Annotated in this window: 49 protein-coding genes (2 of these 49 cut by a window edge); 22 read left to right on the top strand and 27 right to left on the bottom strand. The window is 64.7% G+C overall.

Annotated elements, in window-relative coordinates:
• The 11 genes from ACFO0A_RS14310 to ACFO0A_RS14360 all read left to right on the top strand — a co-directional run.
• Positions 1-2,600, top strand: partial view of a hydantoinase B/oxoprolinase family protein gene (locus ACFO0A_RS14310; protein WP_379539730.1) — the 3' portion only. 1,024 nt of this gene lie to the left of the window's left edge; only the last 2,600 of its 3,624 coding nucleotides appear in the window; its start codon lies beyond the left edge, outside the window; it ends in the stop codon at positions 2,598-2,600.
• A complete protein-coding gene (locus tag ACFO0A_RS14315) occupies positions 2,597-3,274 on the top strand; it encodes a DUF969 domain-containing protein (RefSeq protein WP_379539732.1) in 678 nt (225 codons plus the stop codon). Before ACFO0A_RS14310 ends, ACFO0A_RS14315 begins: the two co-directional genes overlap by 4 nt.
• Positions 3,271-4,215, top strand: a complete 945-nt coding sequence (locus ACFO0A_RS14320) for a DUF979 domain-containing protein (protein ID WP_379539734.1) — start codon at positions 3,271-3,273, stop codon at positions 4,213-4,215. The genes ACFO0A_RS14315 and ACFO0A_RS14320 overlap by 4 nt, the downstream gene beginning before the upstream one ends.
• Positions 4,212-5,210 (top strand): DUF2891 domain-containing protein, encoded by a 999-nt coding sequence (locus ACFO0A_RS14325; protein WP_379539735.1) that lies wholly within the window; start codon positions 4,212-4,214, stop codon positions 5,208-5,210. Before ACFO0A_RS14320 ends, ACFO0A_RS14325 begins: the two co-directional genes overlap by 4 nt.
• Positions 5,211-5,269: 59 nt before the next feature.
• Positions 5,270-6,718, top strand: a complete 1,449-nt coding sequence (gene zwf, locus ACFO0A_RS14330) for a glucose-6-phosphate dehydrogenase (protein ID WP_379539737.1) — start codon at positions 5,270-5,272, stop codon at positions 6,716-6,718.
• Positions 6,711-7,337, top strand: coding sequence for a 6-phosphogluconolactonase (locus tag ACFO0A_RS14335; protein WP_379539739.1), 627 nt, complete (start codon positions 6,711-6,713; stop codon positions 7,335-7,337). Before zwf ends, ACFO0A_RS14335 begins: the two co-directional genes overlap by 8 nt.
• Entirely contained in the window at positions 7,337-9,163 is a 1,827-nt protein-coding gene (edd, locus tag ACFO0A_RS14340) for a phosphogluconate dehydratase (protein WP_379539741.1), read from the top strand. The genes ACFO0A_RS14335 and edd overlap by 1 nt, the downstream gene beginning before the upstream one ends.
• Before the next feature lie 80 nt (positions 9,164-9,243).
• Positions 9,244-9,858, top strand: a complete 615-nt coding sequence (eda, locus tag ACFO0A_RS14345; protein ID WP_379539742.1) for a bifunctional 4-hydroxy-2-oxoglutarate aldolase/2-dehydro-3-deoxy-phosphogluconate aldolase — start codon at positions 9,244-9,246, stop codon at positions 9,856-9,858.
• A complete protein-coding gene (locus ACFO0A_RS14350) occupies positions 9,855-12,620 on the top strand; it encodes a phosphoenolpyruvate carboxylase (protein WP_379539744.1) in 2,766 nt (921 codons plus the stop codon). Before eda ends, ACFO0A_RS14350 begins: the two co-directional genes overlap by 4 nt.
• A gap of 148 nt (positions 12,621-12,768) precedes the next feature.
• Positions 12,769-14,604, top strand: a complete 1,836-nt coding sequence (locus ACFO0A_RS14355) for a GAF domain-containing protein (RefSeq protein ID WP_379539746.1) — start codon at positions 12,769-12,771, stop codon at positions 14,602-14,604.
• Between the two features lie 56 nt (positions 14,605-14,660).
• Positions 14,661-17,336: an adenylate/guanylate cyclase domain-containing protein gene (locus ACFO0A_RS14360; RefSeq protein WP_379539748.1), complete on the top strand. Its 2,676-nt coding sequence runs from the start codon at positions 14,661-14,663 to the stop codon at positions 17,334-17,336.
• Positions 17,337-17,343: 7 nt separating this feature from the next.
• Here the strand turns inward: ACFO0A_RS14360 and ACFO0A_RS14365 are convergent, their stop codons facing one another.
• Positions 17,344-17,745, bottom strand: coding sequence for a VOC family protein (locus tag ACFO0A_RS14365; protein WP_379539750.1), 402 nt, complete (start codon positions 17,743-17,745; stop codon positions 17,344-17,346).
• A gap of 181 nt (positions 17,746-17,926) precedes the next feature.
• On the opposite strand from ACFO0A_RS14365, the gene ACFO0A_RS14370 reads away from it, so the two are divergent.
• Together ACFO0A_RS14370 and ACFO0A_RS14375 are read left to right on the top strand one after the other, a co-directional pair.
• Complete coding sequence (locus tag ACFO0A_RS14370) at positions 17,927-19,756, top strand: flavin-containing monooxygenase (RefSeq protein WP_379539752.1); 1,830 nt, start codon at positions 17,927-17,929, stop codon at positions 19,754-19,756.
• A gap of 58 nt (positions 19,757-19,814) precedes the next feature.
• Positions 19,815-20,990 carry a BaiN/RdsA family NAD(P)/FAD-dependent oxidoreductase gene (locus tag ACFO0A_RS14375; protein ID WP_379539754.1) on the top strand — a complete coding sequence of 392 codons (1,176 nt, stop codon included), beginning with the start codon at positions 19,815-19,817 and terminating at the stop codon, positions 20,988-20,990.
• Between the two features lie 9 nt (positions 20,991-20,999).
• Here the strand turns inward: ACFO0A_RS14375 and ACFO0A_RS14380 are convergent, their stop codons facing one another.
• Positions 21,000-21,881: a DMT family transporter gene (locus ACFO0A_RS14380; RefSeq protein ID WP_379539756.1), complete on the bottom strand. Its 882-nt coding sequence runs from the start codon at positions 21,879-21,881 to the stop codon at positions 21,000-21,002.
• Positions 21,882-21,989: 108 nt separating this feature from the next.
• Between ACFO0A_RS14380 and ACFO0A_RS14385 the strand changes: the two genes are divergently transcribed.
• Positions 21,990-22,676 carry a murein L,D-transpeptidase catalytic domain family protein gene (locus ACFO0A_RS14385; RefSeq protein WP_379539758.1) on the top strand — a complete coding sequence of 229 codons (687 nt, stop codon included), beginning with the start codon at positions 21,990-21,992 and terminating at the stop codon, positions 22,674-22,676.
• Positions 22,677-22,693: 17 nt separating this feature from the next.
• Here ACFO0A_RS14385 and ACFO0A_RS14390 read toward each other — a convergent pair whose 3' ends face one another.
• The 4 genes from ACFO0A_RS14390 to ACFO0A_RS14405 form a co-directional block, all read right to left on the bottom strand.
• On the bottom strand, positions 22,694-22,960 hold the full coding sequence (locus tag ACFO0A_RS14390; protein ID WP_379539760.1) for a hypothetical protein: 267 nt from the start codon (positions 22,958-22,960) through the stop codon (positions 22,694-22,696).
• Positions 22,961-23,028: 68 nt separating this feature from the next.
• A complete protein-coding gene (locus ACFO0A_RS14395) occupies positions 23,029-23,589 on the bottom strand; it encodes an FMN-binding negative transcriptional regulator (protein ID WP_379539762.1) in 561 nt (186 codons plus the stop codon).
• The gene (locus ACFO0A_RS14400; protein WP_379539764.1) at positions 23,586-24,548 is read right to left on the bottom strand and encodes an alpha/beta hydrolase; all 963 of its coding nucleotides are present in this window, start codon (positions 24,546-24,548) and stop codon (positions 23,586-23,588) included. Before ACFO0A_RS14400 ends, ACFO0A_RS14395 begins: the two co-directional genes overlap by 4 nt.
• Positions 24,545-25,744, bottom strand: a complete 1,200-nt coding sequence (locus ACFO0A_RS14405) for a PepSY-associated TM helix domain-containing protein (RefSeq protein WP_379539766.1) — start codon at positions 25,742-25,744, stop codon at positions 24,545-24,547. The genes ACFO0A_RS14400 and ACFO0A_RS14405 overlap by 4 nt, the downstream gene beginning before the upstream one ends.
• A gap of 258 nt (positions 25,745-26,002) precedes the next feature.
• Between ACFO0A_RS14405 and ACFO0A_RS14410 the strand changes: the two genes are divergently transcribed.
• Both ACFO0A_RS14410 and ACFO0A_RS14415 read left to right on the top strand, forming a co-directional pair.
• Positions 26,003-28,210: a TonB-dependent siderophore receptor gene (locus tag ACFO0A_RS14410; RefSeq protein WP_379539768.1), complete on the top strand. Its 2,208-nt coding sequence runs from the start codon at positions 26,003-26,005 to the stop codon at positions 28,208-28,210.
• Between the two features lie 26 nt (positions 28,211-28,236).
• Positions 28,237-31,614 (top strand): amidohydrolase family protein, encoded by a 3,378-nt coding sequence (locus tag ACFO0A_RS14415; protein ID WP_379539770.1) that lies wholly within the window; start codon positions 28,237-28,239, stop codon positions 31,612-31,614.
• Here the strand turns inward: ACFO0A_RS14415 and ACFO0A_RS14420 are convergent.
• The gene (locus tag ACFO0A_RS14420; RefSeq protein WP_379539772.1) at positions 31,586-32,359 is read right to left on the bottom strand and encodes an AraC family transcriptional regulator; all 774 of its coding nucleotides are present in this window, start codon (positions 32,357-32,359) and stop codon (positions 31,586-31,588) included. The two genes, ACFO0A_RS14415 and ACFO0A_RS14420, sit on opposite strands and share 29 nt — an antisense overlap.
• 198 nt (positions 32,360-32,557) lie before the next feature.
• Between ACFO0A_RS14420 and ACFO0A_RS14425 the strand changes: the two genes are divergently transcribed.
• Complete coding sequence (locus ACFO0A_RS14425; RefSeq protein WP_379539774.1) at positions 32,558-33,385, top strand: ThuA domain-containing protein; 828 nt, start codon at positions 32,558-32,560, stop codon at positions 33,383-33,385.
• Positions 33,386-33,395: 10 nt separating this feature from the next.
• Here the strand turns inward: ACFO0A_RS14425 and ACFO0A_RS14430 are convergent, their stop codons facing one another.
• Genes ACFO0A_RS14430 through ACFO0A_RS14445 form a run of 4 tightly spaced genes read right to left on the bottom strand, consistent with a single transcriptional unit; the run spans position 33,396 to position 36,356 of the window.
• Complete coding sequence (locus ACFO0A_RS14430; RefSeq protein ID WP_379539776.1) at positions 33,396-34,154, bottom strand: SDR family NAD(P)-dependent oxidoreductase; 759 nt, start codon at positions 34,152-34,154, stop codon at positions 33,396-33,398.
• A gap of 33 nt (positions 34,155-34,187) precedes the next feature.
• Positions 34,188-34,595, bottom strand: coding sequence for a nuclear transport factor 2 family protein (locus ACFO0A_RS14435; protein ID WP_379539778.1), 408 nt, complete (start codon positions 34,593-34,595; stop codon positions 34,188-34,190).
• Positions 34,595-34,951, bottom strand: coding sequence for a putative quinol monooxygenase (locus ACFO0A_RS14440; RefSeq protein ID WP_379539779.1), 357 nt, complete (start codon positions 34,949-34,951; stop codon positions 34,595-34,597). The genes ACFO0A_RS14435 and ACFO0A_RS14440 overlap by 1 nt, the downstream gene beginning before the upstream one ends.
• 31 nt (positions 34,952-34,982) lie before the next feature.
• Positions 34,983-36,356, bottom strand: coding sequence for an MFS transporter (locus ACFO0A_RS14445; RefSeq protein WP_379539780.1), 1,374 nt, complete (start codon positions 36,354-36,356; stop codon positions 34,983-34,985).
• Positions 36,357-36,473: 117 nt separating this feature from the next.
• Here ACFO0A_RS14445 and ACFO0A_RS14450 point away from each other — a divergent pair, with 117 nt between their 5' ends.
• Positions 36,474-37,493, top strand: coding sequence for an NADP-dependent oxidoreductase (locus ACFO0A_RS14450; protein WP_379539781.1), 1,020 nt, complete (start codon positions 36,474-36,476; stop codon positions 37,491-37,493).
• On the opposite strand, the gene ACFO0A_RS14455 is transcribed toward ACFO0A_RS14450, so the two are convergent.
• The 7 genes from ACFO0A_RS14455 to ACFO0A_RS14485 all read right to left on the bottom strand — a co-directional run bounded on the left by ACFO0A_RS14455 (position 37,479) and on the right by ACFO0A_RS14485 (position 46,117).
• Positions 37,479-39,152 (bottom strand): FAD-binding protein, encoded by a 1,674-nt coding sequence (locus tag ACFO0A_RS14455; RefSeq protein ID WP_379539782.1) that lies wholly within the window; start codon positions 39,150-39,152, stop codon positions 37,479-37,481. The two genes, ACFO0A_RS14450 and ACFO0A_RS14455, sit on opposite strands and share 15 nt — an antisense overlap.
• 89 nt (positions 39,153-39,241) lie before the next feature.
• Positions 39,242-40,585 carry an aromatic ring-hydroxylating oxygenase subunit alpha gene (locus ACFO0A_RS14460; RefSeq protein WP_379539783.1) on the bottom strand — a complete coding sequence of 448 codons (1,344 nt, stop codon included), beginning with the start codon at positions 40,583-40,585 and terminating at the stop codon, positions 39,242-39,244.
• Positions 40,586-40,629: 44 nt separating this feature from the next.
• Positions 40,630-41,187: a nuclear transport factor 2 family protein gene (locus tag ACFO0A_RS14465; protein ID WP_379539784.1), complete on the bottom strand. Its 558-nt coding sequence runs from the start codon at positions 41,185-41,187 to the stop codon at positions 40,630-40,632.
• A gap of 2 nt (positions 41,188-41,189) precedes the next feature.
• The gene (locus tag ACFO0A_RS14470) at positions 41,190-41,699 is read right to left on the bottom strand and encodes a nuclear transport factor 2 family protein (RefSeq protein ID WP_379539785.1); all 510 of its coding nucleotides are present in this window, start codon (positions 41,697-41,699) and stop codon (positions 41,190-41,192) included.
• A complete protein-coding gene (locus ACFO0A_RS14475; protein ID WP_379539786.1) occupies positions 41,696-42,217 on the bottom strand; it encodes a nuclear transport factor 2 family protein in 522 nt (173 codons plus the stop codon). Before ACFO0A_RS14475 ends, ACFO0A_RS14470 begins: the two co-directional genes overlap by 4 nt.
• Before the next feature lie 3 nt (positions 42,218-42,220).
• Positions 42,221-43,594 carry an aromatic ring-hydroxylating dioxygenase subunit alpha gene (locus tag ACFO0A_RS14480; protein WP_379539787.1) on the bottom strand — a complete coding sequence of 458 codons (1,374 nt, stop codon included), beginning with the start codon at positions 43,592-43,594 and terminating at the stop codon, positions 42,221-42,223.
• Positions 43,595-43,639: 45 nt separating this feature from the next.
• A complete protein-coding gene (locus tag ACFO0A_RS14485) occupies positions 43,640-46,117 on the bottom strand; it encodes a TonB-dependent receptor (protein WP_379539788.1) in 2,478 nt (825 codons plus the stop codon).
• A gap of 175 nt (positions 46,118-46,292) precedes the next feature.
• Here ACFO0A_RS14485 and ACFO0A_RS14490 point away from each other — a divergent pair, with 175 nt between their 5' ends.
• Positions 46,293-47,042, top strand: a complete 750-nt coding sequence (locus ACFO0A_RS14490; RefSeq protein WP_379539789.1) for a TetR/AcrR family transcriptional regulator — start codon at positions 46,293-46,295, stop codon at positions 47,040-47,042.
• 52 nt (positions 47,043-47,094) lie between these two features.
• Here the strand turns inward: ACFO0A_RS14490 and ACFO0A_RS14495 are convergent, their stop codons facing one another.
• The gene (locus ACFO0A_RS14495; RefSeq protein ID WP_379539791.1) at positions 47,095-47,709 is read right to left on the bottom strand and encodes a glutathione S-transferase family protein; all 615 of its coding nucleotides are present in this window, start codon (positions 47,707-47,709) and stop codon (positions 47,095-47,097) included.
• 94 nt (positions 47,710-47,803) lie between these two features.
• A complete protein-coding gene (locus ACFO0A_RS14500) occupies positions 47,804-48,901 on the bottom strand; it encodes an acyl-CoA dehydrogenase family protein (protein WP_379539793.1) in 1,098 nt (365 codons plus the stop codon).
• A gap of 174 nt (positions 48,902-49,075) precedes the next feature.
• Here ACFO0A_RS14500 and ACFO0A_RS14505 point away from each other — a divergent pair, with 174 nt between their 5' ends.
• Complete coding sequence (locus ACFO0A_RS14505; RefSeq protein WP_379539795.1) at positions 49,076-49,852, top strand: TetR/AcrR family transcriptional regulator; 777 nt, start codon at positions 49,076-49,078, stop codon at positions 49,850-49,852.
• A 59-nt stretch (positions 49,853-49,911) separates the two neighbouring features.
• Here ACFO0A_RS14505 and ACFO0A_RS14510 read toward each other — a convergent pair whose 3' ends face one another.
• The 3 genes from ACFO0A_RS14510 to ACFO0A_RS14520 are packed head-to-tail and all read right to left on the bottom strand — an operon-like array spanning position 49,912 to position 52,717.
• The gene (locus ACFO0A_RS14510) at positions 49,912-51,054 is read right to left on the bottom strand and encodes a thiolase family protein (protein WP_379539796.1); all 1,143 of its coding nucleotides are present in this window, start codon (positions 51,052-51,054) and stop codon (positions 49,912-49,914) included.
• On the bottom strand, positions 51,051-51,473 hold the full coding sequence (locus ACFO0A_RS14515; protein WP_379539798.1) for a Zn-ribbon domain-containing OB-fold protein: 423 nt from the start codon (positions 51,471-51,473) through the stop codon (positions 51,051-51,053). Before ACFO0A_RS14515 ends, ACFO0A_RS14510 begins: the two co-directional genes overlap by 4 nt.
• 35 nt (positions 51,474-51,508) lie before the next feature.
• Complete coding sequence (locus tag ACFO0A_RS14520) at positions 51,509-52,717, bottom strand: acyl-CoA dehydrogenase family protein (RefSeq protein ID WP_379539800.1); 1,209 nt, start codon at positions 52,715-52,717, stop codon at positions 51,509-51,511.
• A 132-nt stretch (positions 52,718-52,849) separates the two neighbouring features.
• Here ACFO0A_RS14520 and ACFO0A_RS14525 point away from each other — a divergent pair, with 132 nt between their 5' ends.
• Positions 52,850-53,860: an NADP-dependent oxidoreductase gene (locus tag ACFO0A_RS14525; RefSeq protein WP_379539802.1), complete on the top strand. Its 1,011-nt coding sequence runs from the start codon at positions 52,850-52,852 to the stop codon at positions 53,858-53,860.
• 13 nt (positions 53,861-53,873) lie between these two features.
• Entirely contained in the window at positions 53,874-54,188 is a 315-nt protein-coding gene (locus tag ACFO0A_RS14530; RefSeq protein ID WP_379539803.1) for a 2Fe-2S iron-sulfur cluster-binding protein, read from the top strand.
• Positions 54,189-54,203: 15 nt separating this feature from the next.
• Here ACFO0A_RS14530 and ACFO0A_RS14535 read toward each other — a convergent pair whose 3' ends face one another.
• From ACFO0A_RS14535 to ACFO0A_RS14550, 4 genes are all read right to left on the bottom strand, one after another.
• A complete protein-coding gene (locus ACFO0A_RS14535) occupies positions 54,204-54,758 on the bottom strand; it encodes a VOC family protein (RefSeq protein ID WP_379539805.1) in 555 nt (184 codons plus the stop codon).
• Complete coding sequence (locus ACFO0A_RS14540; RefSeq protein WP_379539807.1) at positions 54,755-55,555, bottom strand: SDR family NAD(P)-dependent oxidoreductase; 801 nt, start codon at positions 55,553-55,555, stop codon at positions 54,755-54,757. Before ACFO0A_RS14540 ends, ACFO0A_RS14535 begins: the two co-directional genes overlap by 4 nt.
• 40 nt (positions 55,556-55,595) lie before the next feature.
• On the bottom strand, positions 55,596-57,140 hold the full coding sequence (locus tag ACFO0A_RS14545; RefSeq protein WP_379539809.1) for an AMP-binding protein: 1,545 nt from the start codon (positions 57,138-57,140) through the stop codon (positions 55,596-55,598).
• Positions 57,141-57,240: 100 nt separating this feature from the next.
• A protein-coding gene (locus ACFO0A_RS14550) for an aromatic ring-hydroxylating oxygenase subunit alpha (RefSeq protein ID WP_379539811.1) crosses the window boundary here: on the bottom strand, positions 57,241-57,428 show its final stretch. The gene runs 1,237 nt beyond the window's last position; the window shows 188 of its 1,425 coding nt (coding positions 1,238-1,425); its start codon lies off the right edge, out of view; the stop codon is at positions 57,241-57,243.

Consider the following 57,428-nt stretch of genomic DNA (forward strand, 5'->3'; position numbering starts at 1 on the left):
ACACGGTGGCCGCCGGGGGCGGGTCGATCTGCCGGTTCGACGGGTCGCGGCTGCGGGTCGGGCCCGAAAGCGCCGGGGCCAAACCCGGTCCGGCCTGCTATCGCGCCGGGGGACCGCTGACGGTGACCGACTGCAACCTGGTCCTCGGCCGGATCGACCCAGCACATTTTCCACAAGTATTCGGCCCGACCGGCGATCAACCGCTCGATCGCGACGCGGCTATGGCGCGGCTCGAGGAGATTTGCGCCGCGATGGGCGGCTCGATCATCCCTCCCGATCTAGCCGCCGGCTTCCTGCGCATCGCAACCGATAATATGGCCGCCGCGATCCGCCGCATTTCGATCGGGCGTGGCCATGACGTCACCCGCTATGCGCTTGCCTGCTTCGGCGGCGCGGGCGGGCAGCATGCCTGCGCTGTGGCCGACGCGCTGGGCATGGAGCGCATCCTTATCCATCCGCTGGCGGGCGTACTTTCGGCCCACGGCATCGGCCTCGCCCCGGTCAAGTCGATCCGAGAGGCAAGCTGGCTACGACCCGTGGGTGAGGACTGGAGCGATGCACTGACTTCCCTCGAACGGGAGGCGACGGCCGCGCTTGCGGAGCAGGGAATCGATGTCGCCTCCATCCATCTCGAGCGGCGCGGAAAGCTACGCCTCGAAGGCGCTGACACGACGCTTGAGCTCGTGCTGCAGCCTGACGATACGCTCGCGCAGCGCTTCCACGCTCTCCACCGCGCTCGGTTCGGTTATGCCGAGAGCAGCGTGCCCATCGTCGATACGCTCGTCGTCGAAGCAATAAGTGCCGCGACCGATTCCGCTTCAACCCAGCAGTTCGATCTGAACGCGCCGAACGCCTCTGAGACGCACGACGGCGGTGTCATCGACCGCGCCAGCATGCGCCCCGGAGCGGAAGTGAACGGGCCCGCGATGATCGTCGATCCATCGGCAACGACCCTCGTCGACCCAGGCTGGCGCGCGACCTGCGCGAACGACGGCACGCTCGTCGTGACCAGAAATGTACCGTTAAGTCGCGAGCATGGAGTCGGGACCTCCTGCGACCCGATCATGTTGGAGATTTTCAATAATCTTTTCATGTCGATCGCCGAGGATATGGGCACGGCGCTTCAAGCGACCGCTACCTCGGTGAACATCAAGGAGCGGCTCGATTTCTCCTGCGCCCTGTTCGATGGGACCGGCGCGCTGATCGCCAACGCGCCACATATCCCGGTGCATCTGGGCTCGATGGGCGAAAGCGTCCGCACCATCATCGCGAACCGGGGCGAGGCGCGTGACGGGCGCGGCATCCTGCGCGGCGATGCCTACGTGCTCAACGATCCCTATGCCGGCGGCACTCATCTGCCGGACATCACCGTGATCGTGCCGGTCTTCTACGGCCAGGGCGACACGCCCGACGCGTTCGTGGCAGCGCGCGGGCACCACGCCGATATCGGGGGGATCGCCCCGGGATCGATGCCGCCCGAAAGCACGACGATCGCGGACGAGGGGGTCCTGATCGACGACTTCCTGCTCGTCGACCGCGGCGTGCTGCGCGAGGCGGAAATGCACGCCCTCCTGCGTTCCGGCCCTTGGCCGGCGCGCAATCCCCATCGGAACATGGCCGATCTCCAGGCGCAGCTTGCCGCTTGCACCCGGGGTGTCGAGGGTTTGGCTGCCACTGCCCGCGATCACGGCGCGGAAGTTGTCGCGGCCTATATGGCCCACGTCATGGCCAATGCCGAGGAATCGGTGCGCCGCCTGCTCGATCGGCTCGAAGACGGGTCTTTCACATACCAAATGGATAATGGCGCACATGTAACTGTTTCTATTACCGTAAATCGAGATAGCCGGTCTGCGGTAATGGACTTCACCGGGACAAGCAGCCAGCTTCCCGACAATTTCAACGCGCCTCGCTCCATCGTCCGTGCGGCGGCACTCTACGTCGTGCGGACGCTGATCGACGATGCCATTCCGCTCAACGACGGCTGCTTGCGCCCGATCGAACTGATCGAGCCCGACAGGTCTATGCTGAGCCCGCATTGCCCGGCCGCTGTCGTCGCAGGCAATGTCGAGACCAGCCAGGTGGTCACCGATGCCCTGTTCGCCGCGACGGGAAGGCTCGCACCGTCGCAGGGTACGATGAACAACTTCACCTTCGGCAACGCCACGCACCAATATTACGAGACGATTGCCGGCGGATCTGGAGCCGGGCCGGATCATGACGGTACCGCAGGAGTGCAGACCCACATGACCAACAGCCGCCTGACCGATCCTGAAGTGTTGGAAACGCGGCTGCCGGTCCGGGTGGAAGAGTTTGCAATCCGCCACGGCTCGGGCGGAGAGGGGCTTCACCGCGGCGGGGACGGGCTGATCCGGCGGATCAGGTTTCTCGAGGCCATGCGCGCCAATATCCTGGCGAACCGGCGCCGGGTTGCCCCGCGGGGGATTGTCGGCGGCGGCGATGCCCTGCCCGGACGCAACTGGGTTGAACGCGCGGATGGGTCGCGGGAAGTCCTCGAAGCGACCGGATCGGCCGAGATGAACCCTGGCGATATGTTCGTCATCGAAACACCGGGCGGCGGCGGCTTTGGAAGAATGCCATGAGCGAATTCCTTCCGCTCCTGGGCATCGTGCTCGTCGTCGCCGGCTTCGCGCTGCGCTTCAATCCTCTGCTCGTCGTCGCTGTGGCTGCCATCGCCACCGGTCTTTTAGGCGGGATGGATTTCATCTCGGTTCTGGGAACACTCGGCAAGGCGTTCAACGATAACCGTTTCGTGTCGGTCGTCTGGATCGTCCTGCCCGTGATCGGACTGCTCGAAAGATATGGCCTCCAGGCACGAGCCCGCGCGCTGATCGAGGAATTTCGCGGGGCAACCGCCGGACGGCTGTTGCTTGGGTATCTTGTCCTTCGCCAAGGCCTTGCCGCGCTGGGCCTCACTTCGGTTGCCGGTCATGCTCAGACCGTCCGGCCGCTGGTCGCCCCGATGGCCGAGGCCGCGGCGGCACGGCAACTGGACAATAGCGACGAGGAAGGCGTGGCGCAGGAGGTCAAGGCGCTTGCCGCCGCGACAGATAACATTGGCCTGTTCTTCGGCGAGGACATCTTCATCGCCATCGGGTCGATCCTGCTGATCCAGGGCGTCCTGCGCGGCGAGGGGATCGAACTGACGCCGTTCGAACTGGCATTCTGGGCTATCCCCACAGCGATCTGTGCGCTGCTTATCCACGGCGGGCGGCTGTTGTGGTTCGATCGCCGCCTGGCAAGGACCCGGCGATGATCGGACTCCAAGCGCTTTACGCCCTTGCCGGCACCGCCTTTGCGCTTTTCGCGCTGTCGGGCCTGCGCGATGCCACGAACCCGCTCCGTCTCGGCAATGCGGCGTTCTGGGGCCTCCTCGCCTTGAGCTTCTGGGCGGGCGACGTGCTGGGCGACGTCGCCAACGGGTTGCTGGTCCTTGCGCTCGTCGGCATTGCCGGCGCGCGGCTTCTCGGCCGGGGGACGCCGCGCGAACGCGTCGCCGAGCCGCGCGGCGAGCGATTGGGCAACCGCCTTTTTATACCGGCGCTGGTCATACCTGCTACGGCCCTCATCGGCACTCTGGCCTACAATTACACCCCGCTGAAGACTGCCGGACTCATCGAGGACAAGTGGGCCACGCTCGTGTTTCTCGCTACGGGCGTGATCCTTGCGCTGATCCTGTGCTTTGCGTGGCTGCGGCCTTCGCCAGTCGCGCCGGTGGAGGAAGGGCGCCGCCTTATCGATTCCATCGGCTGGGCCGCTGTCCTGCCGCAGATGCTCGCGGCGCTAGGCGCGGTTTTCGCCGCGGCCGGAGTAGGCACCGCAATCGGAGAGATCGCAGGGGCCGCGATCCCGACGGGCAGCGTTCTCCTCGCGGTCGTGGTCTATGCGCTGGGGATGGCGTTGTTCACGATGATCATGGGTAATGCGTTTGCCGCCTTTCCCGTGATGAGCCTTGCCATCGGAGTGCCGATCCTGATCCATGCCGATGGCGGCAACCCGGCGGTTATCGCGGCAGTGGGAATGTTGAGCGGCTTCTGCGGCACGCTGATGACGCCGATGGCCGCCAACTTCAACATCGTGCCCGCCGCGCTACTTGAATTGAAGGACCAGTACGCGGTGATCCGCAAGCAGGTCGGCACGGCCTTGCCCTTGCTGGCCTGCAATATCGCCATCCTCTATTTCGCGGGTTTCCGATGACGACGCTCGACGCAGCTACCGCCTCCCGCTTTGCCCGCGCTGCGCTGGGCCACGTAACGCGCGAGTATCCTCACAAGCTCGATCACGTGCTCGAGTGCGATGGTGACGCCTTGCCTCCGCGTCTCCTTCATCCGGTGTTCTTCGGAAGTTTCGACTGGCACAGCTGCGTCCACGGCTGGTGGACGCTGTTGACCCTCAGGCGGCTATTTCCCGACATGGCCGAAGCGACGCACATCGCCAAACTCGCCGACGAAACGTTCACCGAAGACCGATTGGCGGGGGAACTGGCCTATCTAGAGCGCCCGTCCTCGGGCGGCTTCGAGCGACCTTACGGCTGGGGCTGGCTCCTCTATCTGCATCTCGAGGCAACCCGCCACGGCGACCGTCCCTGGGCGGAGCGCCTGGCCCCCCTTGCCCGCGCGTTCGCCGCGCGATTTTCCCGCTATCTTGATGTCCTGACCTACCCGATCCGCACGGGCACTCACGGCAATACGGCTTTCGCACTGGTGCTAGCCCTCGAATGGGCCGAGGCGTTCGATGAAGAACTGACAGAGCGCATCCGGTCGCTGGTCCCAGCGTGGTTTGCCGGCCACGAGGATTGCCAGGCGTGGGAACCAGGGGGCGACGAGTTCCTCTCGCCCGCGCTCATGGAAGCCCTGGCGATGGTCCGGTGCCTGCCGCAGGCTGCCGCCGCGGCGTGGCTCGACAACTTCTTCCCGCGCCTTGCCGCTCGGGAGCCGGCCAGCCTGTTCGTCCCGGCGACGGTAAGCGACCGCAGCGACGGCAAGATCGCGCACCTCGACGGCCTCAATCTCAGCCGAGCGTGGTGCTGGCGCGCGCTCGCGCCCCTGGTCGCCCCTGCCGGGAGCGCAGCGGTGGAGCAGACGGCCGCCGAGCATCTTGCCGCCGCCCTGCCCCACGTCACCGGGGATTACATGGGCGAACACTGGCTGGCGAGCTTTGCGCTGCTGGCGCTCGGAGATGCCCGCCACTAGGGTTTTGCGCGCGTCGGGGCCGCGATTCGCCGGTTTGTCCGCCTTGCAAAGGATGCTGAATGATCAATCGCGCGACGTCGGCCCTCCTGCTGTTCGGAGCCACGGGCGATCTTGCCAAGCGCATGCTCCTGCCATCGCTTTTCGCGCTGCACGAGGACGGGCTGCTTTCTCCGGGCTTGCGGATCGTCGGCACGGCCCGCTCGGAGTTGAGCGACGAGGCTTTCCGCGAAATGGCGCGCGAGGCGCTGGCTGAATTCCTTCCCGACGATCGCAAGGACGACGCCAAGCTTGCGGGATTCCTCGATCGCTTGAGCTACCAGCCGCTCGACGCATCGAAGACCGAGGGTTTTCCGGCCCTTGCGCAAAAGCTCGGGGACACCAGCGGCGGCCTCGCCATCTTCCTGTCGACGGCGCCATTCCTGTTTGAACCGACCATCGCCGGCCTCAAGAGCGCGGGGCTCGCGCACGAAGGCGTCCGCATCGGCCTGGAAAAGCCGCTGGGCAACGACCTGGCCTCAAGCTGCCGGATCAACGACGCGGTCGCATCCGCTTTTTCCGAGGACCGGATTTTCCGGATCGACCACTACCTCGGCAAGGAAACGGTCCAGAACCTCATCGCGCTGCGGTTCGGTAACATGATGTTCGAGCCGCTGTGGAATGCCGTCGGAATCGATCACGTGCAGATCACGATCAGCGAGACGGTGGGGCTCGAGGGACGCAAGGGCTTCTACGAAGACACCGGCGCACTGCGCGACATGGTCCAGAACCACATGCTTCAACTTCTGGCGCTGATCGCGATGGAACCGCCGGCCGACTATGACGCGGCATCGATCCGCGACGAGAAGGTGAAGTTGCTGCGGGCGCTGCGTCCCGTGCGCGCCGCCGAGATGGTCCGCGGCCAGTATGGCGCTGGCGCGGTCGAAGCGGCGGCGGTCGGCGGTTTCGTCGACGATCTCGGCGAACCGTCGGACACGGAAACGTTCGTGGCGCTGAAAGCGCACATCGAGAACTGGCGTTGGCAGGGCGTCCCTTTTTACCTGCGAACCGGCAAGCGACTGGCCGAACGACGCAGCGAGATCGTGATCCAGTTCAAGTGCGTTCCCCACAATATCTTCGCCGAGCGTGGCGGAAAACTGGTTGCCAACAGGCTTGTCATCCGCCTCCAGCCCGAGGAATACGTCAGGCTCCAGGTCATGGCCAAGGAGCCGGGCCTCGATCGTTCGGGGATCGTGTTGCGCGAGGTTCCGCTCGACCTTTCACTCACCGAAGCCTTCGCCAAGGCACGCCGGCGGATCGCCTACGAACGCCTGTTGCTCGACCTGATAGAGGGCGAGCAGACCCTGTTCGTTCGCCGCGACGAGGTGGAGGCGCAATGGCGCTGGATCGACGCGATTCGCAAGCTGTGGGTAGACGAGAACGTCGAACTCAAGCGTTATCCCGCGGGTGGTTGGGGCCCGAATGCCGCCATCGCCTTGACCGAGCGCGACGGGCGAAGCTGGAATGACTGAAGCATCCGCCTCGCTGGCTTCTTGGCACCCGCGCGGAGACGCCGCCGCGGTTGCCGACAAGATCGCCGATGTAGTCGCCCGGCTTGGCCTTAAGCGGATCGCGGTTCCGGGCGGCTCAACCCCGACACGAATCTTCGCCATGCTCGCCCAGCGCGGGCTCGACTGGCACGGGACGACGCTGGTTTTGACCGATGATCGCCAGGTGCCGGTCGATCACCCGGCCAGCAACATGGGTTCTCTCAAGGCGAGCATGGGTGAAACCGGCGCGACCCTGGTCGGCCTGGAGAGCGGCGCTCCGGTTGCTCCGTTCGATCTCGTCTGGCTTGGCATGGGTACAGACGGTCACGTGGCGTCGCTGTTTCCAACGATGGCCGCGGAGAACGTCCTTGAACCAACTGTCATTTCCACCCTTCCCGATCCCCTGCCGCCGGAAGCTCCGTTCGCCCGGCTGAGCCTGAACATTCCCGCACTCGTCGCCTGCGACGAGTTGATCCTGGTCGTTACCGGTCAGATAAAGAAGGACGTGCTTGAACGCGCGCTGGCAGGGACTATCGACGTGCCTGTTGCGCGGCTTCTGCGGGCCGCGCGCTGCCCGGTCACGATCTACTGGAGCGAGTGATGGCCACCCTCGACACGACGCTTGCCCGGGTCACCCAACGCATTGTCGAACGATCCCGCCCGGGCCGGGGCCACTATCTCGACCTGATCGAACGGGCGCGTGATGCCGGCGTCAACCGCCCGCACCTTTCCTGCGGCAACCTTGCTCACGGCTTTGCGGCGAGCGGGGAGGACAAGCCAACGCTTCGCAAAGGAAAGTCGCCGAATATCGGCATCGTTACAGCCTACAACGACATGCTTTCGGCGCACCAGCCGTATGGTCGCTACCCCGACCAGATCAAGGTCTGGGCGCGCGAAGCTGGCGCAACGGCGCAAGTGGCCGGCGGCGTTCCGGCCATGTGCGACGGCGTGACGCAGGGGCAGGATTCGATGGACCTGTCGCTGTTCAGTCGCGACGTGATCGCGATGGGAACCGCGGTGGCGTTGAGCCACGGGATGTTCGAGGGCGCGTTGCTTCTCGGCATCTGCGACAAGATCGTGCCCGGCCTGCTGATCGGCGCCCTGCGCTTCGGTCATCTTCCCACGATCCTGGTGCCTGCCGGGCCGATGTCGTCGGGTCTGCCGAACAAGGAAAAGGCCCGCGTCCGCCAGCTCTTCGCGGAAGGCAAGGTGGGGCGCGACGAACTGCTCGAGGCGGAAAGCGAAAGCTACCACGACGCGGGAACCTGCACCTTTTACGGAACCGCCAACTCCAACCAGATGATGATGGAGATGATGGGCCTGCATTTGCCGGGAGCGAGCTTTGTAAACCCGCGCGACAAGCTTCGGCAGGAATTGACGCGGGCCGCGGTGCACCGGGTCGTGGAAATTGCTTGGAACGACGGCGATTATCGCCCGCTCGGCCACTGCGTCGATGAAAAGGCTGTCGTCAACGCGATCGTCGGCCTGCTTGCGACAGGCGGTTCGACCAACCACTTCATTCACATCCCCGCCATTGCCCGCTCAGCCGGGATAATCGTCGACTGGAACGATATGGACGAGCTCAGCCGCGTCGTCCCGCTCATCGCCAGCATCTATCCGAACGGAGCGGGAGACGTGAACGGCTTTGCCGCGGCAGGCGGAATGCCGTTCGTAATTCGTGAACTCCTCGATGCCGGCCTCGTCCATGACGACATCCTTACCGTCTATGGCAATTCTCTCGGCGATGGAGCCAGGGAGCCCTTACTCGGAGCGGAAGCGGAGCTTTCCTGGGAGGCCCCTCCAGCCGTTTCGCGCAACGAAAAGCTGCTTCGCCCGGTGTCCGAGCCCTTTCAGCTCGAAGGCGGTCTGCGGCTGGTCGAGGGCAATCTCGGCCGCGGCACAATCAAGGTGAGCGCCGTCGAGCCCTCGCGCTGGACCACCGAGGCGCCCTGCCGCGTCTTCGCAGACCAGAATGCGGTCCTTACCGCTTTCAAGTCGGGCGAACTCGAACGTGATGTCGTGGTGGTCGTCCGGTTCCAGGGACCGGCAGCGAACGGCATGCCCGAGCTTCACAAGCTTACCCCGCCGCTGGGCGTCCTCCAGGACCGTGGCTTTGCCGTGGCCCTCTTGACCGACGGGCGGATGAGCGGAGCAAGCGGCAAGGTGCCTGCCGCCATCCACGTGACGCCCGAGGCGGGCAAGGCCGGCCCGATCGCCAAGCTGCGCGATGGCGACATTGTGCGGATCTGCGCGCACACCGGACAGCTCGAGGCGCTAATCGATCAAGCCGAGTGGGATCTGCGGCCGCTCGCCGAAGCACCTCCCCCGGCATGGGGCACCGGGCGCGAGCTTTTCGCCATGATGCGCCACCATTGCGACCCCGCCGAGATGGGCGGATCGGCGATGCTGGCGGAGGCGGGCCTCTAGATGCGGCGACGCCTCGCCATGCAATCGCGGTTGCCCGATCCGGGTCCACCCACTTCCAGAAAAGTTCAGGAGCCTGAGACGTGAAGCCCATCGAGCAAATCATGCGAGCCGCGCCCGTGATCCCGGTTCTGGTCATCGAGGACCTCGCGCATGCGGTGCCGGTGGCGCAGGCGCTGGTTGCCGGCGGTCTTTCGGTCCTCGAGGTCACCTTGCGGACCCCCGTCGCTCTCGAGGCGATCGAGGAGATGCGCCGCGTCCCCGGCGCAATCGTCGGCGCCGGCACGGTGACCGGGCCCGAAGACTTGCGCGGCGCGCTTGCCGCAGGCGCTCAGTTCGTCGTGTCGCCCGGACTTACCCCCCGGCTGGGCGAGGCTGCGGTTTCCAGCGGCATCCCGTTCCTGCCAGGCATCGCCAATGCGGGCGACATCATGATGGGTCTCGACCTTGGCCTGACCCACTTCAAATTCTTCCCCGCCATGGCCGCAGGTGGCCTGCCTGCCCTGAAGTCGCTTGCTGCACCGTTCTGGCAGTGTCGCTTTTGTCCGACAGGCGGCATCACCCAGGACACGGCGCCCGAGTGGCTGGCGTTTGACCCCGTTCTGTGCGTCGGCGGAAGCTGGATCGTTCCCCGCAGCGCGCCCGACCCCTCTGCCATCGAGGCCTCGGCCCGCGCCGCCGCGGCGCTTGCCCGGTGAGGACGGTCGCGGATCTCGACGCAAGGCTGGCCGCGCTTCACGCTCGCACGGCCGAGACGCCGCTTTTCAATCCCGTCTTCCAGCTTAGCCTCGACCTTTCGCGCGAGATCGAGGGCGGAGCGCTCGACCTCGACGATATCGAAGTTCTGGTTGCTGATCTCGAATGCCGGGCACTGCAAAGCCGGGCGCAGCGCCTTCATCGGCTGATAAGTCCGACCGAGCCCGCGGCCAATGAGGAGAGCTTCCGTACGCTCCTGGGCGAGACCGACTTCGATGCATTCCGTGCGCGCTGGGAACGCCCGTTGCTCCACGCAGTCTTCACCGCGCATCCCACCTTCCTGCTTTCGCCGGCGCAATACGATGCTGTCGCGGCTGCCGCGCTCTCTGGCGGCGACAATGGCGCGGTTTGTCAGGTTGCCGCCCAAGATCCGGCGATCACGCTGGATTTCGAGCACGACGAGGTAACTTCCGCCATCGGCCGTGCGGCAGTGGCGCGAGACCGCCTCAATCGCCTCATCCTCGAGACCGCCCGTTCGCGCTGGCCCGATCGTTGGCTGGATCTGGCGCCCGTCCCGTTCCGCTTCGCTACCTGGGTCGGCTACGACATGGACGGGCGGACGGACATCGCCTGGTCGACCAGCATCGCATATCGGTTGCGGGAAAAGGCGACCCGGCTTGCAACCTATTGCGCGTCGCTGGCGACAATCGATTCCGCTCATGACCTTCTGCCCGTTCTGTCGGCGGCGCGCGACCACACCGCTGACTTGGCGCAGGCGTTCGCAGGTCCGCTCGACGATCCGCAAGAGCTGAGCGACGTGGCCAATCGCCTTACGAGCGACCATCCGGCCCGGCTGACCTCGCTAGCGCCGATAGTTGCCGCGCTCGATTCCGAGGGGGCAAATGCCGACGACGCACGTGCAATTGCCCTGAAGGTCCTGGCCGCCGCGATGAAAGCCGACGGGCTGGGCATCGGCTGGATCCATTTCCGCGTGAACGCCTCGCAGCTCCACAACGCCATCAGGGCGCGGATCGACCCCGAAGGGACGCTCGATCTGGGCAGTCGCGGCGCGCTGGTGCGGCTTCGCGAGCTGCTTGCAGCGGTCAAGCCGATGCGATCGAACTTCGCCGCGCTCGCGATCGAAAGCGCCACTGCACTGCGCCAGTTCCTGGCGATGGCGCAGATCCTTCACCACATCGACGCCGACGCCCCTATCCGGATGCTGATTGCGGAATGCGAACAACCGCAGACGGTCCTTGCCGCGCTATATTTCGCCCGCGCCTTCGGGGTCGAGGACAAGGTTGACGTGTCCCCGCTTTTCGAAACTGAAACCGCACTGGAACATGGCGGCCGCCTGCTTGACGCCCTGCTCGCCGAACCAGCCTATCAGGCCTATGCCCGCAAGCGCGGCCGGGTGGCGATCCAGACCGGCTTTTCCGATGCTGGCCGCTTCGTGGGCCAGATCCCCGCGGCACTGGCGATCGAGCGGCTGCAGGGACGGCTGGCGCAGGCCATGACGCGCGGGGGACTGGCCGATGTGCCGGCGCTGATCTTCGACACACACGGAGAATCGATGGGGCGCGGCGCGCATCCCGCCAGCTTCGCCGATCGACTCACCTGGCCGCTGAGCGATTGGGCGCGAGCCGGGTTTGCCGAAGCAGAGATAGTGCTCGAGCCCGAAGTCAGCTTCCAGGGCGGTGACGGCTACCTGTTCTTCCGCAATCCGGAGCTGGCGCTGGCCACGCTGGTGCGGATCGCGGAACAGGAAGCCAGGCATCGCGATGGAGCGAAAGATCCCTTCTACAGCCGGACCGACCTAAGTCTCGATTTCTATCGCAGCATTCGCCAGGTCCAGCGCGATCACCTGGAATCCGAGACTTATGCCCGCGCGGTCACGGCGTTCGGCCTGGGGATGATCAAGACGACGGGCAGCCGCGTCTCGCGCCGGCAGGGCGCGGGCGGACCCACCAGCTTGCGCCAGATCCGTGCTATTCCCCACAACGCGATCCTCCAGCAGCTGGGCTATCCGGTAAACGTGATTGCTGGCGCCGGCACCGCCGCGAACGAGGAAGTCGAGGCTATCGCGGACCTGCTGACAGCTTCGGCGCGTGGAGGCCAACTCGTGCGCCTGCTGCGCGCCGCCAACGGCCTCGCGAGCATCAAGACGGTGGCTGCATTCGGCGAGTTGTTCAATTCGGCCTACTGGGCCAGCCGCCCTTACCGCGGGACTGAAAGCGCGCTCGAGCCGGGATGCCTTGCGCTTGCCGAATACCTGACCAAGGACGATCGCACCGGCGTTTTCCGCCGGCTGGCATCGCGGCTGCGGGTCGACTGGATGAAGTTGCATCGTCTGCTCGCCCTCCTCCCCCAGGAGGAGGAACAGGTCCCGCGCGAGGATACTCGTCGCGCCATCGGTCTGCTCCAGGCGCTGCGCCTTGCATTGCTCCAGCACATGTTCCTGCGCGCAGCACAAGTGCCCCCGTTCGCCCGGTCGAATGACATCAGCCGTGAGGACGTGCTGGAGATGGTGCTGTCGCTCCGGATCGACGAGGCGCTGGCCCAGCTTCGCCGGGCCTATCCCGTGTCGGTACCCCAAATCGGTGATTTCAGCGTGACCGAGCCGACCGACTATCCCGATGCCGCGAGCGATGGGCATGGCTATGGCGCGGTCCGCGCCAGCTTCATCGACCCGATCGACAGGGCCCACGCGCTGAACCTGAGGATCGCGACAGCCATCGCCAATCACTTCGGCGCGCACGGCTGATCGGACGGTAAGCGATTGTCTCCGCAGCATTGTGACGCACGGCATTGCTGCAATCGATAGCGCGGCCTAGCGTAATCGAGGGAGTCGCCGGGTACCGGTTAATTCCGGAACTATCGTGCTTCCCCGTCGCTCGGGGAGATGCGTCACAATGAAGGTGCGTTTTTGGGGTACGCGCGGGTCGTTCGCCAAGCCCGGGCCGACCACGGTCCGATATGGCGGCAACACTAGCTGCGTCGAAGTAGTCACCGATGCCGGCACCCGGATCGTCATAGACTGCGGCACCGGCGGCCACGGCCTTGGCCAGGCGATCCTTGCTGAGGATGAGCCCAGCAAGGGCCACATGCTCATCAGCCACACCCACTGGGACCATATCCAAGGCATCCCATTCTTTGCCCCGTTCTTCGTTCCGGGCCACGAATGGGATCTCTACGCCCCGCAGGGCTTCGGGGAATCGCTGCGCGAGACCCTCGCTGGGCAGATGGAATACACCTACTTTCCCGTCACCCCCGAAGCGTTCGGCGCAAGCGTGCGCTACCACAACCTCGGCGAAGGCCGCTTTACCATCGACGACGTGTCGATCAGCACTTGTTATCTCAATCACCCGGCGCTGACTCTGGGCTTCAGGATCGAGGCCGACGGGGCAACCGTCGTCTATTCCTGTGATCACGAGCCGCACTCTCGCGGGCTTGCCGGTGGAGAATTGGCGATCGATGGGCAGGACTTGCGCCACGCCCAGTTTCTTGCCGATGCGGACCTCGTCATTCACGATGCGCAGTATGTCGCGGCGGAGTACGGCGACAAGGCCGGCTGGGGCCATAGCACCGTGGAATATGCAGTCGCCGTGGCGCGCTTTGCGGGTGTCGGAAAGCTGGCCCTGACGCATCACGATCCGATGCGTAGCGATGACGAAATCGACGCGGTTGTCGCAGCCGTTCTCGCAAATATCGGCGGCAAGACTGCGATGGAAATCTTCGGTGCGGCCGAAGGGATGGAGATCGAACTGGCCGGAAAGCGCGATGCCCTGCCAACGCCCGACCAACCCGAAACCGCAAGGCTGGGCCGAAGTGTGGCGGGCCGCCAATTGCTCCTGCTGGTCGCAGACGATGACGAGCTTGCCGCGAAGATCGCGCTTGCCGTAGCGGACGAGACGATCGCAATGCTGCGCGCGAAGACCTCGGACGAAGGTCTTTCCCTTATTGCCCAGCATCATCCGAACCTGATCATCGTGGACGATGCTCTTGCCGGAATGCGCGGCACTGCCTTTGCCTATGCGGTACGGGCACTCCCCCACGAAGGCGCTGACAACGTGCCTATCATGATCCTCGGTCACGGACCTCTCCCAGCCACGGGGATGGAGTGCAGCGCGGTCGACTGGCTCGAGGCGCCATTCTCGGTGGAATACGCCCGGTCCCGCATTCGCACCTGGATCATGCGTTCGGAACTGCGCTGGGTCCGTGCTGCGAAACCTTCCGACGAGGCCGAGCGTCTTGCCGCGCTGCACAGCCTGGGCATCCTGGATACCCCGCCCGAAGAGACTTTCGATCGGTTCACGCGCATCGCCGCGGCGCTGTTCGACGTACCGGTGGCTCTCGTCAGCCTCGTCGATTCCGATCGCCAGTGGTTCAAGTCGTGCTTCGGAACCAACGAGTGCGAGACGCCGCGGGAAATGTCGTTCTGCGCGCACGCGGTCGAGGCGCGGCAGATCCTCGTCGTGCCCGATACGCTCAACGACCAGAGATTTCGCGACAACCCGCTGGTCAATGGAGGCCCACGCATCCGGTTTTACGCGGGTGTTCCGCTGATCCTTCCCGGCGGCCAGTGCATCGGCACGTTCTGCGTGATCGATATCCGTCCGCGCGATCTGTCCGAGACCGAACGCGGCCTGCTGCGCGATCTCGCCAAATCGGTTGAGGAGGAACTCGTTCGCTGGGCGCCGGCGCCCGGCATGGGTTCTTCCGGTGCGGCTCTCGCGGCGCGCGCCTGATGGGGGCCGCCTCTCCTCTTCCCTGGAACATGCAGGAAGGTCCCACGGAAGAACCCTTGTCCCCCGCAGCCCCGGCTGGCTCCGGCAGGGCGCTATTCTGGCGGCTGGTGTGGATCTACAACTCGGGCTGCATAGCCGCGATCGTGATCACGCTGATCCTCGTGCTGCTCGGGCTGGAATTCACCGGCTGGCAGTGGCTGATGATCATGGCGCAGCTGCCGCTCGCCGTGATCATCTACACCTCGATCGACGTGTGGGTGATCCACCGCCACACCCGCCCAATCGCCGCTGCGCTCGACACGCTTGATCGCACGAGCACCGCCAGCCCCGCTGACCTTTCGCGAGCTCTCGTTCAATCGCTCAACCTGCCGCTGCTGTCGTTCCTGAGGGTCACCTTCCTCCACGGGCCTATCGTGGCGATCATCGTGCCAACCTGCATGGTCCTGACCTCGCCCTGGACCGACGCCTACTTCGCCCGGTGGCAGGTCCTCACGTTCTCGGCGATGGTCCTGTTCTTCGCTTCGCCCACTCATGCGATATTCGAATTCTTTGCCGTCAGCCGGGCGATGGTGCCAACGATCCTGCGCCTCAGCCGCGCTCTCGGCAGTCCGCTCGCTCCTGGCTACCAGCGCCGATTGATTGCCGTCCGGCTCAAGAGCAAGCTGCTTTACCTCGCCATTTTCGTCACCGCCCTGCCCCTGGTGTTCTTCGCGGCCTCGGTCATTTTCAAGGTCGAGCGGATCATGCTCACCCGCGGCATCAATGTTGCTCTCTCCGACATGCTGCCGCTGTATCTGTGGGTCGGCGGCCTGGTCATCATCTGCATGGCTGGTTCGGTGATCATGGCACTGCTGACCGCGAACGAGGTTTCGTCTTCCGCAACCCGTCTCGTCGAGGCGATGGGCGAGGTAGAGAAGAACCGCCTGGACCGGGTCCGCCTCGATGTCGTCAGCACCGACGAATATGCCGAAATCAACCGCGGCTTCCTGATGATGGTCGAGGCGTTGCAGGAAGAGCAACGCATCCTTGCGATCAGCCACGATCTGGCCGGCGAGCTTCAGCTTGATCTGCTTATCGCGCGGATCATGCACGAGACGACGCAGCTTCTGAACGCGGAGCGATCGACCCTTTTCGTCCACGACCCCAAGACCGGCGAACTCTTTTCGCTTTATGCCGAAGGCGACGGGTTGCGTGAAATCCGCATCCCGGTCGACCGGGGCATTGCCGGCGCGGTTTTCGCCAGCGGGGTGATGGAGAACATCTCCGACCCCTACGAGGACCCGCGGTTTGGCAAGGAGGTCGACCGTCGCACAGGATTCATAACCCGCAGCATCCTGTGCGCGCCCATTTCAAACAAGGCCGGCACCCGCATTGGCGTGACGCAAGTTCTGAACAAGCGCCAGGGTGCCTTCAACCCGCGCGACGAGGCCCGCCTGCGCGCATTTTCGGCGCAGATCGCCGTGTGCCTGGAAAACGCCCGGCTGTTCGAAGACGTGCTCAACATGAAGAATTACAACGAGAGCATCCTCAAGAGCACCTCGAACGGGATCATTACTCTCGACGCTGACAACGTGATCGTCACCGCCAACGACGCCGCGGTGGCGCTGGTCGGCGGCTCGCGCGAGGCGGTGGTCGGCCAGCAAGCGCGCGCGGCGTTCTGCGGCGACAACAGCTGGATCGCCGACAGCATCGAGCGCGCGGCCCGCACTGCCGACCCCGCCCTCGCCTTCGACGTTCAGATTGCCCGCGTGGATGCCGCTCCCGCTTCGGTCAATCTGACCACCGCGCCGCTGATCGATGCCGCGGACAAGCGCATCGGTTCGATGCTGGTGATGGAGGACATCACTGCCGAAAAGCGGGTGCGCTCGACCATGTCGCGCTACATGAGCGCAGAAGTCGCCGAGCAGCTTCTCGCCGCCGGCGAAGACGAGCTGATCGGCAAGGACCAGAAGGTCTCGGTGCTATTCGCCGACGTGCGCGGATTTACCTCGATCGCGGAATCCATCGGAGCGCGCGAGACAGTGGCGATGCTCAATGCCTACTTCACCGAGATGGTCGACGTGGTCCTGCGCAATGGCGGCATCCTCGACAAATACATCGGCGACGCGATGATGGCTCTCTTCGGGGCGCCCTTTGCTACCGCGCGCGATGCGGACAATGCCGTCGCCACAGCCAACCAGATGATGCGCGCGTTGACCCGGATCAACGCACAGCGAACCCGCGACAGGCACCCCAAGCTGGACATTGGGATCGGCGTCAGCACCGGCGAAGTGATCGTCGGCAACATCGGCTCGGCCAAGCGGATGGAATACACCGTGATCGGCGACAACGTGAACCTGGCGTCGCGGCTGGAAGGAGCGAACAAGCTCTACGGCTCGAAGATCCTCATCTCGGAGTTCACGCGCGATGCGCTCGGGTCCCCCGTCCTTCTGCGCGAGATCGACCGCATTCGCGTCCGTGGAAAGGCGCGCCCGGTAGCGATCCATGAATCGCTGCAATATCGCAGCAACGAGATCGACCGCGGGCTAGGCGCAATGCTCGAGGCGTTCGAAAACGGGCTCGCCGCATACCGCGCCCTGGAATGGGAACAGGCCGAGGCGGCATTCGAGCAGGCGCTGGTCGCCATGCCGGGTGACGGTCCATCGCGCGTCTATCGGGACCGCTGCCGCCAGTTCCGGGTCGTCCCTCCGCCGCCGGACTGGGACGGGGTCTGGGCGCTGACAAGCAAGTAGCGAGGCGTCATGCCTCGTAGAAATTGAGTTCCAGCAGCACGTTGTTGGGATCGGTTACAAAGATCTGCCGCAGCCCGATCGAGGCGACGTCGTTTTCCTTATAGTCGGCCCCCATGGCGTTCAGCCTGGCAACTACCTCGCCGCGGCCCGAGCAATTGAGCGCCACATGGTGAATCGCGCCGGTCGGCGTGCCGGGTGCCACGGCGCGATCGTAAGCGCGGGGAAAATCCTCGCTGTTGATGTGGAAGATCGCTCGGCCAACGGCATCGTGCATCCACTGGACCTTGTCGGCAGGCAGCGGATGGGGACCGTCGCGCCGCTCCAGGTCGAGCAGCGCGCCGTAAAACCGGGCTGTACCATCAAGATCTGCGGTGATGATGTTGACGTGATCCAGCGCGTTGACCTGCATCGCTTCGTTCTCCGTTTCCGCGTGGCGAACGCAGCTTGATCGAAGATCCGCCCTTCGTCGAGCCGCGAAGTGCGCGCGCCTGTGCTGCGCCGCTTGATCTTCGAGGTGGCGTTGTTCACGCTGGCCGCAAGAATTTACGCAACCGAGCGAAAGATCGCGCGGTGCCAACCAGGTGAGAGCGATGACCATCGAATCCCAGGCGATCCACGTTGCCCACGACGAGCCGCTCGGCTTCGATCCCAAGGCCCTGCGCGCCAAGTACCGCGAGGAGCGGGACAAGCGTCTGAAGGGCGAGGCGAACGACCAGTACGTCGAGATGGCCGGCAAGTTCGCCCATTACCTTGACGATCCTTACATCACGGAACCCATCGTCCGCGAGAAGCTGAGCGACGAGAAGGACGTCGTGGTGATCGGCGGCGGCTTTGGCGGAATGTTGGCGGCGGCACGGCTGCGCCAGCAGGGTATCGAAGATGTCCGCATCATCGAAAAAGGCGGCGAGTTCGGCGGCACCTGGTACTGGAACCGCTATCCAGGCGCGGCCTGCGACATCGAAAGCTACGTTTACCTTCCGTTGCTTGAAGAGACGGGCTTCATGCCCGAGCGCAAGTATTCGCAAGGATCGGAAATCCGCGCCTACTCGCGGCAGATTGCCGAACAGTTCGACCTCAATCGCGACGTCCTGTTCCAGACCGAAGTCACCGACCTTGCGTGGTCCGAGGAGGCGCGACGTTGGACGGTATCGACAAACCGCGGTGACAGCATCCGCGCGCGCTTCGTGATCATGGCAAACGGCCCTCTCCACCGGCCGAAGCTGCCCGGCATTCCCGGGATCGAGTCGTTCAAGGGCCACACGTTCCACACCAGCCGCTGGGACTATGCCTATACGGGGGGCGACCAGCACGGAAACCTTACCGGCCTTGCCGACAAGGTGGTCGGGATCATCGGTACGGGGGCGACCGCTGTCCAGTGTGTTCCCCACCTGGGAGCTTCGGCCAAGCAGCTTTACGTCTTCCAACGCACGCCTTCATCCATCGACGTCCGCGGCGACCGGCCAACCGATCCGGAGTGGGCGGCCTCGCTCCAGCCCGGGTGGCATCGCCACCGGATGGAGAACTTCAACACGCTCGTCTCGGGCGGCTGGGCCGACGAGGACCTGGTGGCCGACGGTTGGACCGACATCATCCGCAACCTCGGCGTCATCGCCAGGATGCGTGCTGCCAAGGACGCCGGGCAAAAGAAGGTCGACCCCGGCGAACTGGTTCAGCTTGCCGATTTCCAGAAGATGGAGGCGATCCGCCGCCGGGTGGAGGAAATCGTCGGCGACCGCGAGACTGCCGAGGCCCTGAAGCCCTACTACAACCAGTTCTGCAAACGCCCCTGCTTCCACGACGACTACCTGGCGACCTTCAACCGGCCCAACGTCGCGCTGATCGATACGGATGGCAAAGGCGTGGAACGGATCACCCCGGATGGGGTCGTCGCCAACGGACAGGAATACAAGCTCGACTGCCTGATCTTTGCCACCGGCTTTGAGGTTGGAACGAGCTATGCCCGCCGCGCAGGCTATCAGATCCGTGGGTTAGGCGGCCGTACGCTCGAGGAAAAATGGTCGACAGGCGGCCGCAGCCTGCACGGGATGACCGTCAACGGATTTCCCAACTGCTTTATCTTCTCGGTCGTCCAGTCCGGCTTCACCGCTAACTATCCCCACGCGCTCGACGAACAGAGCACGCACGCGGCGCACATCATCGCCGAGGCCCTGCACGGCCAGAAAACGCGCGTCGAGCCGACCGAGGAGGCAGAGGAAGCTTGGACCCGGGAGATTCTGGACGCCGTTCTGGATCGCAAGAAGTTCCTCGAGGAGTGCACGCCGGGCTACTACAACGGCGAAGGCAAGCTCAGCCCCCTCGCCGCCAGCTTCAGTTCCTACGGCAAGGGTTCGGTCGCGTTCTTCAAGATTCTTTCAGACTGGCGTGCGGCAGGCGGACTGCCTGGCCTTGCCGTGACCTGAAACGGTGGCGCCTGGCCGCGAATGCCCCTAGCGGCAGTCGCGTGCCAGGGACCCGACCATGACAACGGATTACGACGCTATCGTGCTGGGCGCGGGCGCGGCCGGGATGATGTGCGCCGCGACTGCGGGCCAGCGCGGCAAGCGCGTGCTGCTGATCGATCACAATGCGCAGCCCGGGCGCAAGATCGTCATCTCCGGCGGTGGGCGCTGCAACTTCACGAACATCGGCACCGCGCCCGACAGGTTCATTTCCGCCAACCCCCATTTCGCCCGCTCGGCGCTCAGCCGCTACACCCCGCAGGATTTCCTGTCGCTGGTCGAAGCCTACGGCATTGCCTGGCACGAAAAAACGCTTGGCCAGCTCTTCTGTGACGGGTCGGCGATGCAAGTGGTCGATCTTCTGCTCGCGGAATGCAGCAAGGGCGGGGTCGAGCTTGCGCTGGGACAACCAACCGGCGCGGTCGAACATGGCGACGGACACTTTCGGGTCACGACCGGCGCGAGGACTTATCGCGCCCCGGCACTTGTCGTCGCCACCGGTGGTCCTTCGATCCCGAAGCTGGGGGCAACCGGCCTTGCCTACGAACTTGCGCGCGCCTTCGGACTCAAGGTCGTGGAGCCGCGCCCCGCTCTCGTCCCGCTGACCCTCGGCAGCGACGAGGTTCTGTTCCGCAAGCTTTCCGGCGTCAGCGCCCCGGTCGTTGCCCGGACCGGCAAGGCCGAGTTTGCCGAGGCCGCCCTGTTCACGCACCGCGGTCTCTCCGGTCCGGCGATCCTCCAGATATCGTCGTACTGGCGCCGGGGAGAAACCGTCGGAATCGACTTTCTTCCGGAACGCGCTCGCGGTTGGCTGCGCGAGGCCAAGCACGCCTCTCCTCGCGCGACGTTGCGCAGCACGCTCGCCCGTTCGCTGCCCGATCGCCTTGCCGAAGCCCTGGCCGACCAGATCGCGCTTCCCGGCGAGCTGGCCAACCAGCGCGACACAAAGCTGGACGAAGTCGCGGCGCGTTTGGCCGACTGGCGCTTTCATCCCAATGGCTCCGAAGGCTTCGCCAAAGCCGAGGTGACGGTCGGTGGGATCAGCACGGCGGAACTTTCATCGCAATCGTTCGAGGCACGCCGCGTTCCCGGCCTCTACGCCATCGGCGAGGCGGTCGACGTTACCGGATGGCTGGGCGGCTACAATTTCCAGTGGGCCTGGGCGAGCGGTTGGGCGGCGGGCCAGTCACTCTAGCCGAAGCCGTTAGGAGCGTTCCTGCGCCTCGACGATCGGCGCGCGGCTCGGCCGCACTGCCACCACAAGCACACCCAGAAGGGCGAGCCCTGTTCCGATCAAGGTCCGCGTATCGAGGCGGTCCCCGGTGATCATCACCCCCAGCGCGATCGTTGCCAGCGGCGTCATCAACGTAAGCGGCGCAAGGAGATTCGCTTCATAGCGCGCGATCAGCCAGTAATACGCCGTGTGCGCGCAGACCGAGACCACGAGCGCCGAGAACAGGATCGCCCCCAAGAACGGCCATCCCGCTGCCGTCGCGGCCTGCCACTGTCCATGCTCGAAGAGCGCCGATGCCAACGCGAGCGGCAGCGAGCCGGTCAGTCCCACCCACGCCTGGAAGCGCAGCGGCGCAATCCGGTCCATCTGCTTCATCAGGATCGCGCCGAGCGACCCCGCAGCGGCCGCCCCGAGGATGAACAGCAGGCCCGGAGACAGGGCAAAGCCGGGTCGCCACACCACCAGCAGAACACCGATCAGCGTCAACGCAATGCCACCGCCCCGCCGCCAGTGGATCCGCTCGCCGAGCATCACGACCGAAAGCAGTGTCGTAATGGGCACGCCTGCCTGGATGACGACCGCCGCCATCGATGGCGACGAGGTCTGCAAGCCGATGAACAGCAGCGCGAAGTTGCCGCCGCCCATCAAGGCGCCAACCAGGATTATCCGCCAGCCCGGGCGTGGCACCGGCAGCAGCCACGGCAGCGTTACCAGCAGCACGATCAGGAAACGCAAGGCTGCAAAGAACAGCGGCGGCACGTGCCAGGGTCCGACCACGAGCTTGCTGAGGACGTTGCTGAAGCCCCACATCAGGCACACGAAGACGAGCAGGACGAAATCGCGGAGTCGCATTCGACCGCCTTGGGCAAACCCGGCGGGCATTGCCAGCGCGAACGCGCATCGCCCGCTCTCGGACGCTCATACAGCGTCCCGAAAGGTTTCTTATGATACTATTTAACAATGGAACGCATCGAAAAACACGGCACTTCGGATCGGCGACGCTTTCTTGGCGCGGCTGCGGTGGGCATGGCCGGACTGGCGCTTCCAGCCCGACTTGGACACTCAGGCGGCAGCGTATTTTCGATGCTTTCGCCTGCTCCGACAGCGATCGCCCCCGGCACTGCGCCACTGCTGAATGCGGCCGACATGCCGCGCTTGCTTCCTCGCGCCTTGGCGGCGCTGGATCGGCATAGCGGCACGATCCCCAATCGCGATCTCATCGGCATCGTCGATTTCGCCGAGCCTTCGCGCGACCCGCGATTTCACCTTGTCGATCTGACCAGGGGCAAGTTCGACACTCATCTCGTCGCTCACGGCCAGGGGTCCGACCCGGCTGCCAGCGGTTGGGTCGAGCGCCTGTCGAACCAGCCGAATTCCAACGCTTCGTGCAGGGGCGCTTTCCTTGTCGGAGAGACCTATTCCGGCAAGCACGGACGCTCGCGCCGTCTGGTGGGCCTGGATTCCGAGAACAGCGAGGCGCTCGATCGGGGGATCGTCATCCACGCGGCCAGCTACGTCGATCAGCGCATGGCCCGCGACCAGGGCCGGATTGGGCGGAGCCAGGGCTGCTTCGCGGTCGCTCCATCGGTCATCGGCCAGGTGCTTGAGCGACTGGGTCCTGGCCGGATGTTGTTCGCCTGGAAGTAAGACGCGGGCAGGTCGCCTCAGCCAGCGCCGCCTTCCACGCGTTCCATCATCTCCATGAAGTCGCGTGCCTCGTTGCGCGCGGCTTCGTCGGTGAACGCGACATCGAGATCAGGCGCGCTTCCGAGGACGTAAAGCAGGGCCCAGATCGCGAAGCGCCTGGCGCGATCTCTTTCCAGCCCCAGGTCCACGGCCATGCGCTCGGTCCCGGCGGAAAGCGCGTCCGGCGTCAATTCACCCAAATCGGCGGTACCGAAGTAGCGTCGCAATTGATCGTCGAAATCCATGGCCGCCTCGTTGCCTACCGTTTCAGCCGGGCATGCACCTGCGCGGCGGTGTTGAACAGCCCGGCGAATTAGCGCCGCATCTCCATCCACCGACCCAGCGGCGTCCCCGCAAAGGCCGCGGCTATGCGCTCGCGAACCGCGGGCTTCTCATCCTGGCCCAGCTTGAGGCGCGGTGCAGCCACGTTGATCGTCGCGCGAAAACCGATCACACGCCGCTTCAGCACCTCGTAGCGCGGACCAAGGCCCGCAGCCCGCCATTCGGGATCGAAGTGCGCGACCGTTGCCGCGAGCGCCTCGCCGGTCAGCGCGTCATCAACCACGATATCGACATCAAGCCGCGCCGCGACGAAGTTCCAGGTCGGCGCCCAGTCGGGCTCACCCGCAATGTTTCCCGTGACGACGGAGTTGGGCCCGAGGAAAAGAAGCTGCGCCCGCCCCGCTCGCATCAGGGCATCCGCAGCGGGGTGCGATTTGGGGAGGTGGCCGAGGAGCGCTTCCTGCCCCATTTCCCTCACCACCGGCATCAGCAATGCCAGTTCGGGCGCCGCATGGGGCACGATCCAGGCCAGCCCTGTCTCGTCGATCAGGCAAGCCAGCTCGTCGTCCGATGCCTGCGCGAAACCGTTCATCGCGCCAGTACCGCACGCAACCAGGCCGATGCTTCGTCGAGCGCCCTGCGCGCGAGGGGCGAGACTTCCGCAGCCTCGAGAAAGCTGTGGGTCGCGCCGCGATAGACGCGCATCTCGACGTCGACATTCGCCGCGGCCAGCTTCACCCCAAGCTCCCTGTTCTCGTCCGCCAGAATGTCGCACTCGGCGATGCAAAGGAACGTGGGCGGAAGCCCCTCGAACCGGCCGAGCAGCGGCCGCGCGCGGGGGTCGGGCCCACGCTCGCCCGCGCGGTAATTCACCCAGAACTCGGCCATTTCCGAAGGGGTCAGCATGTACGCATCGCCGCCGAAACGGGCATAGGAGGCGCGCTCGACGTCATCGATCGCGCCGTAATTTACCAGTAGCGCGGAAAGAAGCGGCCGCCCGGAATCCCGCAGGGCCATGGCAGTGGCAAGCGCGAGGTTCCCGCCGGCACTGTCTCCACCCAGCGCAAGCAAGGCGGGATCGATCCCATGTTCGGTCCCGTTCGCGGCGACCCACTCGACCGCGTCACGCACCTCGCCAAGCGCGTGGGGAAAACGCACTTCGGGCGAGAGGCTGTAGTCAATCCCGACGACAGCACATCCACTGCGCGCAGCATATTCGCGCATCAGGCGATCGTGGGTGTCGAGGCTAAACACGGTCCACCCGCCACCATGGCAGTAGAGGAGCGCGGGCAAGTCCGCATCGAGTGTCGGACGGTGGATCCGCAAGCGCAGGCCCGCAGTTCCGATCCGCACGTCTTCGGTCGATGCCATCGCGGGACCGCCAGCGACCCACGGGCGGCGCACTTCCTCGGCAATCGCGCGGCGGCGGACGACGTCCACCGGATCGGCGCCGCTCAGCCGCGCATAATCCGCCGAGGTTCGTTCGACGAACTGTCGAACGCCCGGCTCGACGTCATCGACAACAGGTTCGGGAACGTCGGGGGTGTTCATGGCGTGGGCAATCCGTTCCTGTCCTTGGCGCGCGCGGCCCGGAGCCGGGCGACGCGCGATTTGCGCTTTTTCCACCAGACATAGACGCCGGTGACGCCTTGGCCGACGGTCGTCAGCCCGGCGAGGAAGATGACCGCGACCGTGGCGCCCCCGAATATCTCGCCGCTATGAAGCGGATAGAGGATGCGGATCGCGGCCAGCCCGGTGCTGTCGTCGTAGGGATTGACCTCATGAGCGAAGCGCCGGCTATGCGCGTCGAAGTAGTAATCGACCGGTCCGAGATCGCGGTAATCGAGGATGCCGTCGGGGGTGAACTTCACCCCGTAGAAGTTCCACTCGGGCAAATAGAGCATCGCGGCAGGTTGCCACGCCAGTCCGTCCCGCGCCGCCTGCGCCTTGGCCGCTGCCAGCCCGTCGGCAAAGCGCAAGGTCGGAGAAGTGCCCTCGGGAAACGGCGCCTCGTGATCGAACAGGTTCCGCTCAAGCGGAGAAATCGCGGTGACCGCCGGCTCCCAGGCTTCCGAAAAGAAATTGAGCGCCGCCGATGTGAAGGCCAGCACGATCAGCGCCGGCAAAAGCCACAGGCCGCTGGCGCGATGAAGGTCGAGCAAAAGGCGCGGCATCGCGCTCGACCGCCGGAACTGCCAGTTTCGCTTCCATTGCTTCCAATACGGCGGGCGTTGCGGCCAGGTGAGCCAGGCTCCGATGAAGTTCGAGATCAACCAGACCAGCGCGACCACCCCCAGAAGCCATCGCCCCCAGGTTCCCGCCAACAACGTGAAATGCAAATCGGACACCCCGGCGATGAAGTGCGCGCGGTCCCAGCCCGGTCCGCTGGCCCGGCGGCCGATCACCGAACCGTCCGCGGGATCGAGGAACACTTCATCCGTTGCCGGCGCGGGCGCGCCGGGACGCGCCGCTACCTTTACCGGGAGCGCGCGATTGGCCGGCACGTTAAGCGGGAACTGCACCACCTGCTCATCTCGATGACCGGCTTGGTAGGCATGGACTGCCGCGACGGCGACATCGGGAGTCGTCGGTCCGCTTGCGGCGTGAAGTCGGTACAGGCCGGGATTCAGCTCGCGGTCGATCGGGCCGCGAAAGACCAGGATGCAGCCTGTCACGCCGGCAATCGTCAGGAAGAGGACCATGAACAGCCCGGACCAGCGGTGCAGGGTGATCCAGAATTCGTGCATCCGCCCCTTCTCCCCGCGACGATGTGCAAGTCTAGTCCGTTGGCCAAGAGGGCGCCCAAGCGTGCGGGTCAGGTGCCGTCGCACATGGGCCAATTACGCTTGTTGCAAATGTTTCGCATTATGAATAGACCGCAAATTGGATGTGGCGGGACAAACTTGGCCGAAACGGAACAATAACCGGCCCTGCCACGCGCACCGATCTACTCCGGCAATGATAGCTGTTATCGCGTCAGGGGTTTCAAAATCATGGGGGTTTCGATGAACAACCGCTTCCGCACCACTACGGCCGCCATCGGCGCAATCGCCGCCTTCATCGTGCTGTCATCCGCCGCAAGCGCGCAGGACAGCGCCTCTGCTCCCGCCTCGACCGACGACGGCAAGACACTCGACACCGTCCAGACCACCCGCGACGGCGAGAACGTGATCATCGTCACCGCCCGAAACTACGTGCCGCAGGGCAGCGCGACGGCGACGAAAAGCGACATTCCGCTGATCGAGACTCCGCAATCCGTCACCGTCATCAGCCGCGACCAGATCGACCTGCTCAATTTCGTCGATGCCCAGCAGGCGGTGCGCTACGTCGCCGGCGTCACGGGCGAGAACTACGGCCCGGATCTTCGCTTCGACTTCATCCAGGTGCGCGGCTTCACGCCCAAGCAGTTCGTTGACGGCCTGGCGACGCCCGTTACCACCACAATCCTTTCGAACGGCGTCGACCTCTACGGCTTCGAGAGCTTCGACATCCTCAAGGGCCCGGCCTCGGTGCTTTACGGCAACTCGCCCCCGGGCGGCATCTATAACCTGACCAGCCGCCGCGCATCGCGGACGTTTGGCGGAGAGATCAGCGCCAAGTACGGCGAGCAAGACTACAAACAGATCGGCATGACCGTGACCGGCCCCGTCAATGACATGATCGAGGCGCGTGCGACGGTGATGTACCGCGATCGCGACGCGGAGCGGGCCTTCGTTCATGCGAAGCGGCTCTATGCCGCGCCCACTGCGACGATTCACCTGGGCGATTCCACGCGCCTGACCGGGCTGGCCTATTACCAGTACGACGAGGTGAACGGCGATACCAACGGGTTCCTTCCCGTCCAGGGCACGCTGCTTCCCAATCCCAACGGCCGGGTCCGCCGCGACACCAATCTGGGCGAGCCCGACTACAACCGTTACACTCGCCGCCAGTGGGGGGCCGGCTTTGAAGCCGACCATGATTTCAGCTCGTCCGCGGGTGTGACCGTCAACGCGCGGTGGAGCGACTACGATGAGTTCCAGCAGATCATCTACGGCGGCTTCCTGGGCGCCGACAACCGGACGGTGGGGCGGTTCAGCTTTCCCTACGCCGAGAAGGTCAAGAACTTCAGCATCGACAACCGCTTCCATGCCGCGCTCGCGACGGGCGCGATCGAGCACAAGATTCTCGTCGGGCTCGACTATCGCAATGTGCGCAACGATGCCGCCTACGGTTTTGGCTCTGCCAGCAGCATCGACCTCTACAATCAGGTCTATGGCCAGGGCGGACCGTTCATCACGCCCGCGCTGGCGACCCGCTACAACGAGCAGCGACTGCGCCAGACCGGCGTATATGCGCAGGATCAGATCGGGATCGGCAACCTCTTCCTGCTTGTCAGCGGCCGGCAGGACTGGACGAAGAGCAATTACATCCCGCCCTTCACGCCGGTAACCGCAACAGGTCCGACGGTGAAGCAGAAGGCTGACAAGTTCACCTGGCGGGTCGGCGCGAACTACGTCAGCCCCAGCGGATTTGCCCCGTATGTCAGCTATGCCACCTCGTTCGAACCCGTTCTCGGGGCGGACCTCACGGGCAAGGCGTTCAAGCCCACGACGGGCCGCCAGATCGAAGGCGGCGTGAAATTCGACGGCCGCAACATGGGCGATGACGTGAAGCTGTTCGGCACGGCTGCGCTATACAAGATCGACCAGAAGAACGTCGTTTCGACGCTTTCCGGCCCGCAATTGCCCGTGTTCGGTACGCAAAGCGGCAAGGTCGAGGTGTACGGCGGCGAGATCGAGCTTGTCGCGCGAATTCGCGAACAGCTCTCGATCAACGGCAGCTACAGCTACACCCATTCGGAAATCAAACAGAGCAACGTTGCGGTCGAGATCGGCGCGCCGCTGCCGGTCACACCCAAGCACAAGGCGTCGCTGTTTGCGGACTACACCTTCCAGGTCGGCGCGCTGGCCGGCCTCGGCTTCGGGGCGGGAGCGCGTTACGCCAGCGGCAGCGCGGGCAGCCTGCCGGGCGCGTTCAACCCGGTCGTGTACAAGAGCGAAAGTGCCACTTTGTTCGACGCGATCATCCACTACGATACACCCGAATGGCGTTTCGCGATCAACGGCTCGAACATCCTCGACAAGCGCTATGTCGCGCGCTGCGCCGGGGTGTTCAACTGCACCTACGGTGCCGGACGACAAGTGATCGGCACCGCGACCTACAAATTCTGACCGCGTCGCGCCCGGCTGCGCTGGCGATGAGTATCGGCCGAACCCCGGCTTTGATGCTTATCGCCGCGCTGGTCGGGGCAGCCCTGCCCGCCCACGCACAGGACGGGCTTGGCGAGCCACCAGCAGCGCAGCCCGACGGGCCAAAGGGAGAGCTTCCTCCTGCTGCCGCCGTACGCGACGGACCCGCGGAGCCCGCGCTCGGCATTTCGGGGATCCGGCCTGTCGCGCCGCAAGCAGCGGGGCACGTCCTGCCACTTGTCCCGACGCGCGAGTTCGCCTTCGCCACCGACGAAGGAACGTGGCTTCAGCTTGACCTGACGCCGGATAGCAGCACCATCGTCTTCGACCTGCTGGGCGACATCTACGCCATGCCGGCGACGGGCGGAGAGGCGCGCGCGCTGACGCGGGGGCTTGCGTTCGATACCCAGCCTGCGGTCTCACCCGACGGGCGAACGATCGCCTTCCTTTCGGACCGCTCGGGCGTGGAAAACGTCTGGATCATGCGCCTGGACGGCAGCGACGCCCGGCAGGTGACGTTTCGCGGAGACAATCCCGTCTTCGTTTCGCCAGCTTGGGCCGCTGACGGCAAGAGCCTGTTCGTATCGGAGTTCCGCCCCGACCGCGGTGCGTACCAATTGTGGCGCATGGGGACCGACGGTCAAACAACCTTGCTGGTCGCTAACCGGGCCGAGGGCGCGAGCGATGCCCCCACGGTGAGCGCGCTCGGTGCATCCGCTTCGGCGGACGGACGCTACCTGTACTATGCGCGCCACGAAGGCGGGCTCGACCTCGCTCGCCCCGAAGAATGGCGCATCGTTCGCCGGGAACTTGCGAACGGGGCCGAGACAACCTTGGTCAAGGCGGTGGGCGACATCAGGCTGGGCCCGGTTCAGACGAGCGCGTTCCGCCCGATACCCTCGCGCGACGGCCGCTGGCTCGCCTATGCGATGCGTCAGGGCGGCGAGACATTCCTGCATTTGCGCGACCTGCGGACCGATGCGGATCGCACGTTGCTCCGGCTCGATCCCGACGCCCTTCAAACTGCATCGTGGAGCGACCTTGCCCCGCGGTTCGCGTTCAGTCCCGACAGTCATTCGTTGTTCGTGCCGCAGGACGGCAAGATCAGGCGTGTCGACCTTGCGAGTGGCCGGATCAGCGACGTTCCGTTTCGGGCCGAGGTCCGGCTTCCGCTTGGACCACTGACCCGCTCGCAGACGCCGCTTGAAACCGGTCCCGTGCGCGCGCGGCTGATCATGGCGCCCGAGCCGTCGCCGGATGGTCGTTGGCTGGCTTTCTCGGCGCTGGCCCACGTTTACCTGATGCCCCTGGACGGAAGCGCACCGCCGCGGAGGATCGACAGGTCGCCCGGATCGGCGACCCATCCGGCATGGTCGGCGGACTCGCGCAAACTTCTGTTCGTCGACTGGGGCTCACCAGCCGGTGGAAACGTCTGGCAGTTCGACCTTGGCAGCAGGAAAGTGAGAAAGGTCAGCGACCGCCCCGCCTTCTATACGCATCCCGTGTTTGCGCCGGATGGCGGCATTCTCGCCGTGCGCTCGCCCACCACCGACCGCCTCGCCGGCTATGTCGAGTTCGGCCAGTTCCGCGATGCGGATCTGGTACGCTTCGATCCAAGGACGGGCGCGGCTCCGCTGGCCGCAGGCAAGATGGGCGGACGACCGCAGTTCGTGGCAGGCGATCCTGGCATTCTTCTCAACCGGCCCGATGGCGTTCACCGCGTCCTGAAACGCGGGCCTGACGCGCTGGTAGTCGGCGCCGAAGGACCGAACTGGTACTTCGCGGAAGGCCCTGCGAAAGCGGACGACCTTCGACTGAGTCCGGACGGGCATTGGGGCCTGGCGCTGATCGCCCAGCAGCTTCACCTGTTCGAGATGCCGCAGGCACAAGGCGCGGTCGTTACCCTCTCGCTGCCCCAAGTCCGCCACCGCCAGATAACGGCCGAGGGCGCGGATTACTTCGGCTGGGGCGCAGACGGAAAGTCTGTCTGGTGGTCGCTCGGATCGGACTTCTACAGGCGTCCCCTGGCCTCGATCACGCTTGAACCCGCAGACAGCATACCCGGCCCCGCTGACGCGCCGCCACCCGGCGCGGGCGGAGTTCGCGTGACCCAAGTATTGGTCGAAGCGCCCCGCGCCCACGCTCAGGGAACGCTCCTTCTGCGCGGTGCCACAGTGCTGACGATGGGAGCGGCCGGAACCCTCGCCAATGCCGATGTGCTGGTGCGCGACGGGCGCATCGCCGGGGTCGCGCCAACGGGACAGATCAAGCTGCCCGCCGGCGCCACCGCGCGCGATGCGCCGGGCAAGTTCATCGTTCCAGGCTTCGTGGATGCGCACGATCACGTCGCCGACATCCGCCGAGACGTGCTCGACCTCGCGCCCTGGGGGCCGGCCGCCAACCTTGCCTACGGAGTCACCACGGCCTTCGATCCGTCGACGCTGACGATAGACATGCTGGCCTACCAGGACCTGATCGATTCCGGGCAGATCATCGGCTCGCGCATTCTTTCGACCGGCCCGGCGATATTCTCGTTCAACGATTTCCGGTCGAAGGACGACGTGGTCGCCGTCCTGCTCCGTTATCGCGACCGTTATCGTCTCGGCAACGTGAAGCAGTATCGAACGGGCAGCCGGCAGGTTCGCCAATGGCTGGTCGAAGGCGCCCGGGAACTCGGCCTATCGCCGACCACCGAGGGCGCGCTTGCGGCCAAGCTGGACCTGACGCAAATCCTCGATGGCTACGGCGGAAACGAGCACGCCATGCCCCCTGCCGTGCTTCACCGCGATGTCGTGGAACTGCTCGCCCGGTCGGGAACAAGCTATGACCTGACGTTGCAGATCACCAACGGCGGGTGGCCCGCGCAGGACTATTTCATCGCGCGCGACGCGCCGCACAAAGATGCCAAGTACGCCCGCTTCGCGCCGCCCTCGTTTCGCGAGCAGAAGTTCCTGGAACGCACCTGGCACGATTTCGGCGAGTACCTGTTTCCACAGATTGCGGCCAGCGCGGCAAAAGTCGCGCGCGCCGGAGGGCTGTTGGCACTGGGCGCTCACGGTGAAGTGCCAGGCCTCGGGACGCACTGGGAGATGCAGGCCTACGCAATGGGCGGCTTGAGCGCAGAGGAAGTCCTTCGCGCCGCGACCATCGGCAGCGCGACGGCGATAGGGCGTGCTGGCGATTTGGGATCGATCGAGACCGGCAAGATCGCGGACCTCGTGATCCTCGACGCCGATCCGCGCATCGATATCGCCAATACCCTCAAGATCGCGGAGGTGATGAAGGACGGACAGCTGTTCGCGGGCGAGACCTTGGCCCCGTTGTGGCCCGTAGCAGGTCCGCCGCCTCGGTTCTGGTTCAGTCCTGCCCCGGAGCGAGGCCAATGAACGCGGAAGGCGCCATGCCGAAGATCCGATGAAACACGGCGCTGAACGCGCTGGGGCTTTCGTAGCCCACGTCATAGGCCACAGTCGTTACCGGCTGACCCTCCGCCAAACGCGAGATCGCCGCCATCAACCTTACCTGCTGGCGCCATGTCGCAAGCCCGGCACCCGTCTCCTCGCGGAAAGCACGGGTAAAGGTGCGCCGCCCCATCGCGGCAAGTGCGGCCCAGCCGTCGATGTCGCGCTGATCGGCGGGATTGTCGACCAGCGTCCGACAGACCCGCAGAAGACGGGGGTCGCTGGGCATGGCGAGCGCGCTGGGAAGCAGCGGCATCCGCCGGATTTCCGATAACAGAAGGCGTGCGATCTCTCCGTCCCGGCCCTCGAGATCGTAGTCGGGGTGGAAATGCCCGACCTCGAAGATCAGCGCGCGCACGAGGTCGGAAACCTCGAAAACACGGGCCTGCTGGGCCGACGTATCGAGCGCCGGATCGATATAGAGCGTGTAGGAAGCCACAGCGTTGCGGCAGTGGACCTCATGAACCGTGCCCGCTGGCAGCCAGATCGCGCGGCGCGGGGGGAGGATGAAGCTGTTGGCCGCCGAGATGACCGTCATCACCCCCTTCTCGCAATATGTAAGCTGCGCGCGCTGATGGGCATGGGGAGGATCGACAAACCCGGCCGGATAGCTGTCGTCGAACCCCATCACGGGCCGGGTCTCCAGCGGATAATCCGACGAATGCTTCACGCGGGCGGTCCAGATATCTGATCGAAGGCCGGGGCCGGCCTGGCAGCAACTTATCCAGCAAGCTTCTTTCGCTCGACACTTATCTGGATACGCGGACGGTTATGGCGAACAACCATGGCAACTGTGACAATTGTGCCGACGCCCGACCGCCCTAGACTGTCGGAAAGCCCTCCCTCCTTTTCTCCGGAAGCTCAAGCGATGCCGACTATCGACTACAATGCCGAACTCAACGTCGTCGTCGCCGTGCGTGGCCACCCGTTTGATCGCAACGCGCTGGCCAGCATGTTCGAGGCAATGGAGCGGATCGCCTTCACCTTCGTCGACCAGCCCCTGGCTGCGCGGATCATGGACCCCGACCTGCTCGACGGTTTCGACGCACTGTGTCTTTACGACATGCCCGGCATAGACTTTTCAGCGACCGAGGACCGTCCGCGGCACGTGGCGCCCGATCCACGGATTGTCGCCGGGTTCGAACGTTTGCTCGAAGCGGGAAAGGGCATTGTCGCACTTCACCATGCGCTGGCCGGGTGGCCTGCATGGCCCGAGTATGCTGAGGCGCTGGGAGGTCGGTTCCTGTACAAGCCAGGCTCGCTGCGCGGCTCCGGGCGCCCGGACTCCGGCTATCGCCACAACGTGAAGTACGACGCCGTGGTTCTCGATCCCGCGCACCCCGTGATGGCGGGAATCCCGCCGCGCTTCGCGATGGAGGATGAACTTTACCTCGCCGAAGTCTTCGAGGATTCGATCGTTCCGCTCCTGCGCGCCGATCACAACTTCGTGGCGGAGAATTTTCATTCCACCTCCGCGGCGATGGAGGGGCGCATGTTCACCAACGAGGGCTGGAATCACGCCGACGGAAGCGACTGCATCGGCTGGGTCAAGCGCGCCGGCAACAGCCCGCTCGTCTATCTCCAGCCGGGCGACGATCATCTGACCTACGACAATCCGGTTTACCGCCGGCTGGTCGAAAACGCGGTGCGCTGGGTCGCCTCGCCCGCGGCCCATGCCTGGGCGCGGGCGGGCTGAAACTCGAGATCTAGAACTGCACCCGCTTGGTATAGCCGCCGTCGACGATCAGGTTGGTGCCGGTGATCCATTCCGCGGCCGGGCTGGCGAGGAACACCATGGCGCGGGCAACGTCTTCGGCCGTGCCCAGCCGCTTCAGCGCGCATGCCTGCTCGAATGAGGCGTACATGTCGGGCGCGCCCTTCTTCACGTCGTCCCAGTTGCCGCCCTCGAACCACACCGGTCCGGGCGAAACGGTGTTGACCCTGATGCCTTTGGGACCCCAAGCCTGGCTCAACTGCGCCGAATAGGTGATCAGCGCGGCTTTGATGGAATTGAATGCCTGCGGAGCGATGAACGTCTCCGTCGCGGCGATGCTGGACATGATGACGATCGCGGCGTGCTTCGACTTTTCGAGGTAGGGCGCCATCGCCTCGCACCCGCGGACAGACCCGAGGACATCCATCTTGTAGCAGGCGTCCCAATCACCTGCGAGCTTCGAACCCGAGGCGCTGGCGGAAGGAATGAAGATATCGCAGCCACCCAGTTCATCGGCGATGCTGGTAAGCAGCGCGGGATAGCCTTCTATGTCGGTGAGGTCGCCCTGCCGCGCGACCACCTTGCCGCAATGTCTGACGTAACTGGCCCGCGCCTCCTCGACCTGCGCGGCATCGCGCGAAAAGAAGCCGACGTCGGCCCCCTCGGCGGCGAACATCTCGAGAGCGGCCCGCCCAGTGCCCCGGCTACCTCCAGTGAGGATGACCTTGAGGCCCTTCAGTTTCAAATCCATTCGATCAATGCTCCGGTTTGAAGTGGACCGCGATCAGCGGACCTGGAGAACGGCATAGCTGCGCGATACGAAACGCCACGCCCCGTCGGCATCGCGGCGCAGCGTGTCGTCGTATCGACCGGATACCAGGCGCTCGGTGCCGTCGGCACCCTTGAGCATCTCGAGCATGTACGAGCGTGACTGGCATTTGTCCCCGTCGACCGCGACCGAACCATGCGCGACGTACATCGCCGCCGCGTCGAAGCCCTGCATGAGCTTGACCCACAAGTCGCGGATGGCGGCTCGGCCGCTCGCGCGGTGCTCGCCCACCGCCCACTCGGCATCCTCGGCCCAACACTCCGCCCAGTCGTCCGCGTCCTTGCGGAAGACAGCATCGTTGTAGCTTTCGATCCGTTCCCGAACGGCCAACCGGTCCTCGACCGAGCCGCTGAACCCGCGCATCAGGCCGTGGCCGCCGCGGTCTGGAAGTCGGCGCGAGGCCGACCCTCCTCGTCGTAAACCGTCGCCACGGCATCGCAACGGTACTTGCGTACGCTCGATCCGGTGAGCCCGTACTTGCCGAGGTGGTCGCGCATCGAAGTATAGCTTTCGTCGCGGAAGTGACCCGCGAGAGCCGCCTCGTCGCGCCATTCCTCGTAAACATGAACACGGCCCGGGACGAGCGGGTCGAGCGCCCAGTTGTATGCGACGCAGCCGTCTTCCCGGCGCGAGGCCTCGATATAAGGCTTGCCATCCTCGATGGCGGCCTTGGCACGGGCGGGGTCGAAGTCGATGGTTCCGGCGATCAGGATGGGCATGACGATCCTTTCTGGTCAGGTTGTGTGGAAATCAGGTCGTGAGGGGCTCGCGGCGCGGCCCGAGGGTCAACAGCGAGGTAAGGGCGATTGCGATGCCGGCCGCGAGGACGAGAAACGGCAAGCGGAACGAGTCGGCGGTGGGATCACCGCTGGAGGTGTCGAGCAGAAGCATCGTCACACTCGCGCCAAGGCCGGTGCCGACCTGTTGCGCCGTGAACAGCACCGCACTGCCGACCCCTTGCTCGGCGGGCGCCAGCGGTGACGTGGCCGCCTGCATCAGGACTATGAATGTCGTTACGCTGCCAAGCGCGCAGATGACGAGCGCGGGCGCAACGCTGAGCGCGTACGGCTGACCCATCGTCGCGGCTAGCCAGAGGAATCCGGTGAGGTTGAGGAGCGCAGCACCGATCGCCGCTGTACGGACGGAGAACCGCGCCAGCAGTGTCGGCGCCATGTGTCCCGCTGCGATCACTGCCAGGGCGTAAGGCATCGCACCAAGCCCTGCGGACGCGGCGCTGAAACCCAAGACCCGCTGCATGTATAGCTGCGAAAGGACCATCAGCCCGCCGACCCCGCCCAGGAACAGCAGAAGCATCCAGGCGGCGAGACCGAAAAGCGGCCGGCTGAACAAGCTCGGCGGCACAAGCGGCACCGAGACGCGCCGCTCGATCATCGCGAAGGCCATGCCGGCAATGGCCGACCCGCCCAGCATGCCGAGCGCGAGCGGCGTGGGCCCCACCTTGCCCAGCATCACGACCGAGCTGACGAAAAGCACCAATGCCGTGGTGAGAGTGACTGCTCCGCCGATATCGACCGGTTCTTTCGCAAGCACAGGCGCTTTCGGAACGAACCGCAGGGCCATGACAAGAGCGATCGCCAGGAGCGGGACGTTGACGAGGAACACCGCGCGCCAGCCGAATGCGCTTACGATCCAGCCCCCGCACAGCAAGCCAAGAATAAGCGAAGCGCCCTGGGTGATACCGAACACGCCGAGCGCACGGTGCCGCACCGGACCATCGGGCAGGAATGCGGTGAGCAGAGAGAACGCGGCGGGAGAAAGCAGCGCCACCGCGAGCGCCTGCATCGTTCGGGCCAGGAGGACGAAGGCGAAGGACGGTGCAAGGCCGGCGCCGATCGAACCGGCGCTGAACATCAGGATGCCGAGAACCAGGGCGCGACGATGACCGAATCGATCGACCAGCTTGCCGCCGATGATGAGCGTGCCAGCAAGCACGAGAGTGTTGGCGGTCACGATCCACGACAGCAGCGCGGGACCGACGCCGAGGTCGCGCCCGATCGACGGGATCGCGATGCTCACGATTGCAAAGTCGGCGGTCAGGACGAGTTTGACCAACGCCATCAAAGCAATGATGCGGTTATGGCGGGACGCTTCGCTGACAGCCATTCTTCTCTCCCGAGAAACTTGGTCGCGTTTGCGATTCCAAGAAGATGCCATGCGTTATAGAATTACTCTGGACAGGGCAACGACGATCGCGGAAGAGCGGGATCAAAGGAGCAAGAGATGCCCACGAACCGCAGATTCATCCTCGAACGCCGCCCCAATGGGGTTCCCGCCGCCGCCGATTTTCGCCTTTCGGAAGAAAGCGTTCCCGAGCCCGGCGAAGGTGAATTCGTGATCCGCAACATCTACGCCTCGCTCGATCCGGCGATGCGCGGGTGGCTGGACGACGCGCCATCGTACATGCCGCCCGTTCCGCTGGGCGAAGCGGTGCGCGCCAGCACCGTGGGCAAGGTGGTCGCCTCGAAAAGCGCCGACTTCCCGGTCGGCACCTGGGTAAGCGGGCTCGGCGCCATCGAGGAATACTCGCTGTCGCGCGAAGGTGGTTTTACGCGCGCGATCGACGTTTCGTCGGTTCCTTCGCCGTCCAACTACCTTTCCGTCCTCGGTGCGGTCGGGCTGACCGCCTATTTCGGCGTAGTCGACGTCCTCGCGCCCAAAGCCGGGCAGACGATGCTGGTTTCGGGTGCCGCGGGCGCGGTTGGATCGCTGGTCGGGCAGATCGGCAAGATCCACGGGTGCCGCACGATCGGCATCGCCGGAGGCCCCGACAAGGTGCGGCGCCTTACCGAGGATTACGGCTACGACGTGGGCATCGACTATCGCGGCAAGGACCGCGCCGCCATAGAGGCCGAGATCCGGACAGCAGCCCCGGGGGGCGTCGACCTCGTCTTCGAGAATGTCGGCGGGGATATCTTGGATGCCACGCTGGACTGCCTTGCCGACCGCGCGGTGATCGCGCTGTGCGGACTGATCAGCGAATACAACAGCGTCGAAAAGGTTGGCGCGCGCAACATCTGGCAGCTCATCGTCCACCGCGCCATGATCCGCGGGTTCCTGGTGTCGGATTACCTGCCGCGTTTTGCCGAAGGCGTAACGGCCCTTGCCGGCTGGATGGGCGAAGGCAAGCTGCGCTTCGACGAGCATATCGATCGCGGGATCGAGAACGCGCTGCCTGCCTTCCTGCGCCTGTTCGAGGGTACGAACGAAGGCAAGATGATCCTCCAGCTAGGCGAGCCCTGAGCCGCCCTCCTGTTCGATCGGCGCGTTGAGCCGGCGGCTCGCCGCATTGCGCGCGGCGATGAAGCCGAACGTCGCCGCTGAACCGATGGTGGCGCCTGCCCCGGGGTAGGTCTTGCCGAACGGCGATCCGCTCCCGTTCCCGGCCGCATAAAGGCCCGGGATGGGCTTTTCGGCCAGGTCGAGCACGCGCCCCGCGGCGTCGGTCTTTACCCCGCCGTTGGTGCCGAGATCGCCAGGGCGCAGGACTGCGGCCCAGAATGGGGGCTTGTCGATCGCCCCGAGACTGGGGTTGGGCTTGTGCGCCGGATCGGCCCAGTAACGGTCATATGCCGTGTCGCCGCGGTGGAAGTCCAGGTCTCGCCCACTCCTGGCAAAGCCGTTGAAACGGTCCACCGACGCCGCAAGCGTGTCCGGATCGAGCCCGCACTCGGTCGCCAGACCACGGATCGTTTCTGAGCGCTTGAGCGTTCCGTGGGCCATCATCGCCTGACGCGCAGCCGGCGGAGAAATGTCGGGGAAGATGTGACGGGACAGGAAACGTTCGTCCATGATCAGCCAGTGACGATGCTCGGCGGCGCCGTGCTCTCGCATGATGCGGCCCGTCGCCATGTAGGATCGCGCCTCGTTCATGTAGCGGCGGCCGTTCTGGTCGACGACCATGCTCCCCGGCAAGGCGCGAAGCCCCAGAGCCAGGGCCTTGCGGTCGGGTCCGACCTCGACCGTGGGCATCCACCAGCAATCGTCGAGCAATTCGGTATCCGCACCGATGGCCCGGGCGGCAATCAGCGCATCGCCCTGATCCCCGGGAGCGGCGTTGCTCCAGGTCTCGGAAAATCCTTGCAGTTCGCGGCGCAGGGCCGGATTCTGGGCATAGCCGCCCGCCGCAAGAAGGACCCCCGCAGGAGCCTTCAAGGTCTCGCGGCGGCCCTCATGTTCGACGACGACGCCTTCAACGGCACCGCGCTTCACATCGAGTTCGACAAGGCCGGTCGAAAGCCGGACAGGAATGCCCAGCCGGTCGACGATCAGCATCAATGAGGCGACCAGACCCCGTCCCGAACCCAGCGGCTTGCGCCCTAACATCTTGTCGAAATAGTGCCGCAGCATGATCCGTGACCCGGCCATCGCCGGGCCGATCCCGGTCTTGGCGAGAACCGCCGGCCCAAATTTGTCGCTGGTAAGCGCGGGCAGATCCAGTTCGGCGGCGCGCAAAGTGGCGAGCCTTGCGCCCAGACGATTGCCATCCAGCGGAGCCGCTTCGAGAGTGCGGCCGAAGCCAGCGCCTTCGGCCTGGGGGTAGTAATCCGGGTGATCGCGATTGCGGACCCACGTGATCCCCTCGCCTGCCAGCATTCGCGCCATGACCGGGGCGTTATCGAGGAAGGCTTCCGCCTTTGCGCGCTCGCGCGCGCTTGCGTCGGAACCGACAAGACCGGTGACATAGGCGCGGGACCTTTCAGCGGGATCGTCCACCCCTTCTGCCGTCATCGCGTCGTTGGCGGGAATCCACAGGACGCCGCCGGAAAGGGCGGTCGTGCCACCCCAGCGGTCAGCCTTTTCGATAATCAGCGGGCGCAGGCCTGCGAGCCGCGCCGTGATCGCGCCGACAAGGCCGGCAGCGCCGCTGCCGACCACGATGAAGTCGTAGTCCCCGTCCATTTTTGCTGCCCCTTCGCGGCGCTGTATCATTTCCCGCCGACGCAACCGCGCCGGCGGGATCATCAGTTCTTATTGCCGATGGTCGTGGCCTAGTCGGCCATCCATTTTTCCAGATTTTCGTGGAAGTAGCGGACACGGCGCTCCTGCCATGCCAAGTAATCGCGCTTGTAGCCGCGCGAATGCAGGCCGCGCTGCTGCAAGCCCCAGATCGACACGTCCTGGTCGATCCCCGGCCCCATCGAGACCTCGTCGACCTTGCCCTGCACGTGCGGTGCGGGAACCGACACATCGACCCACTCGGCCATGCTCTGCGAGTAGTACCGTTCAGTCCCCTCGGGGAAGAGCGTCATGTACCACATGTCGAAATAGCACTTCTCAGGGTCGCTCTCGTGCGGGCGCGCGCGCAGCCAGATGTTGCCATCGGGCTTGAGGCTGAACGAGAGGTTCGGGAAGATCGTGTAGTGCCAGTGATCGGTCAGCTGGTCGTCGTGATAGGTCGAGAAGTCGAAGCCCTTCTCAGCACCCTTCTCGCGCTTTGCCTGCTGCAATGCCTTGCGGATTTCGCGCGTCTTGCCGCCGCGGAACTGCTCGGGATCAAGCCCCCAGAACTTCAGTTCCTCGGCAAGGTAGGAAAGCGTTTCGTTCTCGCCGCCGCGCAGTTGCTGCGTCGGACCCGCGCCAGGCATGAACATCCGCGCATGGCCTTCGGGATAGAGGTCGAACTGGCAGAAGCTGTGCGAGTACTCCATCACGAACTTTGTCTGCGGGTGAACGAAGGGGACGTGATAGCTTTCGTTGAAGTTGTCCTGGATCAGCTTCCAGTTGAAGTCGCCTTCGACCGTGACCCAGTGCGTACGGACCATCTTGTCCATCGGGTAAGTGTCGATCTGGTCGGCGATCGGTCCCATGAACTGGCGCAGCGGAACCGCGTCATCATCCATGTTGATCCAGACGAACCCCGCCCAGAGTTCGCATTTCACTTCGACCATGTTGAGCTTGCCGCACGGCGAGCCCTGGATGAAGTCGGCCTCGTCGGGAACAGTCTTGAGCTTGCCGGCAAGATCGTAGGCCCAGCCATGATAGGGGCAGACCAAGCGCTTGGAATTGCCCTGCTCTCCCTCGACGACCGGCATCCCGCGGTGCTGGCACACGTTGTAGAAGGCGCGCACAGCGCCGTCGTCTCCGCGAACGCAAACGATCGTCTCCGGACCGAAGTCGGCGGTCAACCAATCCCCCTTGTTGGGGATCTGCGCCTGCGTTCCGGCGATCTGCCAGGTCCGCGTCCAGATCCGGTCCCATTCGCGATCGGCCCATTCCTTGGAGAAGTAGCGGTCGGGCGAGATCGGAGTGTTGCGGAATTCAGGATCCGCAAGTTTCGACATGTCCGCCAGTTTCCGATCCTGAGCGGGCGGTGGAGTGATCACTGTGGCCATTGTCTTGGGTTCCTGTTGGGGTGGAGGGAAGGGACGGTGGCGGCTCAGCCGAGCCACGCTCCGCCGGCGAAGTGGCGGTATGATGCGTCTGATGTGCCGCGCGTGCCAAAGGCATAGCCATTGGGCTGATCGCGGTTCCACATGTCGGTTGCCGGAACCGCGCTGCTCCAGTCGTAAACCGCGCCGCGGTGGGCGATGCGCCATTCGCCGTTGCGCCTCTCGAACCGGTCGAGATAGCGGCCTGCCGCGATCATGAAGGTGTCCGCACCTTCGGCGCCCGGCAAGGCGTGGTGGGCGATGAAATAGCTCTCACCATGGGCGACGTCGCCGTCGAGCTCGATCAGGATATTGCCGACGACATGCTGCGTACGCCGCATGCCCGCCAGGACGTCCATCACCCAGGGGATGAAGTCGCGGGCCGTCCCCTTGAAGCCACCGTGATCGTCGGTTGCATCGGGATGAAACACGGCACGGACCAGATCGGCATCGCAGCGGTCGATCGCCCGGGCCAACTTGTGGACGAGTTCGATGCAGTCCTGCTTGTCGAGCATCCGCGCGACGCGCGGGTCAAGTGCGGTGGCAGGTTCGCGTTCCGTTATCATCCTCAGGCTCCCGTGTAGCTCGGGTCGTCGGGAGCCCTCGCGCCGCGGCGCTGCAGACCTCCGTAGAGCGGCCCATCCCATTGTGCGGTCGACGGCCCGTTGCGGCTCCAGTCGAGAACATAGCGGCGGTGCGTTATGCGCCATTCGTCGCCGCGCTTTTCGAGCCTGTCGAGGTAGCGACCACCGACTTCCATCTCTTGCGGGCCGTCGTTTCCTTCGACCTCGTGGTAAGCCCGGCAATAGGTTTCTGCCTCGGCGGCCGCGCCGTCAACCGTGATCAGCATGTTGCCGATGAAGTGCTGGGTACGCAGCATCGTGCCCAACCCCTTGACGACCTCGCCCGACCAATCGCCCGCATCGACCGTCCCGCTGCCGTAATCCGCCTGTGCGCCCGGCCACCAGACCGAGCGAAGAACAGCCTCGTCGCAGCGATCTATCCCCCGCGTGTAACGGCACAGGACGTCCTGAATCGCGAGCCGATCGGCTACTTCCTCAAGGCGAACGATACTCATCGCGTCCGCATCTCCTCGCGGCGGCAACTGAGGTCATAGGGAGCCCGCGCCCCCATCGGGAAGCCGGGCTGCAGCCGGAGAAGATCGTCGGCAGCCGGCTCGGTCCGCACCCAGTCGACCAGTTCGCTGCGGTGGGCGATCTTCCAGGTTCCCGCCCTGCGCTCGTAGCGGTCGACATAGCGGCCTGCCACGAACAGGTCTTGCGGCGCCCCGCCCTCGCCCGTTACTCGGTGGAACGCCTGAAAATAGACCTCGCCGAACGCGGTGTCGGTGCCTTCGAAATCGATCCGGACCTGCCCGATCATGTGGTGGTTCGAAGCATGCGGCGTCAGGACGCCTTGGGCGAAGGCGACGAAACCGTCTGCATCGCCGCGATACCCCTCGCCGTAATCGGTCGTCGCATCGTCGTGGAATACCGAGCGGTGGAGGACGGGATCGAGCCGGTCCTGCCCGCGCATGTAGTCGCACAGCAGGTCGTAGATCGCATGCCAGGATTCGAGACGATCGATCCGATCCACCGGTCAGGCCCTGGCCAGATATTGGTCAAGGGTCTGATGGAAGCGGCGAATCCTGGCTTCTTGGTAGTTGCCCAGGGTCTGCCCCCGCTTCGCCGAGGCCTGAAACCCACGATACTGCATCTCGAGGTTATCGGTGTCCTGGTCGTAAACCCCGCCAAGCCCCGGGTCCATGCCCGGCGCCTCGGCATAGGATTGATCGGCGCGCAGCGGGATCGGATCGGGCGGGTAATCGAGCGGCGTGCCCGGCGGCACCAACTTCAGGAATACGAGGTCGAACATCGTTCGGCCGGTATCGGTCCCGATGGGCCTGAAGCGGTAGATCATGGGCAGCGACACGCCGGGAAACAAACACATGTTGGGGAACAGGTGGTACTCGATCGAATCGAGCATCTCGCTGTCGGAATATGCATCCAGCGACACACCCGTGTCGGCGCTAATCTTCTGCCGCAGATGGTCCGCGGCGACGGAGCGGGCAGTGCCCCCTTCAGGCACGACCCCGCCCTCGACCCGCATCTTGTCGAGAATCTCCTGCTCGGTCTGCGGTTCGGTATAGTGCGGGCTGGGCGTTCCGATCGTGTGGACGAAACGCGTCACGTGATCGCTGAAGATGTCGTACTGAGCGTTCGCGTCGCCTGCCGTCGCCAGTCCTTGGGCGTGCGTTTCATAGACGTGGTACGCCTCGAGGAAAGCCTCCTGCGCCGCCTTCCAGTTGGTCGGTAGTTCCTTTTGCAGGTGCAGCGAAATTCGCCGGTTGGCGAGATCCCAGCGGCCGGAGAAGTGCTCTGCGAGCGGGCCAAGCTGGTCGGCCAGCGGCGCCGCGCCCGGATCCATGTTGATGAACACGAAGCCGCCCCAGGTCTCGACCCGCACTTCAGGAAGATGGTACTTCTCGTCGGTGACGTGGGGAAAATCCCAGCGGCACGGCACATTCTTCAGCGCCCCGTCGAGGCCCCAGCTCCAGCCGTGGAACGGGCATCGCAATTCAACCGCGCTTCCAGAGGTATCCGAACGCTTCAGCTGCGTTCCGCGGTGGAGGCAGGCGTTCGGAAACGCCTTGATCTCACCTTCCTCGGTGCGGGTGATGAGGACAGAAAAACGCCCGACGTCGTAAGTGATGTAATCGCCCGGCTCGGGGATGTGTTCTTCGCGGCACGCCCACTGCCACGTCCGCGACCACATCCGGTCCATTTCGAGGGCCATGATCTCGGGCGAGATATAGCCGTCGTAGCCGATGTCCTCGTCGCCCGCGTATTCATAGGCTTCGGCGACAAGTGCGGGAGGCACATCCCAGCCGTCGGCTAGGATGATGTCCCTGGTGCTGGGACCAGGGCACCGGGCCTGTCCGGGGGGCGGCATTTGGGGATCTTCGAGTGCCATCAGATGTCCTCTCTCTTCCCCCCGCCGCCCCGCGCGGCCGTTACGTCAGTATTTCACCGTGAGTTGGAGACGCACCGTCCGCGGCAGGGTGCCGTAGCCGATGATGTCGCCGGGCTTGCCCGCCGCAGTGCCGGTTCCGCTGCCAGTCAGCGGCGCGGTGCCGCCACCGGTGAAGTAGAACTTGTTGGTCAGGTTCTTGCCCAGCACGGCCACTTGCCAGCGATCGTCGGCAGCGCCGAAGCGCAGGCCGGCATCAAGAACTGCATACGATTCCTGCCGGGTGCGAGGATCACCGAAGCCCGAGCCGAGGTACGAACCGCTATAGCGCATATCCACGTTTCCGCCGACCTTCAGCCCGTTGCCGGTCTCGGTATCGTAGGAGACGCCGGCGGTCGCAGTCCACTTGGGCGCAACCGCGGTTTCCACGCCGCTCAGGTCCTGCAGCGGCACGCCGGCCCCGTTGTTGAGCGAGCAGCCTTCAGCAGGCGTCTCACCCGAATAGCACGGCGCGAGGAAGTTGATGTAGCGCGACCGGTTGTAGTTCAGCGATCCATGCAGCGAGAGGCCCTCGACCGCCCGCGGCGCGAATTCCACCTCGAGCTCGGCGCCCTTCGACCGAGCGCTACCTGCGTTGTAGGTCACGTAAGCGAAGATCTGCGAGTTGAAGTAGTCGATCTGCAGGTTCGTGTACTTGAAGCTGTAGAGCGCCAGGTTCGCGCGAAGCTGGTGATCGAAGGATGTGGTCTTGATCCCGGCCTCGAACCCGCGGCCCTTCTCGGGCTGGAAGGCAAGGTCGCGCGCCGGGTTCGGCGCCAGGGCCGAGTTGATCGCGCTGTTCGAGAAGCCACCCGACTTGTAGGCAGTCTTGTACCCGCCATAGATCATCACGCCAGGTGTCGGCTTCCAGCTGATCGTCGCGTCAGGCGACCAGTCGTTGAACGTCTGGTTGCCGTAAAGCGTGCCGTTCACTGCCGCGCTCTGCGGCTTGAAGATGCCGGTCAGGCCGGGATTGACGTAAGGCTGGGTGAAGAAGCTGTCCTTGGTCTCGTGCGTGTAACGGGCACCTGCCGTCACTTCGACGGTCGGGATCAGCTTCCAGATGACCTGACCGAAGGCCGAGAGCGTCTCGCCATCCGTCGCCGAAACCTTGGAATAGGCGACGTAACGGTTTTCCGGCGTCGCTGCCGAGTTCTCGAGGCCGGCGAACATCACCGCCTGGAAGAAGTCGCGCTTCGTCTTCTGGTAGAGCCCGCCCAGCATCACGTTGACCGGCGAGTCGAAGCTGGTGAGAGCACGCAGCTCCTCGCTGAACGAGTGGTAGGTCGAATTCTCGGTGGCCCACACCGCGCCGGCGAGAAAGTCGCAGTCGCAGGTGAACTTGTTGTTGTTCCAGTTGTAGTTGGTGATCGACGTCAGCGTCACGTTGTCGAGCGCGTAATTGATCGTCCCCGTGCCCTGATAGGACTTGTAGAGGTTGTACAGCTCGCCATTGTCGCGGGCGTAGGGATAGACCTTGGCGATATCGACCGGAAGATTGTTCTGGTGGATATCGAAACCGCCATTGCAGGCGATATTCGGGTTGAAGAGGGTCACACCGTTTTGCGACGGGCAGGTGACGGCCGAATAGTTCCAGCCGTTGCCTGCGGTCTCGTTGTACGATCCCGACCCCTTGATGGTGACGGTCAGGCGGTCGTCGGGCTCGAACTTGAGCGTCGCACGACCGATAAGCTCGCGCTCTTGCGGCTGATTGCGCGCTGCCGGCAAGCCGGTGTGCGGGTACCTGGCGCCGGTCGCCACGTCGAGCGTGGGGTAATTCGTGGGGTCGGCGGAGTTCTTGTAATAGCCGTCCCACATCTTCGATCCGCGGACCGCGATCCGCAAACCGACGGTGTCGCTGAGCGGACCCGAAGCGATTGCTTCGCCGTAAAGCTGCTTGGCCCCGAATTCGTATCCGATCCGGCCGATGTACTCGCGGCTCTTGCCCGGATCGTTGGTGGTGAGCGAAATCACGCCGGCGGTCGCGTTCTTGCCGAAGAACAGCGCCTGCGGGCCCTTCAGGATTTCCACCCGGCCGAGGTCGAAGAAGCCCTCGTTGATGATCCGGCCCTGGCCGTAATAAACACTGTCGACCACGATCGCGACCGACTGCTCGATGCCGATCGAAGTGGCCGACGAACCGATGCCGCGAAGGGTAAGCTGCGCGCCGGCGCCATTGGAGGCGCGCGCGACGGTGAACTGGGGGGTCGCCGCAGCGATCTTTTCAAGGCTGGTCAGGTCGCGCTGCTGCACCTGTTCGGCGCTGATCGCCTGAACGGCCACTGGCACGTCCTGCACGCTTTCATTGCGGCGACGCGCTGTCACGACGATATCGGTCAGGCCGCCCGTCTCAGCCTCAGCGGCGGGGGTGGTGACGGTTGTGTCGGCCGACTGATCCTGCGCCAGTGCCGGCGAAGCGAAGGCGATGGCGGCGACCGCCGTACCAGCCAGACATGCACCACGCGTGGACGCTACGAAATACCTCATGGAACCCCCTCCTGGATTCGCCAGACGAATCGGCCTTTGCCGTCGCCACGCCGCTCTTCGCTGACGTGGGATAACGTGTATCAACTTTGAGCACGTTGACAACACATTTTGCACACCGTGCGATGTTCTGTCGCGTCTGGACATTGGGCGCGGAGACCGGCAAGACTTCCTGCCTATGCCAAATTCAGAGCGAGCCAGCGTTCTCGACGCTCATCCCGACAAGCCGCTGCTCTATTCCAGTCCGCTGATTCTCGACCGCCGGCGCCGCCTCCTGCGCGAGGCACGGCACATGATCGCGGAAGGCGGGATCGAGAATTTCAGCGTCCGCAAGCTGTGCCAGCGCGCGGAAGTCGCCCAACGCACGCTTTACAACGCCTTCCATAACAAGGATCGGGTCATCGCACTTGCGATCCGCGAGGCCTACGATGATTTCAATGCCTATGTCCGTTATCGGACCGACGAGAACACGCTGAGTGGAATGCTCGACCGGACGATCGCGATCAACCGCCGCAACTTCCGCGTGCGCAACTACACCCGGGCGGTCACGGCGATCTATTTCGGACCCAACACCCCGCGTGACGTGTGGGAAACCCTGCGCGACATGTCGGTCAAGAGCATCCACGAATGGCTGGTGGTCATGAAAGGGCGCGGCGAGCTGCAGTCGTGGGTCAGTATCGATCACTTCGCCACGACCATGGCGAACCTGCAGTATTCGGTGATCAACGACTGGGGTCTGGGCCGGCTGAAGGACGAGGAATATCTCCCGCGCCTCGCCGAAAGCATGCTCTTGCTGGTGATCGGCGCGGTCCGCGGTGCGGTGCGCGAGGAAGCGCGCCAGTTCCTTGTGGACTTGCGGACCAACGGCCAGTTGCCCACGTTCCCGAACGCGACCTGGCTACCCCCCGTCAGCGAAGCCGTGGACTAGCGCCTTGGCCCCGACAGCCCATCAGGGCTGCGGGGGGCTTGCACAATCCTCTTCAGGCGGCGGCGCTGGGACGCGCAGCCACGCGATCACGCCACGCCGCCAGCTTTGCGAGCGACGGGTGGAGAGGCTGGCCGACCAGGCCGCCGAACTCGACGAACGAGAACAGCACGATGTCGGCCAGGGTGAAGCGGGGACCAAGCAGCCAATCCGTGTTGCCAACCTGACGTTCGATCGCGGCCAGTCCGTCCGCCGCCATGGCCTTGAGATCGTCTGCCGCTTCGGCGCGAATGACGCGCATGCGCGGCTCGAACATCGGGCGTCCCTCTGCGCCGCGAAAGCCGCTTGTCATCGGAGCTGTAATCAGCAGATCGATCTGGCGCACGAGCATGCGCACCTTCGCGCGCTCAAGCGGTGTCGTCCCGATAAGCGGAGGGTTGGGCTGGAGTTCCTCGAGATACTCACAGATCGCCGTCGTTTCCGACAAGGGCGTGCCATCGTCGAGGACCAGAAGCGGCGTGGTGCCGCCGGGATGCAGCTTTAGGTAAGGCTCCTGCCGGTTTTCCCCCGCCATGATATCGACAGGCTTTTTCTCCAGCGCGATGCCCTTTTCGGCAGCGAACATGCGCACGACGCGGGGATTGGGACCGACGGAATCGTACAGGATCATGGCTGGCATCCTCTCTCAAATCTTCTGCTCGTCTAAGCCGGCTCTGTGACCGCCCGTATTGCCGACCGTGCATGCCACGAGCGTTGCTGCCTGGCTATCCTTCGTCGAGCAGCGCCATCCGCTCAAGATGAAAGGCGGACGTGCCGAACTGGCTCTGCATCACGGTCGCGCGCTTGAAATAGTGCGAGACTGCCAACTCTTCCGTGGTGCCAATTCCGCCGTGGATCTGGATTGCGGCCTCGCCGACGAATTGAAGGGCCTGGCCGATATAAGCCTTTGCGGCGGAGACCGCCCTGCCACGCTCGTCAGCGGGAAGATCGAGCGAGAGCGATGCCATGATCGAAAGCGACCGCGACCGCTCGATCTGCGTCAACATGTCGACCATGCGATGCTGCAGGACCTGGAATGTCGCAATCGGCACGCCGAACTGCTCGCGCTGCCGGGCATATTCGACCGTCGATTTAAGCAGCACGTCCATCACGCCGATTGCTTCGGCACAAAGCGCGGCAGTGGCGCAATCGACGGCCGCTTCGATACGGGGAAGCGCGTTGCCCGACGCTCCCAGGCGGCTCGCGGGCGCGCCGCTGAAAGTCACATCCGACGCGGGCCGGCCGTCGATCGTCGCATAGTCGCGCCGCTCGATCCCTGGGGCATCGGCCTGGACGACGAAAATTCCCAGATCGTCGTCCCCGGCGCTCGCCGAAACTACGAAGTGCGTTGCCAGCGGCCCGCCGCCGACGACGATCTTGGTGCCCTCGAGGACATGCCCGTCACCCGAAGCCTTGGCCTTGCAGGCGATCCGGCCAAGGCTGAAACGCGCCACACCTTCGTATAGCGCAGGTGCCACGATCGCGCTGCCGTCGATGATCCGGGAGATCAGTTCGCCGTCGTCCGACCCGATCAGCGCCGCACCGAGCACCACGCTTTCGATATAAGGTTCGAGCACGAGGGAACGGCCGAACTCCTCCGCGATGATCATCGTTTCGGTAGGCCCGCCACCGAAACCGCCGGCATCCTCGGGCAGCGCCGCCCCGAACAGTCCAAGCTCTTCCGCGAAGGCGCGCCACGCCTCAGGACGCCAGCCACGATCGGCGGCAGCCTCGCGCCGCGCGTCGAAGCCATAGTTCCGCGCGAGGTATCCCGCCACGGAATCGCGCAACAGCATCTGTTCGTCTGAAAGCTCGAAATTCACGACCGCCCCCGAAAGATAGTGCTCGATATACTTTTAACCCGTCGGCGTGCAAGCCGGGGATTGATGCGTTGCCAAAATTGCGCTTTTAGCAGATGGTCGGAACGTAGCGCGCAAAGGGTCCGGCCCGACACCACCGCTTAAGACAAAAGTGAAGAATCAGGAGGCCGATCAGGCATGCCAGGCGAATACGGAACGGGTACCTTGGCTCCGCACCCGGACAAGCCGCTCCTTTATTCCAGTCCTCAAATTCTGGCCCGGCGCAAGCGCCTCCTCAAGGAAGCGCGACACATGCTGGCGGAAGGTGGGCTCGACGGGTTCAGCATCCGTAAGTTGTGCATGCGCGCCGATGTTGCGCAGCGCACACTTTACAACGCCTTTCAGAACAAGGACCGCCTCATCGCCTTCGCGATCCGCGAGGCTTTCGACGAATACAGCACATTCGTTCGCGACCGGACCGATCCCGACGCGCTGAGCGGTTATGTAGGCCGCACGATCGCGATCAATCGCCGCAATTTCCGCGTCCGCAACTACACCCGCGCGGTCTGCGCGATCTATTTCGCGCCCTCCACGCCGCGCGACGTGTGGGAAACCCTCCAGGACATGTCACTGCGCGGAAGCCTGTCATGGCTCGAACGGCGCCAGGATTGCATCAGCCCGTGGATCGATCGCGAGCACTTCACCCATTCAATGGCGAACGTGCAGTATTCCACCATCAACGACTGGTGCCTTGGCCGCCTGTCCGATGCGGAATACCTGCCCCGCCTCGCTGAGAATATGCTGCTGATGCTGGTCGGAGCGGTTCAGGGTCCGCTGGCGCTGGAGGCGTCGGCGATGCTCGACGACCTTGCCCGGACGGGCAGTTTCACGCAGTCGCCGGAAGTGCTGCTGACGCCGCCAGCAGAACCGCGGCGTAGGGCCGCAGATTCTCCGGAGGAAACTCCGGCGGCTTAGGGAAAGATGGAATGCAGGGCCCCGCCGATGCGGGGCCCTGCCAATTCAATTGTCGCGGTTCAGCGTTCCAGGACGACGCAGCCAGACAGACCGGGCGCGCCATAGACCTGGCTGTAGCCGATCCTTGCCCCTTCGACCTGCCGGCCAACTGCGCGGTCGCGAAGTTGCTGCACGTTCTCGTAGATCTGGCGAAGGCCTGATGCGCCGATCGGCTCTCCGCATGCCAGACAGCCGCCGTCGGTATTGACAGGCATGCGGCCGCCCAGGCGGGTTTCACCGCGGGCGATGATGCCTTCCTGTTCGCCGTCCTTGCAAAACCCGTTTTCGGCCATGTGCATGATCTCGGCGCCGCTTTCGGTGTCCTGAAGCTGCGCCACATCGACATCCTGCGGTCCGAGCCCGGCCATCTCCCAGGTCGCGGCCGAGGCAAGCTCCACTGCGGACTTGCCGCGTTCGATCTCGAGCGCGGGAGCAAAAACCTCGAACGAGCCGACTGGCCTGGTGCGGATCGCCGCGCCGCGAATCTTCGGACCTGAGAGACCCAGCTCGCGCATCTTCTTTTCCGAAGCCAGGATCAGAGCCGTGCCGCCTTCCGCGGGCGAGCAGAACATGAACTTGGTCAGCGGATCAGAAACCATCGGCGCGTTTAGGATGGTGTCGAGATCGACCGGCGACTTGCGCCAGGAATGCGGCGCCTTGGCCCCGTTCTCGAAGGCCTTTTCCGCGACCAGGCCGAGCGTGCGCTGGCTGATCCCGTGGAGCGCCATGTAGCGCGTGATCTTGTTCGCGAAGAACTGGGTGGTCAGCATCATCCCGGTTTCGCCGTACCAGCGGGGCAGGCCCGACGCTTCGGGGTCCGCATTGAACGCGCCGCGAGGGTGCTTGTCGAACCCGACGACGACACCGAGATCGAACTCGCCCGATTTGATGGCCGAGTAGCCCGACAGGATGGCGGAGCCACCCGTCGCGCAGCCGTTGTTGACATTGATGAATGGGATGCCGGTCAGTCCCATGCGCGGCAGGATCGCGTCCGCCGCACCCGCCGCGGACGAACCGCCGTAGGCGAATTCCATGTCCGACCAGTCGAGGCCGGCGTCCGCGAGGGCCTCGCGAACCGCGAACACGCCCTGGTCAAGACCCGAACTGCCTTCGGTCCGGCCGAAGGGGTGGATGCCTGCTGCAATGATGTGAACGTCGGTCATGCCCTGCTCTCCTCGCCATCCGGCGCAAACGCGTAGGTCAGCACCGGCCCGTTTTCGTCGTCCCGATAGGCTTCGGTCGTGATGTGCATCGGCTGGCCGATCTTCAGCGTCGAAAGATCATTGGCGACAAGCCGCGATTCGACGATCAGTTCGCCTGGAAGCTCGACGTAACCGACGCCGTAAGGCTTGAAATCGGCATCGTCGCCGCGGCCGTTGAACGGCGTCTTTGGGCGAAAGCGCTGGATCGTGTACGACCAGAGCTTGCCGCGAGGCGACAGTTCGACCTCGTCGTAATATTCGCGGTCCGGACCGGTTGGCAGAGGGAAGCGCAGGCGCCCGGTTTCACGATGCCTGCCCGCCAGAAGGCGCGTGCTATCGCCTTCGCCATGGAACAGTCCTTCTGCAACTTTTCTTGCCATCGATCCTAGCCCTTCCCTTCGATCCGCGCTGATGTTCAGAGCCCGAGGCCCGTCTTCGCGATGATGTTTTTCTGCACTTCGCTCGCCCCGCCGAAGATCGTCGCGGCGCGCGAATTAAGGTAGCGCGCGGTCGGCGTCAGCGCGTAATCGGGGCCGATCACGGCCTCGTTCGCGTGCATTCCCAGGGCATGGCGCTGATCGGCCCCAGCGCGGAGCCCCAAAGCTTCGGACGCGAGTTGATTGAGCGCCTGGGTCGCCTGGCTGACGATCAGCTTGAGCATCGATGCGGTCGAATTGACCGCCGGTTCTCCCGCACGAAGGCTCGATATCTGGCGGCGCTCGGTCCAGTCGATCGCCAGCACCTCGGTTTCAAGTTCCATGATCCGCGACCGGAAGGATTTGTCCTCCCAAAGCGGCTGACCATCGTCGCCATGTTCGGTGCGCGCGATGGCTTTCAATCGCGTGAGCTGTGCATTGAGCCTGCCGGCCGACGATCCGCCGCCACGCTCGAAAGTGAGGAGGTATTTAGCGACGGTCCAGCCGTCGTTTTCCTCTCCCACACGGTTGGCAACGGGGATCCGCACGTTGTCGAAGAAGACCTGGTTGACCTCGTGCTCGCCCGACATCGACCGGATCGGCGTCACGGTCAGGCCAGGCACGTCCATCGGCGTCAGGAGGAAGCTGATACCGGCTTGAGGTTTGCCTCCGGTGGCGGTGCGGGCAAGGACGAACATCCAGTTCGCCTCGTGCGCATGGGTGGTCCAGATCTTGGTTCCGTTCACGACGTAGTCGTCGCCGTCGCGGACCGCGCGCGTGCGCAGGGACGCCAGGTCCGAGCCCGATCCCGGTTCAGAATAGCCCTGGCACCAGTACTGCTCGCCCGAAAGGATGCGCGGCAGGAAGTAGTCCTTCTGCTCCTGCGTTCCGTACCCCATGATCACGGGGCCGCACAGCGACAGGCCCATCGAGGCCAGCGCCGGAGTGCCGGCCAGCCCACACTCGCGGTCGAAGATGAAGCGCTGCATCGGGGTCCAGCCGGGCCCCCCATATTCCTTTGGCCAGGTAGGCGCTATCCATCCCTTCTCGTAAAGGATGCGGTGCCATTCCCGCACCAGATCACCTTCGGCGAACACCCCGGCCTGCTGAGCGGCGGCTGCACGTAGCTCCGGCGTGAACTTTTCGGCGAGAAAAGCCTTAACCTCGGCCTCAAATGCAAAGTCCTCGGCAGTCGGTGTGGCATCCATCGCGCTGGCTCCCTAAGCCGGATTGTTCGCGCCGAGCGCTAATGCGGATGGAATCGAATTGGGCGCTTGCGTCATGACGATCTCTGCTACACTACATTTTGCATCGTGCATCAAGATTTTTCGGAGGGGTTGATGGAGTGGCGGATTGCAGCGCGGCCAACCGGTCGCGAATTGCGTGTTGAAGATTTTTCCAGGTCCGAATCCGACCCCTCTACCCAGGGCCACCCCGCGCCGGGCGAGGTCCTGGTTCGCACTTTGATGCTGTCGTGCGATCCGGCCCAGAAAGGCTGGATGGAAAATGCCGGTGGCTATGCCGCGCCTACCGAGATTGGCGACATCATGCCGGCGGGCGGCGTCGGTCAGGTCGTCGAATCGGCAGCTTCCGGATTTTCGGCGGGCGATTTCGTCGCCGGGCCGCTCGGCTGGCGTGACGTGGGCCTGGTCCCGGCCAGCGTCCTGCGCCATGTGCCGCGCGAAGCCGATTCCCCGCAGCTCCAGCTTGGCCTGCTCGGCAGCACCGGCCTGACCGCCTATTTCGGGCTGCTGCGGATCGGGTTGCCGCAGCCTGGCGACACCCTGGTCGTAACTGGCGCTGCGGGCGGCGTCGGATCGATTGTCGGGCAGATCGGCAAGATGGCCGGATGTCGCGTCATCGGCATCGCCGGCGGCCCCGAGAAATGCCGCTGGCTGACCGAGGAACTCGGGTTCGATGCGGCAATCGATTATAAGTCGGAGAATGCCAAGCGACGGGTGAAGGAGCTCGCCCCCGAAGGTATAGACATCCTGTGGGACAACGTCGGTGGGCAAATGCTCGACGATCTTCTGGCCCGGATTGCGCGCAAGGCGCGGATCGTCATCTGCGGCGGCATCGCCCGCTATCAGCAGCCCGGACGCCCGGCAGGCCCCGCCAACTACTTCAACATCGTGTTCAAGAGTGCGCGGATGGAAGGGTTCCTGATGTCCGATTTTGCCGCCGAGGCCGATGAGGGCCGCGCGCGGCTGCTGAAGTGGTACCGCGAGGGGAAAATCATCTACCGCGATGAAATCGTCGACGGGCTCGATACGGCGCCACAAACGCTGATGCGCCTCTTCAGCGGCGGCAACACCGGAAAGTTGCTTATACGGGTGGCTGAACCGACATAAGCACGACAGCCGCATGATCGAGATCGACTTCATAGACCCCGCGGGCAAGACGCAGCGCGTCTTCACCCGCGAAGGGTACACGCTGATGGAGGCCGCGGTTCGCAGCGGCGTGCCCGGCATCCTGGCCGAGTGTGGTGGGGCGTGCGCCTGCGCGACGTGCCACGTTGTGATCGACGCGGCGTGGACAGACCGCGTCGGTCCTCCCAACTCGATGGAAGACCAGTTGCTGGAAATGATCGATCGGCAGCCCAACTCCCGGCTGGGCTGCCAGATCAAGTTGAAGCCGGCGTTCGACGGGCTGGTCGTAAACGTCCCGCCACGCGACTGACGCAGACCGCCCTGGTCAACCTCGCCCGCGGATCGGTTCCGAGCCGTCCCAAGTGCGATGAGCCTCGCGCATCATGGCGAATCCCTGCCGACCGGCTTCCCCGATCTCCAGGTATTCCATCACGGTTCCGGGGCCGCCGCCGGTATCGACATAGATCACCGCCCCCGCCCCGCCCGGCAGCGTTCCTTCCTGCAACACGGTGCCACCCTGCGCCGTGACCCGGCGTCGGGCGTCCTCGATGTCATCGACCAGGACGCACATGTGCTGCAGGCCCTCACGCCCTTCGGCGTGCCATTCGGTGTACATCGACGGCGCATCGTTATGCTGGTGGATCAGTTCGATCTGGATGTCGCCGAGATATCCGATGGCCATCGAGAAATCGATTGGACTGGGCTTTCCGCGAAAGCGGACATTCTCGAGTTGCACGTGCGGCATCTCGAAAAACGGCCCGGCGCCGAGCGAAATCCAGTGCGCGAGCGCGGCATCGTAATCGGTCGGACAGTACGACAGCTGCATGATCGGCCCGAGGCCGGCAAGGCTGTCGTCGGGGGCAGGAGCCGACGCGGTCATTGCTTTGCCATCGCGGCCACGACCGCTTCCTGAATCTCGTGCTTCCAGGGGTTCCGGCGCAGTGTGAGCCCGCCGTTGACCTGCAAGTTCTGGCCGGTCATGAAGCATTCGTCGCTGGCGAGCCAGACGGCGGCCGCGGCGATATCGTCCGACGTGCCTACGCGGCCCAGCGGATAGCTCTTCTCGAACACTTCCCACAGTCCGGGAGTGCGGCCGTTGGCGGCAGTCATCGGCGTCTCGGTAAGGCCCGGCGAAATCGAGTTGGCGCGAATGTTCTTCTCGCCGAACTCGTTGGCGATGCAGCGGATCACGTGATCGGTCCCGGCCTTCGTCCCCATGTACGCCGCGTGGTCGTTCAGCATGATGGTGGCGGTGGCCGACGAGATCTGTATCAGCGAACCGCCGTTGCCCTTGCTCATGGCCTCAATCATCGACTGAAAGAACAGGAACGGCCCCTTGAACTGGAGGTCGCCGATCTGCTGGAGTTCTTCCTCGGTCGTATCGAGGAACGGTTTCAGCAGCCCCCACCCCGACGCATTGACCGCAATGTCGACGCCGCCCATCTGGTCGATCGCGGACTTGGCCAGCGCATCGTTATCGGCTTCCTTGGTGATGTCGCACAGCGCCATGAAGGCCTGTCCGGGATGCCGGTCGACGAATGCCTGCAGGTATTCGGGCTTGCGACCCGCGACGAGGACCTTCGCGCCTTCGGCGATGAACCGCTCGGCGATGACCTGGCCCATGTTGTCCTTGCCTGCAGCACCGAGCACGACCGCGCGCTTGCCTTGAAGTTTCATCTCTCTCTCCTGTTGTCTTGATCGCTTGTTTTCGCCGTAGTCAGCCGCCGATCATTCGGTCGGACGGCCAGAACGGCTTTCTGAGTTCGCGCTTGTTGACCTTGCCCATCGCATTGCGCCCGACGGTCGAGACAAGGTCGATCGACCTTGGGCGCTTGTAGCCTGCCAGCTTTTCGCGGGCGAAGTCGGCAAGTTCGGCTGCGGTAAGCGCAGCGCCGGTGCGCGGCACGACGAGCGCCTTTACCTCTTCGCCCATGTCCTTGCTCGGCACCCCGATCACCGCGACGTCCTCTACGTCGGGATGGGCGATCAGGACCTGCTCCACTTCCGCCGGATAGATGTTCACCCCGCCCGAGACGATCATGTCCGACGAACGATCGGTGATGAAGACATAGCCTTCGTCATCGACGTATCCGATCTCACCCAGCGTGAAGACACCTGGCTCGATATGGGCGGCAGCCGTCTTTTCCGGGTCGTTATGGTAGACAATCCCCCGTCCCGTAGGATCACGGAAATAGAGCTGGCCGACCTCGTTCGCTTTGAGACGGCTGCCGTCCTCTCCGACGACGACCATCTCGAACGGCGCCATTGCCTTTCCGACCGAGCCGGGCTTGCGCAGCCATTCCTCGGACGTGATCATGTTCGTCGATCCCGCTTCCGTCGCGCCGTATGCTTCGAGGAAAACCGGCCCCCACCACGCGATCATCGCATGCTTGACGTCCACCGGGCAGGCCGCGCCGGTATGGGAGACGAGGCGCAGGCTCGATACGTCGTATTTCGCGCGAACGTCCTCGGGCAGCGCGAGCAGCCGCTGGAAGTGGGTCGGAACCATGACCGAGGTCGCGATGCCGTAACGCTCGATCAGCGCCAGGATCTGCTCCGCGTCGAACTTGGGCATCACGATCAGCGGTCGCCCGCCGCCAAGCTGGCGGATCGAGCCGAGCGGGCCGGTGTGATAGGCGGGACCTACCAGCAGGATCGGTCCGGGGGCGCCGGCCTCGACCACTTCGCGCAGGGCGCGGAAGAAGCCGGTGATGTCCGCTTCGCGGGGGAACATGTTGGGCGGGGTTTCGGTGCCCTTGGGACGCCCGGTGGTCCCCGAGGTGTAATGCATGTAGGGCAGCGGCTTCATGTCGCTCGGCGGCTCGGCTTCGCTTGCCGCGGCCAGCCAGTCATCCCACGACGAAACGCCCTCGACACCGTCGCAGCGCCAGCCGATCACTCGTTCGATGCCGGCAAGGCGCGCCGCGGCAACGCCGACCTGCGCCGTTTCCGGTCCCACAAACACGGCCTGCGCGCCGCTGTCCGTCAGGATATAGGCGACTTCGTCCGCATTCAGGTGAAAGTTGACCGGAACTCCGGACACGCCAGCATGCAGCGCGAACAGGTAAGCCAGCGCGCTCTCGGTCGAGTTATGGGCAAAGACCGCGACCCGAGGCGGATCGCCGAGCTTTTCGCCCAGAAGCGCATTCGTCCCCCGATTGACCACGCGGTCGAGTTCGCCCCAGGTCAGGGTCATCCGGCCATCGGTAAGGGCCAGTTCGTTGGGGGTCGCTTCGGTTTGCCGGACACCTACCAGAGACACGCGTCAGTCATCCTCTCGGGAAAATAAGCGCCGGCCGAACGGCCGGCGCACACCACGGGCGGACCGCCCCCCGGTCTGTCTCGGGGCGCGGTCCGTGAGCTTAGCCCTTCGCAGCGGCCGCCTGGCCTTCGGCGAGGTAGCGATCGATCATCTGGTGCATCTTGCGGATGCGCATTTCGGAATAACGCCCCAGGTGCAGGACCCCGGTCTCCGATGCTTCCATCCCGGTCTGGACGTGCGGCAGGTTGCTCATGTCCTGCTCGAAAACCGCGGCCAGTCCGTCGGTCA

The organism is Novosphingobium tardum, from assembly GCF_042652045.1.
GTDB lineage: Bacteria > Pseudomonadota > Alphaproteobacteria > Sphingomonadales > Sphingomonadaceae > Novosphingobium > Novosphingobium tardum.

Coding starts and splice junctions, on each gene's coding strand:
- ACFO0A_RS14315 (WP_379539732.1), top strand. CDS start 2,597: ATGAGCGAATTCCTTCCGCTCCTGGGCATCGTGCTCGTCGTCGCCGGC.
- ACFO0A_RS14320 (WP_379539734.1), top strand. CDS start 3,271: ATGATCGGACTCCAAGCGCTTTACGCCCTTGCCGGCACCGCCTTTGCG.
- ACFO0A_RS14325 (WP_379539735.1), top strand. CDS start 4,212: ATGACGACGCTCGACGCAGCTACCGCCTCCCGCTTTGCCCGCGCTGCG.
- zwf (WP_379539737.1), top strand. CDS start 5,270: ATGATCAATCGCGCGACGTCGGCCCTCCTGCTGTTCGGAGCCACGGGC.
- ACFO0A_RS14335 (WP_379539739.1), top strand. CDS start 6,711: ATGACTGAAGCATCCGCCTCGCTGGCTTCTTGGCACCCGCGCGGAGAC.
- edd (WP_379539741.1), top strand. CDS start 7,337: ATGGCCACCCTCGACACGACGCTTGCCCGGGTCACCCAACGCATTGTC.
- ACFO0A_RS14355 (WP_379539746.1), top strand. CDS start 12,769: ATGAAGGTGCGTTTTTGGGGTACGCGCGGGTCGTTCGCCAAGCCCGGG.
- ACFO0A_RS14365 (WP_379539750.1), bottom strand. CDS start 17,745: ATGCAGGTCAACGCGCTGGATCACGTCAACATCATCACCGCAGATCTT.
- ACFO0A_RS14370 (WP_379539752.1), top strand. CDS start 17,927: ATGACCATCGAATCCCAGGCGATCCACGTTGCCCACGACGAGCCGCTC.
- ACFO0A_RS14375 (WP_379539754.1), top strand. CDS start 19,815: ATGACAACGGATTACGACGCTATCGTGCTGGGCGCGGGCGCGGCCGGG.
- ACFO0A_RS14380 (WP_379539756.1), bottom strand. CDS start 21,881: ATGCGACTCCGCGATTTCGTCCTGCTCGTCTTCGTGTGCCTGATGTGG.
- ACFO0A_RS14385 (WP_379539758.1), top strand. CDS start 21,990: ATGGAACGCATCGAAAAACACGGCACTTCGGATCGGCGACGCTTTCTT.
- ACFO0A_RS14390 (WP_379539760.1), bottom strand. CDS start 22,960: ATGGATTTCGACGATCAATTGCGACGCTACTTCGGTACCGCCGATTTG.
- ACFO0A_RS14395 (WP_379539762.1), bottom strand. CDS start 23,589: ATGAACGGTTTCGCGCAGGCATCGGACGACGAGCTGGCTTGCCTGATC.
- ACFO0A_RS14400 (WP_379539764.1), bottom strand. CDS start 24,548: ATGAACACCCCCGACGTTCCCGAACCTGTTGTCGATGACGTCGAGCCG.
- ACFO0A_RS14405 (WP_379539766.1), bottom strand. CDS start 25,744: ATGCACGAATTCTGGATCACCCTGCACCGCTGGTCCGGGCTGTTCATG.
- ACFO0A_RS14410 (WP_379539768.1), top strand. CDS start 26,003: ATGAACAACCGCTTCCGCACCACTACGGCCGCCATCGGCGCAATCGCC.
- ACFO0A_RS14415 (WP_379539770.1), top strand. CDS start 28,237: ATGAGTATCGGCCGAACCCCGGCTTTGATGCTTATCGCCGCGCTGGTC.
- ACFO0A_RS14425 (WP_379539774.1), top strand. CDS start 32,558: ATGCCGACTATCGACTACAATGCCGAACTCAACGTCGTCGTCGCCGTG.
- ACFO0A_RS14430 (WP_379539776.1), bottom strand. CDS start 34,154: ATGGATTTGAAACTGAAGGGCCTCAAGGTCATCCTCACTGGAGGTAGC.
- ACFO0A_RS14435 (WP_379539778.1), bottom strand. CDS start 34,595: ATGCGCGGGTTCAGCGGCTCGGTCGAGGACCGGTTGGCCGTTCGGGAA.
- ACFO0A_RS14440 (WP_379539779.1), bottom strand. CDS start 34,951: ATGCCCATCCTGATCGCCGGAACCATCGACTTCGACCCCGCCCGTGCC.
- ACFO0A_RS14445 (WP_379539780.1), bottom strand. CDS start 36,356: ATGGCTGTCAGCGAAGCGTCCCGCCATAACCGCATCATTGCTTTGATG.
- ACFO0A_RS14450 (WP_379539781.1), top strand. CDS start 36,474: ATGCCCACGAACCGCAGATTCATCCTCGAACGCCGCCCCAATGGGGTT.
- ACFO0A_RS14455 (WP_379539782.1), bottom strand. CDS start 39,152: ATGGACGGGGACTACGACTTCATCGTGGTCGGCAGCGGCGCTGCCGGC.
- ACFO0A_RS14460 (WP_379539783.1), bottom strand. CDS start 40,585: ATGGCCACAGTGATCACTCCACCGCCCGCTCAGGATCGGAAACTGGCG.
- ACFO0A_RS14465 (WP_379539784.1), bottom strand. CDS start 41,187: ATGATAACGGAACGCGAACCTGCCACCGCACTTGACCCGCGCGTCGCG.
- ACFO0A_RS14470 (WP_379539785.1), bottom strand. CDS start 41,699: ATGAGTATCGTTCGCCTTGAGGAAGTAGCCGATCGGCTCGCGATTCAG.
- ACFO0A_RS14480 (WP_379539787.1), bottom strand. CDS start 43,594: ATGGCACTCGAAGATCCCCAAATGCCGCCCCCCGGACAGGCCCGGTGC.
- ACFO0A_RS14485 (WP_379539788.1), bottom strand. CDS start 46,117: ATGAGGTATTTCGTAGCGTCCACGCGTGGTGCATGTCTGGCTGGTACG.
- ACFO0A_RS14490 (WP_379539789.1), top strand. CDS start 46,293: ATGCCAAATTCAGAGCGAGCCAGCGTTCTCGACGCTCATCCCGACAAG.
- ACFO0A_RS14495 (WP_379539791.1), bottom strand. CDS start 47,709: ATGATCCTGTACGATTCCGTCGGTCCCAATCCCCGCGTCGTGCGCATG.
- ACFO0A_RS14505 (WP_379539795.1), top strand. CDS start 49,076: ATGCCAGGCGAATACGGAACGGGTACCTTGGCTCCGCACCCGGACAAG.
- ACFO0A_RS14510 (WP_379539796.1), bottom strand. CDS start 51,054: ATGACCGACGTTCACATCATTGCAGCAGGCATCCACCCCTTCGGCCGG.
- ACFO0A_RS14515 (WP_379539798.1), bottom strand. CDS start 51,473: ATGGCAAGAAAAGTTGCAGAAGGACTGTTCCATGGCGAAGGCGATAGC.
- ACFO0A_RS14520 (WP_379539800.1), bottom strand. CDS start 52,717: ATGGATGCCACACCGACTGCCGAGGACTTTGCATTTGAGGCCGAGGTT.
- ACFO0A_RS14525 (WP_379539802.1), top strand. CDS start 52,850: ATGGAGTGGCGGATTGCAGCGCGGCCAACCGGTCGCGAATTGCGTGTT.
- ACFO0A_RS14530 (WP_379539803.1), top strand. CDS start 53,874: ATGATCGAGATCGACTTCATAGACCCCGCGGGCAAGACGCAGCGCGTC.
- ACFO0A_RS14535 (WP_379539805.1), bottom strand. CDS start 54,758: ATGACCGCGTCGGCTCCTGCCCCCGACGACAGCCTTGCCGGCCTCGGG.
- ACFO0A_RS14540 (WP_379539807.1), bottom strand. CDS start 55,555: ATGAAACTTCAAGGCAAGCGCGCGGTCGTGCTCGGTGCTGCAGGCAAG.